At 32.6% G+C, this 57,671-nt stretch carries 43 protein-coding genes and 1 other RNA gene (1 of these 44 running past the window's edge); 13 read left to right on the forward strand and 31 right to left on the reverse strand.

Annotated features, from left to right (window positions below; genetic code table 11):
- Nucleotides 1–509: 509 nt before the first annotated feature.
- The 3 genes from F0000_RS11700 to F0000_RS11710 form a co-directional block, all read right to left on the reverse strand.
- Nucleotides 510–3,092, reverse strand: coding sequence for a phosphoenolpyruvate carboxylase (locus tag F0000_RS11700; RefSeq protein WP_149624904.1), 2,583 nt, complete (start codon nucleotides 3,090–3,092; stop codon nucleotides 510–512).
- Nucleotides 3,093–3,263: 171 nt separating this feature from the next.
- Nucleotides 3,264–3,743: an Lrp/AsnC family transcriptional regulator gene (locus F0000_RS11705; protein WP_149624905.1), complete on the reverse strand. Its 480-nt coding sequence runs from the start codon at nucleotides 3,741–3,743 to the stop codon at nucleotides 3,264–3,266.
- Nucleotides 3,744–3,819: 76 nt separating this feature from the next.
- Nucleotides 3,820–4,977 carry a M14 family zinc carboxypeptidase gene (locus tag F0000_RS11710; RefSeq protein WP_149624906.1) on the reverse strand — a complete coding sequence of 386 codons (1,158 nt, stop codon included), beginning with the start codon at nucleotides 4,975–4,977 and terminating at the stop codon, nucleotides 3,820–3,822.
- Nucleotides 4,978–5,376: 399 nt separating this feature from the next.
- Between F0000_RS11710 and F0000_RS11715 the strand changes: the two genes are divergently transcribed.
- From F0000_RS11715 to F0000_RS11730, 4 genes are all read left to right on the forward strand, one after another.
- Complete coding sequence (locus F0000_RS11715; protein ID WP_149624907.1) at nucleotides 5,377–5,862, forward strand: helix-turn-helix domain-containing protein; 486 nt, start codon at nucleotides 5,377–5,379, stop codon at nucleotides 5,860–5,862.
- Nucleotides 5,863–5,940: 78 nt separating this feature from the next.
- On the forward strand, nucleotides 5,941–6,318 hold the full coding sequence (locus F0000_RS11720) for a DNA topoisomerase IV (RefSeq protein ID WP_149624908.1): 378 nt from the start codon (nucleotides 5,941–5,943) through the stop codon (nucleotides 6,316–6,318).
- On the forward strand, nucleotides 6,318–7,124 hold the full coding sequence (locus tag F0000_RS11725; protein WP_149624909.1) for a TerC family protein: 807 nt from the start codon (nucleotides 6,318–6,320) through the stop codon (nucleotides 7,122–7,124). The genes F0000_RS11720 and F0000_RS11725 overlap by 1 nt, the downstream gene beginning before the upstream one ends.
- 37 nt (nucleotides 7,125–7,161) lie before the next feature.
- The gene (locus F0000_RS11730) at nucleotides 7,162–7,743 is read left to right on the forward strand and encodes an alkylphosphonate utilization protein (protein ID WP_149624910.1); all 582 of its coding nucleotides are present in this window, start codon (nucleotides 7,162–7,164) and stop codon (nucleotides 7,741–7,743) included.
- Nucleotides 7,744–8,277: 534 nt separating this feature from the next.
- On the opposite strand, the gene F0000_RS11735 is transcribed toward F0000_RS11730, so the two are convergent.
- Together F0000_RS11735 and F0000_RS11740 are read right to left on the reverse strand one after the other, a co-directional pair.
- A complete protein-coding gene (locus F0000_RS11735) occupies nucleotides 8,278–10,974 on the reverse strand; it encodes a DNA gyrase/topoisomerase IV subunit A (protein WP_149624911.1) in 2,697 nt (898 codons plus the stop codon).
- 28 nt (nucleotides 10,975–11,002) lie between these two features.
- The gene (locus tag F0000_RS11740) at nucleotides 11,003–12,862 is read right to left on the reverse strand and encodes a DNA topoisomerase IV subunit B (protein ID WP_149624912.1); all 1,860 of its coding nucleotides are present in this window, start codon (nucleotides 12,860–12,862) and stop codon (nucleotides 11,003–11,005) included.
- A gap of 291 nt (nucleotides 12,863–13,153) precedes the next feature.
- Here F0000_RS11740 and F0000_RS11745 point away from each other — a divergent pair, with 291 nt between their 5' ends.
- The 5 genes from F0000_RS11745 to F0000_RS11765 all read left to right on the forward strand — a co-directional run bounded on the left by F0000_RS11745 (nucleotide 13,154) and on the right by F0000_RS11765 (nucleotide 17,368).
- The gene (locus tag F0000_RS11745; protein WP_255452698.1) at nucleotides 13,154–13,522 is read left to right on the forward strand and encodes a helix-turn-helix transcriptional regulator; all 369 of its coding nucleotides are present in this window, start codon (nucleotides 13,154–13,156) and stop codon (nucleotides 13,520–13,522) included.
- Nucleotides 13,515–13,970, forward strand: a complete 456-nt coding sequence (locus F0000_RS11750; RefSeq protein WP_149624913.1) for an SRPBCC domain-containing protein — start codon at nucleotides 13,515–13,517, stop codon at nucleotides 13,968–13,970. Before F0000_RS11745 ends, F0000_RS11750 begins: the two co-directional genes overlap by 8 nt.
- A gap of 356 nt (nucleotides 13,971–14,326) precedes the next feature.
- On the forward strand, nucleotides 14,327–14,650 hold the full coding sequence (locus F0000_RS11755) for a helix-turn-helix domain-containing protein (protein WP_149624914.1): 324 nt from the start codon (nucleotides 14,327–14,329) through the stop codon (nucleotides 14,648–14,650).
- A gap of 562 nt (nucleotides 14,651–15,212) precedes the next feature.
- Nucleotides 15,213–15,557, forward strand: coding sequence for a GyrI-like domain-containing protein (locus tag F0000_RS11760; RefSeq protein ID WP_255452701.1), 345 nt, complete (start codon nucleotides 15,213–15,215; stop codon nucleotides 15,555–15,557).
- 89 nt (nucleotides 15,558–15,646) lie between these two features.
- Nucleotides 15,647–17,368, forward strand: a complete 1,722-nt coding sequence (locus tag F0000_RS11765) for an NAD(P)/FAD-dependent oxidoreductase (protein WP_149624916.1) — start codon at nucleotides 15,647–15,649, stop codon at nucleotides 17,366–17,368.
- Between the two features lie 787 nt (nucleotides 17,369–18,155).
- Here F0000_RS11765 and F0000_RS11770 read toward each other — a convergent pair.
- The 10 genes from F0000_RS11770 to F0000_RS11815 form a co-directional block, all read right to left on the reverse strand.
- A complete protein-coding gene (locus F0000_RS11770) occupies nucleotides 18,156–20,249 on the reverse strand; it encodes a VWA domain-containing protein (RefSeq protein WP_149624917.1) in 2,094 nt (697 codons plus the stop codon).
- A gap of 199 nt (nucleotides 20,250–20,448) precedes the next feature.
- Nucleotides 20,449–21,573 carry an AMP-binding protein gene (locus F0000_RS11775; protein WP_149624918.1) on the reverse strand — a complete coding sequence of 375 codons (1,125 nt, stop codon included), beginning with the start codon at nucleotides 21,571–21,573 and terminating at the stop codon, nucleotides 20,449–20,451.
- A gap of 62 nt (nucleotides 21,574–21,635) precedes the next feature.
- A complete protein-coding gene (locus F0000_RS11780) occupies nucleotides 21,636–22,583 on the reverse strand; it encodes a CPBP family intramembrane glutamic endopeptidase (protein WP_149624919.1) in 948 nt (315 codons plus the stop codon).
- Nucleotides 22,584–22,604: 21 nt separating this feature from the next.
- Entirely contained in the window at nucleotides 22,605–23,645 is a 1,041-nt protein-coding gene (locus F0000_RS11785; protein ID WP_149624920.1) for an o-succinylbenzoate synthase, read from the reverse strand.
- On the reverse strand, nucleotides 23,646–24,326 hold the full coding sequence (locus F0000_RS11790) for a metal-dependent hydrolase (RefSeq protein ID WP_149624921.1): 681 nt from the start codon (nucleotides 24,324–24,326) through the stop codon (nucleotides 23,646–23,648).
- A 32-nt stretch (nucleotides 24,327–24,358) separates the two neighbouring features.
- Nucleotides 24,359–25,318 carry a 1,4-dihydroxy-2-naphthoate octaprenyltransferase gene (gene menA, locus F0000_RS11795; protein ID WP_149624922.1) on the reverse strand — a complete coding sequence of 320 codons (960 nt, stop codon included), beginning with the start codon at nucleotides 25,316–25,318 and terminating at the stop codon, nucleotides 24,359–24,361.
- A 266-nt stretch (nucleotides 25,319–25,584) separates the two neighbouring features.
- Nucleotides 25,585–26,142 carry a porin family protein gene (locus tag F0000_RS11800; protein ID WP_149624923.1) on the reverse strand — a complete coding sequence of 186 codons (558 nt, stop codon included), beginning with the start codon at nucleotides 26,140–26,142 and terminating at the stop codon, nucleotides 25,585–25,587.
- Between the two features lie 116 nt (nucleotides 26,143–26,258).
- The gene (locus tag F0000_RS11805; RefSeq protein ID WP_149624924.1) at nucleotides 26,259–27,158 is read right to left on the reverse strand and encodes an exopolyphosphatase; all 900 of its coding nucleotides are present in this window, start codon (nucleotides 27,156–27,158) and stop codon (nucleotides 26,259–26,261) included.
- Between the two features lie 5 nt (nucleotides 27,159–27,163).
- Nucleotides 27,164–29,269 carry a polyphosphate kinase 1 gene (gene ppk1 / locus F0000_RS11810; protein WP_149624925.1) on the reverse strand — a complete coding sequence of 702 codons (2,106 nt, stop codon included), beginning with the start codon at nucleotides 29,267–29,269 and terminating at the stop codon, nucleotides 27,164–27,166.
- Nucleotides 29,270–29,755, reverse strand: coding sequence for a histidine phosphatase family protein (locus F0000_RS11815; RefSeq protein WP_149624926.1), 486 nt, complete (start codon nucleotides 29,753–29,755; stop codon nucleotides 29,270–29,272).
- Between the two features lie 412 nt (nucleotides 29,756–30,167).
- Between F0000_RS11815 and F0000_RS11820 the strand changes: the two genes are divergently transcribed.
- Nucleotides 30,168–32,339, forward strand: coding sequence for an OmpA family protein (locus F0000_RS11820; protein ID WP_188112104.1), 2,172 nt, complete (start codon nucleotides 30,168–30,170; stop codon nucleotides 32,337–32,339).
- 15 nt (nucleotides 32,340–32,354) lie between these two features.
- Here F0000_RS11820 and pdxH read toward each other — a convergent pair whose 3' ends face one another.
- The 7 genes from pdxH to F0000_RS11855 all read right to left on the reverse strand — a co-directional run bounded on the left by pdxH (nucleotide 32,355) and on the right by F0000_RS11855 (nucleotide 39,104).
- Nucleotides 32,355–33,008, reverse strand: a complete 654-nt coding sequence (pdxH, locus tag F0000_RS11825) for a pyridoxamine 5'-phosphate oxidase (RefSeq protein ID WP_149624928.1) — start codon at nucleotides 33,006–33,008, stop codon at nucleotides 32,355–32,357.
- A gap of 18 nt (nucleotides 33,009–33,026) precedes the next feature.
- Nucleotides 33,027–33,932, reverse strand: a complete 906-nt coding sequence (locus tag F0000_RS11830; protein ID WP_149624929.1) for a ribonuclease Z — start codon at nucleotides 33,930–33,932, stop codon at nucleotides 33,027–33,029.
- Nucleotides 33,933–33,995: 63 nt separating this feature from the next.
- Nucleotides 33,996–34,448 carry a thioredoxin family protein gene (locus F0000_RS11835; RefSeq protein WP_223148898.1) on the reverse strand — a complete coding sequence of 151 codons (453 nt, stop codon included), beginning with the start codon at nucleotides 34,446–34,448 and terminating at the stop codon, nucleotides 33,996–33,998.
- 54 nt (nucleotides 34,449–34,502) lie between these two features.
- Nucleotides 34,503–34,835 carry a ribonuclease Z gene (locus tag F0000_RS11840; RefSeq protein ID WP_149624930.1) on the reverse strand — a complete coding sequence of 111 codons (333 nt, stop codon included), beginning with the start codon at nucleotides 34,833–34,835 and terminating at the stop codon, nucleotides 34,503–34,505.
- A 4-nt stretch (nucleotides 34,836–34,839) separates the two neighbouring features.
- On the reverse strand, nucleotides 34,840–35,769 hold the full coding sequence (locus F0000_RS11845; RefSeq protein WP_149624931.1) for an aspartate carbamoyltransferase catalytic subunit: 930 nt from the start codon (nucleotides 35,767–35,769) through the stop codon (nucleotides 34,840–34,842).
- Nucleotides 35,770–35,797: 28 nt separating this feature from the next.
- Complete coding sequence (pyrR, locus tag F0000_RS11850; RefSeq protein ID WP_149624932.1) at nucleotides 35,798–36,337, reverse strand: bifunctional pyr operon transcriptional regulator/uracil phosphoribosyltransferase PyrR; 540 nt, start codon at nucleotides 36,335–36,337, stop codon at nucleotides 35,798–35,800.
- Nucleotides 36,338–36,995: 658 nt separating this feature from the next.
- On the reverse strand, nucleotides 36,996–39,104 hold the full coding sequence (locus F0000_RS11855; RefSeq protein WP_149624933.1) for a T9SS type A sorting domain-containing protein: 2,109 nt from the start codon (nucleotides 39,102–39,104) through the stop codon (nucleotides 36,996–36,998).
- Between the two features lie 2,027 nt (nucleotides 39,105–41,131).
- Here F0000_RS11855 and F0000_RS11860 point away from each other — a divergent pair.
- A complete protein-coding gene (locus F0000_RS11860) occupies nucleotides 41,132–42,439 on the forward strand; it encodes a DEAD/DEAH box helicase (RefSeq protein ID WP_149624934.1) in 1,308 nt (435 codons plus the stop codon).
- A gap of 601 nt (nucleotides 42,440–43,040) precedes the next feature.
- Here the strand turns inward: F0000_RS11860 and rny are convergent.
- From rny to F0000_RS11880, 4 genes are all read right to left on the reverse strand, one after another.
- Nucleotides 43,041–44,606 carry a ribonuclease Y gene (rny, locus tag F0000_RS11865; RefSeq protein ID WP_149624935.1) on the reverse strand — a complete coding sequence of 522 codons (1,566 nt, stop codon included), beginning with the start codon at nucleotides 44,604–44,606 and terminating at the stop codon, nucleotides 43,041–43,043.
- Between the two features lie 55 nt (nucleotides 44,607–44,661).
- Nucleotides 44,662–44,769, reverse strand: a non-coding RNA gene (gene ssrS, locus F0000_RS11870) — 6S RNA.
- A gap of 57 nt (nucleotides 44,770–44,826) precedes the next feature.
- The gene (locus tag F0000_RS11875; protein ID WP_149624936.1) at nucleotides 44,827–45,117 is read right to left on the reverse strand and encodes a cell division protein ZapA; all 291 of its coding nucleotides are present in this window, start codon (nucleotides 45,115–45,117) and stop codon (nucleotides 44,827–44,829) included.
- Nucleotides 45,118–45,124: 7 nt separating this feature from the next.
- Nucleotides 45,125–45,415 carry a hypothetical protein gene (locus tag F0000_RS11880; protein ID WP_149624937.1) on the reverse strand — a complete coding sequence of 97 codons (291 nt, stop codon included), beginning with the start codon at nucleotides 45,413–45,415 and terminating at the stop codon, nucleotides 45,125–45,127.
- Nucleotides 45,416–45,595: 180 nt separating this feature from the next.
- Here F0000_RS11880 and F0000_RS11885 point away from each other — a divergent pair, with 180 nt between their 5' ends.
- Nucleotides 45,596–47,284, forward strand: coding sequence for a M23 family metallopeptidase (locus F0000_RS11885; RefSeq protein WP_149624938.1), 1,689 nt, complete (start codon nucleotides 45,596–45,598; stop codon nucleotides 47,282–47,284).
- Between the two features lie 34 nt (nucleotides 47,285–47,318).
- The gene (locus F0000_RS11890) at nucleotides 47,319–49,787 is read left to right on the forward strand and encodes a TonB-dependent siderophore receptor (protein ID WP_149624939.1); all 2,469 of its coding nucleotides are present in this window, start codon (nucleotides 47,319–47,321) and stop codon (nucleotides 49,785–49,787) included.
- A 345-nt stretch (nucleotides 49,788–50,132) separates the two neighbouring features.
- Here the strand turns inward: F0000_RS11890 and F0000_RS11895 are convergent, their stop codons facing one another.
- The 5 genes from F0000_RS11895 to F0000_RS11915 all read right to left on the reverse strand — a co-directional run.
- Nucleotides 50,133–51,257, reverse strand: coding sequence for an HlyD family secretion protein (locus tag F0000_RS11895; RefSeq protein ID WP_188112105.1), 1,125 nt, complete (start codon nucleotides 51,255–51,257; stop codon nucleotides 50,133–50,135).
- A gap of 67 nt (nucleotides 51,258–51,324) precedes the next feature.
- Nucleotides 51,325–53,724 carry an ABC transporter transmembrane domain-containing protein gene (locus F0000_RS11900; RefSeq protein WP_149624941.1) on the reverse strand — a complete coding sequence of 800 codons (2,400 nt, stop codon included), beginning with the start codon at nucleotides 53,722–53,724 and terminating at the stop codon, nucleotides 51,325–51,327.
- 56 nt (nucleotides 53,725–53,780) lie between these two features.
- Nucleotides 53,781–54,158 carry a DUF4956 domain-containing protein gene (locus F0000_RS11905; RefSeq protein WP_149624942.1) on the reverse strand — a complete coding sequence of 126 codons (378 nt, stop codon included), beginning with the start codon at nucleotides 54,156–54,158 and terminating at the stop codon, nucleotides 53,781–53,783.
- A complete protein-coding gene (locus tag F0000_RS11910; protein WP_149624943.1) occupies nucleotides 54,142–54,897 on the reverse strand; it encodes a polyphosphate polymerase domain-containing protein in 756 nt (251 codons plus the stop codon). The genes F0000_RS11905 and F0000_RS11910 overlap by 17 nt, the downstream gene beginning before the upstream one ends.
- Before the next feature lie 94 nt (nucleotides 54,898–54,991).
- Nucleotides 54,992–57,671, reverse strand: partial view of a lamin tail domain-containing protein gene (locus F0000_RS11915; RefSeq protein WP_188112106.1) — the 3' portion only. It continues 62 nt past the right edge of the window; only the last 2,680 of its 2,742 coding nucleotides appear in the window; its start codon lies off the right edge, out of view; its stop codon occupies nucleotides 54,992–54,994.

The raw sequence follows: 57,671 nt of genomic DNA on the forward strand, positions 1-57,671 counted from the left end.
AGTAGTTGTTGCAGGTAGATTCTGAATATCCAGAGGCGATATAAACCTTTCTATATCTTTGGTACGCCTTTATGAAGTTCGGTACAGTTCTTTTTGCTTTTTCACAGCAAGACTCAACTCTTTTTTTGATACATAAGTTATAGATTTTAATTATTTCTATTAAATTACGAAATCCAGCAGAAAAAAGTTACCGAAGGTTTAGTTCAACATGAATATATAGTTACCATGGTAACTATATATTTCTTATGTGAGTAGCTAATTTAATAAATCTTTTAAGTTTTTAAACTTTTTTATAGCGACATGAGTGTAAATTTCAGTTGTTTTACTAGAATTGTGCCCTAATAAAACTTAATACTATTTATTGGATTGATTGATATAACTATTGGGCAAAAGAATTCCCTTTAATCCAGGCCATTACTCTAAATTTCTAGAAAACATGATTCAAATAATAAAGCCACAACAGAAAATGTCGTGGCTTTATTTGGCTTTAAAAAAGAAATATCTAAAATTTACGCTGAATTACGACTGGCATTAATATTACCAAATAAAGAGCGTGTCACCATTTTTTCATAGATTTCTAAATTTTCTGTATCCTTTCCTGATCTATTGATATCCTGAATTTTTTTCAGTGCGTATTGTTGTATCGTTAATAATGGTAAAACAATATTTTCTCTAATATCAATCGAAGCCTTTCCTGCCGGTTCATTTTCCATTAATTGAGAATACCCGGATAGTTTTAATAAAAGCCTTTTTGTTAATTTATATTCTTCAAAAATAATACTCCAGAAAGCTCCATATTCATCATCATCTTTCATATACGATGTGAGCTCAAAAAAAGATTTGGTTAAACTCATCATACTATTACCTACCAGCGTTCTAAAAAAAGCAGAACCTTTATATAAAGAAGTTATTCTATCAAATTCATCACGCTCTTCAAAAGCTTTTAATGCTGTACCTACTCCATAAAACCCAGGAACGTTTTGTTTTAGCTGACTCCAGCTACCTACAAAAGGAATTGCTCTAAGGTCACCAAAATCAAGGCTAGTACTAGTACTACGTTTAGAAGGTCTACTTCCAATATTAGCTTTTCCGTAATACTTCAATGTACTCATATGCTCCAAATATGGAAGAAATCTAGGGTGATTCTTAAAATCTACATACGTTTCATAACTTATATCTGCCAGTTCCTGCATTGTCTTCTTATTTTCAGGAGAAAACAAATTGCTCTCATTAGTACTCAACTGATTTTGGATCCCGGCTCCTAACAACTGTTCCAGATTATATTGACAAGAATCTAAGGTACCAAAATTAGAACTGATCGTCTGTCCTTGCACCGTTATTTGAATCTCTTCATCTTCTACAGTTGGTCCAAGAGAAGCATAAAATTGATTTGTATTTCCGCCGCCTCTTGCTGGCGGTCCTCCTCTACCATCAAAGAATACAACTTTGATGTCATATTTTCTAGATATCTCAGTCAAGGCTTCTTTTGCTTTAAATATTCCCCAATTAGCCATTAGATATCCTCCATCTTTTGTACCATCAGAGAAACCAAGCATAATCGTTTGTTTCATTCCTCTACGCTGCAGATGTTCCATATATACCGGATTGCTATATAATGCTTCCATCACCTGATGAGCTATTCTAAGATCAGGAACTGTCTCAAACAAAGGAATAACATCTACCGTAGGATGTTCCCAATCACAAAGTCTGATCATTGCAAAAGTCTCCATAACATTGAGAACACTGCCATTATTACTAATAATATAACGATTCGCTCCCCGCTCCCCATTATTCTTTTGTATTGTCTTTATAGCATATATTGATTCGATAGTCGCTCTTGCTATATCATTATCAAAAATAGAAGGATCTAATTTTCCTTTTACATTTGACAAAACCTTAATTTGTTCCTCTTCTGATAAAGAGTCATATGTTTCTGGAAAAAAGCCAAGTTCCAATTCACTGGTTTTTTTTACAACCTCTGTCAATACCTTGTGGTGCACTCTTGAATCTTGTCTGATATCCAAAGTCCCGAAATGAAATCCAAATATCTTCACCTTATTAATTAAATCCTGAAGCTCTTCGAGAAATAGAGATTGGTGTTTTTCTATCAATTCTTTTCTAACTTCTAAGAGTCCGTTCATTAAGGTTTCTATAGATAGAGGCTCTGCAGTTTTGGCATAATAAAAATTATCATAGAGTGCTTCTTCGAGAACTCCGATTTTATCCTGTAAATTACCAAAAGTGATTCTACGTTTTAGTTTACGCATATCCCGATAATAATTTATCAAAATTGTTTTACGGAGACGTTTTGCAACTTTTAAAGTAGTTTCTGTTGTTACAAAAGGATTACCATCCCGGTCACCGCCTGGCCAGAACCCAAGATTAATCAAATCGTTTTCGAGGTCTTCTCCTTTAAAAATATTTTGTTGGATATAATTATAGATCTTGCTAATTGCATGATAAAACACATTCTCTAAATACCAGATCAAACTTACTGCCTCATCATAAGGAGTTGGTTTCTCTTTCTTAAAAAATGCAGTTTTACCTAATTGAGCCAGTAACTTCTTGATTAATTGAGAATCATTGTTGCGAATTGCGATATCAAGATCATGGATAATCCCTAAAACTGTTCCCGGATAAAATTGTGTAGGGTGTGCTGTGAGTGTAGGTCTGATCTTAAAACGTCTTAAGTATTCTTTGAGTTTTTCTTCCTGACCTTTTCCCTGTGCTTCTTCTTTAATACTCCTTAATGTTCCGCGACCATCCATATTATTAACAACTGGAAATGCAGCATCCTCTATAGCATCAAATAACACCACTTGTCGCTCTATATATTGGATAAATCTGAACAGGAGATCATGTTTTTCCTTCTGATCGGGATTATCCTGATATAGCTTAAAGAAGTTTTCTACGATCTCTGTAGGGTTCTGTTTCTGATCATATCCTTTCTTACATACTTCTTTAAATAGAGGTAATAGTACACCTGTATTGGTGATAGTATCAAAAGGTAATGTCATGAATATACTATTGTATATCTGATATTTTGTAAGAACATTGTGGTTAAAACGTTCTATTTTTGGTTGTCTTGCCATAATTGTGGTTACTAATACAATTGGTTAATTATTCCCTATACTGTTATCCATTATTAAATCAGTAATTAACTGATTATCTCAACACTACATCATAAGGAATCATTTTTACATTAAAAAAACCCTCTAAGATATGTTCCTAAAGGGTTTATATGTTTAGATAATTATTCCCCTCTACATGTCCTGAAAAATAGAATGCATTAGGCGTTTTTTATCATTAATACTTTCCTCTAGAGATATCATAGTCTCTGTACGGTATACACCATCAATATCATCAAGCATAAAAATAATATCCTTTGCATGATTAGTATCCTTTGCTCTTACTTTACAAAAGATATTAAACTTACCAGTTGTTATGTGTGCCACAGTAACATACGGTATTTCGTTAATTCTTTGTAATACAAACTTAGTTTGTGATGTATTCTGAAGATAGATACCCACATAAGCTATAAAAGAATATCCTAATTTTTTGTAATCTAATGTCAATGAAGAGCCTTCAATAATTCCTGCTTCTTCCATCTTTTTAACACGTACGTGAACTGTTCCTGCAGAAATCAATAATTTTTTCGCAATATCCGTAAAAGGAGTTCGCGTATTTTCGATCAGCATGTCTAAGATTTGGTGATCTACTTCGTCTAATTTAAATTTTGCCATAGGTAAGTATTATAAATTTTCCCGGTTATTTATATTGCAAAAATAACAGAAAAACATTATTTTTCTAAATTTAATATTAACTTTTTCTTAATTCTGTTGAGAATAATTCATCATTTAAGTAGAATCTTAACAACTTATTATCCTGAACTACCTCTACTGTAACGTTTTCGTCACGTATAATTCTTTTATTGCCAATAATCTCTCTATGTCCATAAAATTTTCCTAAATCCGCAATTCTAGCAATTATTGGAGTGAATTTTATATGATTTTCGGATAATTCTTCGATATATTGTATTCCAATATCGACATTTTTTTCATGTAAGATTACATCCCTTATAATGATGTCATAAAAACATTTCCCATTTTCGGGAATATCAAAATACATATCATACCTACTTCCGGTAATATCTCTATTAGCAATACACCTTATCGAAGTTATTAATGCATAAAAAATAAATATTCTGGTTTTTTCTCTATCATAATCACCTGGATAATGACCTGCCTCGAATAATATTGTAGGTACATCCATAGCAGATAATGTATCACCAACGCAATTAATATTAAAACCATCATCATACCTACCTACACCACCAGGAATGAATTTCTGTAAAACTATATTCATTTCTGCAATCACCTCCATTGCAACCTTACGGCTTGGCGTTATAGAGCGTTTTTCATCACTTGCCGGCGATAAAAAAGAGACCGTAGCAGGGCTATTCGTTTCTCCTACACTAAAAATAGTACGTTGCCCATGTAAATTAAAAGCAAAATCAGGCTGAATCTTTTGTATAAGATCGTGCAGAATAACACTTTCTTTTTGAGTTCTGTCCTGGGCATCTCTATTTAAGTCTACTTTATTATAATTAAGCCTTGTATATGCTTTTGCCCCGTCAGGACTTAATATTGGAATAATATATAAAGTACATGCTTCCAAAATTTGCTTAGAAAGCTCATTAGAAGCATCCATTAGCATATTAAGAACATCAAATACAGCCTTGGTAGTAGTACTTTCATTCCCATGCATTTGTGACCAGAGAAGTAACTTTTTTGATCCTGTACCAAGTTTAATTAAGTGTATAGGAGATTTATTTTCTGAAAAACCCAAAAGTTTAACTGTTGATTTCTTTGTCAATATATCCAGCAGAGGAGTAATATGTTCTTGATGAATGTAACGTCTGGATAATGTAGTTTCCTTATAACTATCAAACCAATTTTGTAGTGTATTAATGTCCATGTAAGGTAAATTAGATCAACAAAATTACTACTGTTTACCGAGGATTCATAGTATAATTTTAGTTTTTACAAATGTAAATTATATCTCAATTCACAATTGTAAATTCCAACTATTTACAATTGTAAAACTTGGATTATTACTAATTGTTCACTACTGTAAACACTCTTTTTTTAATTATTCTTAAAACTCCTAAAGTTGTTAACAATATTAACGAAAAGATTATTAGTAGATATTTAAATACTTATAAATCAACTAATTAAATAACCTTATCTAAAGTTTTTATCTAATAGTAAATAATCTTATTTTTGTTTTTTTACAATTGTAAACTTATAAATCTAATTAATTGTTTACCTTTGTAACCGACTCGTTTCTTTGTTTTAATTTACAATTGTAAATCAAATGGTAAATACTGAAAATTTTGGAAAAAGAATTCAAGAGGTTATGAAATTTTATCATGTGTCAGCTTCAGGATTTGCCGATGCCATGGGTGTTGGACGTTCTTCTATTTCTCATATTCTTTCAGGCAGAAACAAACCTAGTCTGGACTTTGTAATGAGAATTACTGAAGCATATCCAGAAGCCGAACTTTATTGGTTATTATATGGAAAAGGTTCTTTTCCTAAATCCGAAAAATCTCACGAACCAATTACACCAAAAGCAACTGAGATTATTCATAAAATATCTGAAAACACTACTACTCCAATAAAACCTGAAATAACCGAAAAAGATTTATTCTCACAACATACGCCAGAAAAAGAAAACGTAGCTGCTACAATAATTAACGATTCAGAATCCGTAAGAATTAAAACCACTACTACAGAAAAAGAAATTCACCAAATTGTAATATTCTACAAAGACGGCACATTTGACGCCTACAGGAATTAAAAAAATTACAACTTTTCTTCCTGATGCTATAAATTCTGTTGAAATAAATTTATTTTCGTTTGTCGTTAGTACTATTCCATGAAATATTTGATCCCTTTATTATTTGCTTCTTTGACTATATCTGGTTGTTACCAAAAAGAAAGAGAATGTATTGATTTTCATACAGGAACTTTTGAATTCGAAACATACCTTAATGGAGAACTTGCCAAAACAACTTTTATACGTAATGATTCTATTGAGATTGATTATTTTAATGGAAAGAGTGATACAGCGAGTATCCGATGGATTAATGACTGTGAGTACATTGTAAAAAAGCTTCATCCCAAAAATATGGCTGAAGAAAAAGCAATACACATGAAAATATTAGAAACAAATAAAGGCAGCTATACTTTTGAATACGGATTGGTAGGCGCTACAAAAAATAAAGAAAGAGGAACCGCTAAAAAGATAAAATAATGTTAGATATTTTTGCAACAGCAGACGCCTGGATCGCACTATTAACCTTAACTTTTCTAGAAATAGTATTAGGTATTGATAATATCATATTTATCTCTATAGCTTCCAGTAAATTACCTAATAATGAACAAAAAAAAGCAACCAATATAGGACTGCTTTTAGCAATGATCATGCGTATCATACTCCTTTTTGGTATTTCATTACTAGTTGCAATGGAGGCTCCTTTCTGGCATATTAACCTACCTTGGATAGAAGCGGGAATCAGTGGACAAGCACTAATATTATTTGGCGGAGGAATGTTTCTACTCTATAAAAGCGTACATGAAATTCATGAAAAAGTAGATGAAAAAGGAGAAGAAGAAAAAGAACTGAAAGATAAAAGCTCTAGTACTTTATCAAAAGCTATTATGCAAATTACCTTAATCAATGTAGTGTTTTCGTTTGACTCTATACTAACTGCGGTAGGAATGACAAATGGATTAAGTGATAACCCTAATGATGCATTAGTATTGATGACCATTGCCGTTGTAGTATCTGTCTTAATTATGATGTTGTTTGCCACTCCCGTCGGTCGCTTTGTAAACAAACATCCATCAATTCAGATTCTAGGGCTTTCGTTTTTGATTCTAATAGGGTTTATGCTGATAGCAGAAGCAGCACACCTTGCTCATCTTCAAATATTCGGATCCGAAGTAGGCACCATCCCCAAAGGATATCTGTATTTTACTATTGCATTTTCGCTATTTATAGAGTTTATCAATTTTAAGCTACGTAAAAAAGGAAAATTACACAACCAAGAGAACTAGTTTTACAATTGATGGGAAAATCCATAATTAACTAAAAATGAGCAAACTAAAAGAATTACAAGATCGTAGCGAAACTACTTGTGAATTATGTAACGCCACCGATAATTTATCAATATATGATGTTCCCGAATCTCCAAATGTAGGATTGGATTCTAGTATTTTGATTTGCTCAACCTGTAAAGAGCAAATTGAAGACGTATCCATAATAAACCCTAATCACTGGCGTTGTCTCAACGATAGCATGTGGAGTCAAGTTCCCGGCGTGCAGGTTATCGCCTATAGAATGCTCAATAGATTAAAGTCTGAGGCGTGGCCACAAGATCTTTTGGATATGTTATATCTTGATGATGATACCTTAGCCTGGGCAAAGGCTACAGGAGATGGTGATCATGATAGCGCTAAAATTAAACACTTAGATTCTAACGGAGCTTTGCTTCAAGCGGGTGATAGTATTGTACTTATTAAAGACCTGAACGTTAAAGGTGCTAATTTTACCGCCAAAAGAGGAACTGCTGTTCGTAACATTTCTTTAGTCCATGATAATCCTGAACATATAGAAGGAAAAATTAACGGTCAACATATTGTAATTCTGACAAAATATACTAAAAAGTCCAATTGAAATTTAAAATTGATACCGCATTCAAAATTTTGAATGCAGTATCAATTTTATAAATATAAAGACTTATTGAGATACCACAAATTTTTTGACAAATGTAGCCTGTTGCCTTTCTGGTTTACATGATATGATACGATTTATAACTAAAAATTTCGCATATTCATCGTTTCTTTTTCCTTTCTACTTCGTTTAAAAAATAAACCGTAGCTATAGCTATGCTTGATTTTTTTTGCCTTGCATAAAGAAAAAATAATTCAATGAATTTATACGAATTTTTTAATCACAAATCGTATTAAATCAATCTTATATTTTACGCAATGCCAATAAAGAATACGGTAAATTTTATTAGTATTTACTGTCTGGTCGGAAATGATAAAAATATTGCGTTTTTTATACCTTAAAAAGCATTTGAAAATACGATACCTAATTTTCGCCAAGAATTAATATGGCATTCAAAAGAAAAGACAGAAATATAACCTTAATACCTTTGAATTTTTAAAGTGGAAATCTGAAAAAGACTATAAGTATTTACCCACTTTAAAATAACGAAGTTTGTTCTACATCCCCATCTATTCCTAAATCTTTATCCAAATTAATCGTATCAATGTCTTTTTTTGACGAAGTATTGGTATCTGCACTGTTTGAATCCGGAGATGAGACAGCCTCCTCTCCTACTACTTCTATTGCTTCTGCAGGGAGGTTTTCTGGTTCGTCATAAGGCAAGGGATCTAATAAATTAACCTGTTTAACTTTTTCGGTAGTTAACTGATTTCCTAAAGCTTTAATCCCTTTTATTGAAATAAATTCTTCAAGATTAATCTCATCATTTGGTTTTTGATCTTTACCTCTAAGCTTATTGAATACTAATTCTATAATCGGTCTGTAATCTGTAGATACAATTTCTAAAAACGATTTCTGATGTTCTGTTATAAAAGTCTCTTCTCTATCAGGGTTGTCTATTAAAAAGCGTTTTACATAATAGCGTTCTTTCTCACCATCCCAATATACCGCGGAGATAGGTTTGGTAGGTTTCCACTTTTCAAGCACAATCATATCAGCATCAAAATGAACTGTTATTTCCGGAATAATGGTTTTTACCACTCCTTTTTGATTGATAACCAATAAACGGTCTTCTCCTTTAAATTCTCCTAACAACTCCCCTCTACCATCTACATTAAGTCGCCTTACAGCATCATCAAACCATATCTTTCGAGGTTTCAAAGTAGAAATCCCTAGCTCTTTAAGTTCTATTTTTTTAATATTATATTTTGTTACAATATTACCTTTTACCCCTCTACCTTTTATTAAAAGATCCGCAAAATCAAGATCGAATTTCAATTTCTTTATACTTCCTGCCTGACGCAAATAAATAGATATCACCTCTGCTTCTCCATTAGGGTTTGCTGTAAAATAAGTGATTTTAGATCCTTTTTTACCTTGAGCAAGGTCATATTCTCTATCTCTGGTAACTCCAGTTACCGCAAATCGTTTTACAAAAGAAGCTCCTCCTCTGCCATCCTGATAGATCATATTGTAAATCGTACGCTTATCTTTTTTCTTAAAGACTGCAACATGGATAATATCTTTGCCAACAAAAGTCTTGGCATCTACTTTAGTAATCATCATTTTACCATTACGAGTAAAACAAATAATGTCATCGATATCTGAACAATCGGTGACATATTCATCTCTCTTTAGTGAAGTTCCTACAAAGCCTTCTTCTCTATTTACATATAGCTTTGTATTTCTGATAACCACTTTGGTAGCCTCTATATCATCAAAAATCCTGATTTCTGTTTTGCGTTCTCTTCCTTTGCCATACGTTTCTTTTAATCTTTTAAAATAAGAAACGGCATACGCTACTAAATGTTCCAAATGATGCTTAATCTGTGCTATATCTTCTTCTAGCGCCTCAATCTTCTGTTGCGCTTTATCGATATCAAACTTTGATATCCTTTTAATCCTAATTTCCGTTAGGCGCACAATATCTTCTTCTGTAACAGGACGTTTCAGATGTTTAATATGAGGTTGTAATCCTTTGTCAATTGCCTTAATAACGCCTTCCCAGGTTTCTTCTTCTTCAATTTCTCGATAAATACGATTTTCTATAAAAATTCTTTCTAATGATGCAAAATGCCATTGTTCCTGCAATTCATTTAATTGAATTTCTAATTCTTTCTTTAGCAGTTCCAGGGTATGATCTGTAGAGCGTCTCAGCATCTCAGAAACCCCTATAAAATTAGGCCTGTTATTTTCTTCTATAATACAACCTAGCGGTGAAATTGATGTTTCACAATTGGTAAAAGCATACAACGCATCGATTGTTTTATCAGGAGAAATACCTGATGGGAGGTGTACTAATATCTCTACTTCTGCAGCTGTATTATCCTCTATTTTTTTAATTTTAATCTTTCCTTTTTCATTAGCTTTAAGGATAGAATCTATTAAAGTAGTAGTTGTAGTTGAGAACGGTATCTCATTTATAATCAGCGTATTTTTATCTAATTGAGAAATTTCGGCCCGCACTCTGGCTTTCCCTCCTCGATTACCATCATTATAATTTGTAAAGTCAGCAATTCCTGCCGTTGGAAAATCCGGTAGTATTGTAAAACGCTTACCTTGTAAATGCTTAATAGAAGCTTCTATAAGTTCAATAAAATTATGTGGTAATATTTTAGTACTTAACCCTACAGCAATACCTTCTGCTCCTTGCGCTAACAATAAAGGAAATTTTACTGGGAGATTAATGGGTTCTTTTTTACGACCATCATATGATAGTTGCCATTCTGTTACTTTGGGATTATATACAACATCTAATGCAAATTTAGACAAACGCGCTTCGATATATCTTGATGCAGCCGCCCTATCGCCTGTAAGTATATTACCCCAGTTCCCTTGCATGTCAATTAACAGATCTCGCTGACCTATCTGGACCATAGCATCTGCAATACTGGCATCACCGTGAGGGTGATACTGCATCGTATGCCCCACAATATTTGCCACCTTATTATACCGACCATCATCCAGATCTTTCATAGAATGTAAAATTCTACGTTGTACAGGTTTTAAACCATCTTCGATAGCAGGTACCGCTCGTTCCAGGATTACATATGATGCGTAATCCAGGAACCAATCTTTGTACATTCCGGTAACTTTGGTAATCACTTCCTGAGGTTGATGATCCTCTGGAGCTAACTCGTTATGTAATTCTTCGTTTTCGTTTTCTATATCCATACCTTTTTTGGGGCACTTTTTTGTATCCTTACAATTCTTCTTCTACGGTATCTAATTCTACTTTTAAATTTTCTATAATAAACTCTTGTCTACTAGGTGTGTTTTTCCCCATATAAAAAGACAATAATTCTTCTATAGATTTTTCTTTATCCAACATAACCGGATCTAAGCGAATATCATCTCCTATAAAATGTACAAATTCATCAGGTGATATTTCACCTAACCCCTTAAATCGGGTAATTTCTGGCTTTCCAGATAATTTATTAATTGCATCTCTTCTTTCTTGTTCAGAATAACAATAAATGGTTTCTTTCTTATTACGTACTCTAAAAAGAGGCGTTTGCAGAATATACAGATGTCCTTCTTTAATCAGTTCTGAGAAGAATTGCAAAAAGAAAGTAATCAATAACAATCGAATATGCATCCCATCTACATCTGCATCTGTAGCAATAACGATATTATTATATCTTAGATCTTCCAGAGATTCTTCAATATTGAGTGCAGCCTGCAATAAATTAAATTCTTCATTTTCATACACAATTTTTTTACTCATATTATAGCTATTCAGCGGTTTTCCGCGTAAGCTAAAAACTGCCTGAGTATTTACATCACGAGATTTAGTAATAGAACCACTTGCAGAATCTCCCTCTGTGATAAACAAGGTGCTTTCTAAATTTCGATCTTTTTTACTATCGGTAAGGTGAATTCGACAATCCCGAAGTTTTTTATTATGCAAACTAGCTTTCTTAGCACGCTCTCTGGCAAGTTTACGAATTCCTGACAGGTCTTTACGCTCTCGTTCTGCTTGTAAAATTTTACGTTGCAGGCTTTCGGCAGTGTCAGAATTTTTATGTAGAAAGTTATCCAGTTTTGTTTTTACAAAATCATTTATATAGGTTCTTACCGTTGGTAAATCACCTCCCATTTCTGTAGAACCTAATTTAGTCTTTGTCTGACTCTCAAAGACAGGTTCCATAACTTTTATACTTATTGCCGAGACAATAGACTTACGAATATCACTAGCTTCATAGTTTTTACCATAAAATTCTCTAATGGTTTTTACGACTGCTTCTCTAAAGGCTGCCTGATGCGTGCCTCCCTGTGTTGTATGCTGCCCATTAACAAATGAATGATATTCCTCACTATATTGCGTTTTACTATGCGTAATAGCTATCTCTATATCATTTCCCAAAAGGTGAATGATTGGATATAATCGATCATCATCATTAATAGTATCAGAAAGTAAATCTCTCAGACCATTCTCAGAAAAATATTTCTCACCATTAAAAATAATGGTTAGCCCCGGATTAAGATATACATAGTTCTTAAGCATCTTGGCTACGTACTCTGTACGATACTTATAATTTTTAAAAATAGTATCATCCGGTACAAAAGAAACCTTTGTTCCTTTCCTACGAGAAGTTTCATCCAGAGTATCCTGATTTGTTAAGTTTCCTTTTTCAAACTCTGCCGACGCAGATTTACCATCTCTGGTTGATTCTACCCTAAAAAACTTAGATAGTGCATTCACCGCTTTTGTACCTACTCCATTAAGTCCCACTGATTTTTTAAAGGCTCTGGAATCATATTTACCCCCAGTATTCATTTTTGAAACAACATCCACCACTTTTCCCAATGGAATACCGCGACCATAATCTCTTACAATCACCTTATCACCTTGTATAGAAATTTCTATGGTTTTGCCAGCTCCCATTACATATTCATCGATAGAATTATCTAATACTTCTTTTAATAAAATATAGATTCCATCATCTGCAGAAGATCCATCTCCTAGTTTACCTATATACATTCCTGGTCGCATACGGATATGCTCTTTCCAGTCAAGGGATCGTATATTATCTTCAGTATATTTAGTCTCGTTATTCATAAAATTCGGGTAGAATGCTTGCTAATATAAGGTTTCACTTACAGAATTAAAATAGTCCAACTACAAAGTAATTAACAATTCTAAAACAGTTTTTGTTGATATTTGGTATACAATGAATTGATGAATCTAAAAGAAACTTAAAACTTAATATACTTACATTTTTTTTAATTAAACTATCTCGGGACAAGCTCAAGAGATAGTTATTGGACAAAAACATTTCGATTTCAAGACAAAGCTTGGAGCATTTAAATCTCAAGTATCGATTAAAAGTAAAACTATTTGCGTAACCGAATGATTACATTTATATTTGTAACCAATCAGTTACTTAAAAATATGAGAAGAGATGTTTTTCAGGCAATAGCAGATCCTGTAAGAAGAGATATTATAGAATTACTTGCAAATAAAACATTGACAGTAAATGAAGTAGCTGAAAAATTTGATGTAAGTCGCCCCGCAATCTCCAAACATTTAAAAATATTAAAAGAATGTGAGATCATACATATTAGCAAAAAAGGGAGAGAACGTTTCTGTCAAATTCAACCTAGAAACTTAATTCCTGCCTTCTTATGGATAGATCAATACAGAAATCTATGGGAAGAAAAACTAGACTCCTTTGAAAATTATTTAACCGAATTACAAAAAAACAAGAAAGATGAGTAAATCAGACAATCGTACATTAACATTAGAAAGAACCTTCAATGCACCAATAACTTTGGTATGGGAAGCCTGGACACAATCTGAGCATATTGCTAATTGGTGGGGACCAAAAGGAATGGAAACCAGAGTGATTAAGCACAATTTTAGCGTAGGTGGTGAATGGGAATATCATATGACCATGCCGGATGGTACTGATTTTGTTTCAGATGGTATCTACTCCGCCATTATAGAATTTGAAAAAATAATTTCATCTGCAAACTTTAGACCTATGACCGAAGGGGTAGAAATACAGGCACTTTTTGAAAAAAACGGTGACAAAACTAATTTTACTTTCCATGTAGTGCATCCAACAGAAGAATATTCTAAACAACAAGAAAAAATGGGGTTTATGAATGGTTGGGGTTCTGTCTTTGATAGATTAAAAGAATATATTGGTACGCTTACTGTATAAATTTGATTCTAAATCCTAACTTTTTAAGATGAAGTTAGGATTTCTCTTTTAATATCTAAGTTTATATAAAAAAATAGTGTTAGCAATCCTGCTATCTTCTATTATTTCCTTTTTGGGAACTGTATTAGATCAAAAAGGTATTATAAAAATCATAGAAATATTACAATTCAAAGTATTTATTAAAAAATGCATTTTGATTTAGAGACAAGTTTTGGAGCATTTATAGACAAAATCCGCAATTCTGGTTAAAAAATAGTCATATTTTCCTTGTAATATTGTACTACTATTTCTGATTTAAAATTTACTCTTTATGTAAGTGTTTTAAGACCAAAAATAGTATCTCAGAACACTACGGAATGCAAAAAGAAAGATATCAGAATAATAGAATTAGAAATGCAATAACCTATATTGAAAAAAACCTGAAGGAGAAACTCACTCTTACCAAAATAGCACGATATGCTTGTTATTCTAAATATCATTTCATACGCATTTTTCATGCCTCCACAGGAGAAACTGTCTCTGATTATATACGGAAACGTAGAATTTCGGAATCAGCGATCAAACTAGTTACCACCAATGATTCAATTCTACATATTGCATTACAATATCAATTTGAATCACAACAGGCATACACGCGTTCTTTTAAATCTATTTATAGGAATAAGTCCTGGACGTTATAGAAAAAAGGAACACAAATTTGTTCCTTTTGAACGATATGTACTATCCCCAGAAAATAAAAATTCACTCAAGAATAATCACTCTATGATACGATTTGTGATTAAAAAATTCGTATAAATTCATTGAATTATTTTTTCTTTATGCAAGGCAAAAAAATCAAGCATAGCTATAGCTACGGTTTATTTTTTAAACGAAGTAGAAAGGAAAAAGAAACGATGAATATGCGAAATTTTTAATCACAAATCGTATGGCTCCAAAAATAAGAATAATCAAGAATAAAACCCTAATCGGAATGCGGATCCAAACCTCTTTATCCGAAAACAAGACATCTAGTTTATGGCAACGTTTTATGCCTAGACGAAACGAAATAAAAAATAACCTGAATACGGGGTATTATACGATTTACGAATAAAAATTTCGCATCTAATGACATTCTTTTTCTACTATATTTTCTTCATAAAATGAAACAATAGCTATGGCTATTCTTTAATTTGATTCATCAATCTAGCGAAAAATCCTTGCCATTATTTTTACGAAATTCTCACCCGTAAATCGTATTACTCCATTCAAGTATATGATAAAGAAATGACATATAAAAAATTTAATGATACTGTAGTCTTTGAAAAATGGGCTGCTATAGAAATTGATACTATAGATACAATCCCAGATGGCATGGGATCCTATAGCTTATCAGGAGGAATCTATGCCGTATTTATACATAGAGGACCTGTAAGTACTTTTAATAAAACCGCAAGCTATATTTACGGAACCTGGTTATCAAATTCTGAGTACGAAATTGATGATAGGGATCATTTTGAGATATTAGCAGATAAATACTACGGTCCTCAGCATCCAAAATCAGAAGAAGAAGTCTGGGTGCCTATTAAGAATAAAAAGAATAATTCGTAAAGCCAAACCCTTCTTCTCTCCTCATTTTCCAAAAATGTATACCTTTATAGATAAAGTAATAAATACACGTTACTATTGGGATATCATATATGGAAATAAAAAATAAAAAAAAAGAGGTGCATCATGAACCTGCATTAGATACGATCATCATAGGCTCTGGTGCAGGAGGATTATCTGCTGCCATATGCCTGGCTCGTGCCGGACAAAAGGTATTGGTCTTGGAGCAACATGATGTTCCTGGCGGATGGTGCCACAGTTTTTATCTAAATGGCTATCGTTTTACACCCGGAGTTCATTATGTAGGTCTACTCAATAAAGGAGAATCTACCAGTAATCTATATGAAGGTCTTGGAATTGCCAATGATATAGCATTTTTCAGAATGAACCCAAAGGCTTATGAACATTGCTGGATTGGAGAAGAACGTATTGACATGCCCGCTGGCTATGATCATATAGCTGAGTCTCTTGGCAAACACTTTCCGCAAGAAAAAAAAGGGATTATTAAATATCTTAAACTAATAAGCGCTGTATGTTATGAATTACAATTGATCCCAAAAGTAAAAGGGTTTTGGCAACACCTTACCATTCCTTTTCGAACAAAAAACATGGGGAAGTACAGTGTATACAGTGTAAGAAAGGTGATAAAAAAATACATTAAAAATCCATTACTCAAAGCTATTCTTAATATACAAATCGGAGATCATGGACTTCCTCCTTCCAAAGCGAGTTTCCCTTTGCACGCCGCTGTAATGGGTCATTATGCTAGTGGAGGTTATTATCCTGTGGGAGGCGGAGGTGCTTTGGTAAAAGCAATGACTAATGCTTTAAAAAAACACGGTGGAGAAATACAAACCGGTAAAAAAGTAAAGAAAATAATAGTAGAAGGTACTAACAAAAAGAAAGCCATTGGAGTAGAGTTAGAAAACGGACAAAAGATTCTGGCTAAGCGTATCATCTCTAATGCTGATCCAGGTAAAACTTTTCTGGAATTGATAGGCAAAAAAAACATAAGCGCTAAGCTTTTTAAAAGATTAAGTAAAACAAAATATTCTTGTACCTCATTGATGCTTTTTATAACGGTAGATATGGATGTGCGAAAAGCAGGTTTAGACTCTGGTAATATCTGGATGATGCAACACGAAGATTTAGACACCGTGTTCGAAGAAACTCAAAAGATTGATATCCTTGAGGGAGATGTGTTTCCTGGAATGTTTATTAGTTGCACCACATTAAAAGATCCTATAAGTTTTGATGGAAGATATCACACTATAGAAGCTATTACCTATATAAACCATGAATCTTTTAGTCAGTTCAAAAATGAAAAGTATAGAAGAAAATCCGACGCTTATCTAAAATTCAAAGAGCAATTAACTGAAAAAATGATTCGCACACTAGAAAAAGTGATTCCAGATGTACGAAGCAAAATTGTACAAAAAGAATTAGGTACCCCCATTACTAACGAATATTATATTAATTCTACAAAGGGTTGTGTTTACGGTACAGAAAAAAATATGTGGCAAATAGGTCCATTTGCTTATAAATCCAAAAGCGAAATTAAAAATTTATATCTCTGCGGCGCCAGTGTTTTATCACACGGCGTTGCTGGTGCTGGATATTCTGGAGTAGAAACAGCTGCAAAGATTCTCAACTGTAGACAAGATGACCTGATACAACCTGATCCCTCTCAAAATATTCGTATTTATGAAGCTGAGGATGATACCGAATACCCTGACTGGATACGAAAAAAGATTCAAGTAAAAAAAGATCGTCTGGCCGCTGGTGTAGGTGGGTTCTCTGTCAGTGACGATTAATCATATTCTTAAGGTTTTTTTTATAGCTTATTATAAACATTGTTCACATTAAATAAAGATAACAATTCCTTATCTGATAAATTAGTAGTGGCTACATCATCCGTAGAACCGTTCATCAAATAATCGGTTGTGGTATCTAATGCTTTGCAAAGTTTTTAACTTTGCTGTAATACGATTTATAACTAAAAATTTCGCATATTCATCGTTTCTTTTTCCTTTCTACTTCGTTTAAAAAATAAACCGTAGCTATAGCTATGCTTGATTTTTTTGCCTTGCATAAAGAAAAAATAATTCAATGAATTTATACGAATTTTTTAATCACAAATCGTATAATAAGAGTAAACTACCTCATGGCAACTCCAAGAAGTAGCTATCAGAAAAAAAAATCAATTTTGAGGTAAGCCTCCTTAAAAACTCGATTATCGAGTAAACTACCTCGGGGCAAGCCCACAAGGCATTTATTGAAAAAAAACATTTTGATTTCGAGGCAAGCCTCGGAGCATTTAAATCTCGATTATCGAGTAAAATATCCATTTTCAAGCTTACTCATCATCGTGCTCCCCTAAAAAATGAATATTTAGGAAATAAAAAAGTATCGCAGGGTTACAAGCTACGATACTTTTTGAACTATCTTAATTATAAAATACTAATTGTCATACATAACAGAGACTTTATCTTAGACCAACCCTATATGAAATCACCGTAAACTGAATCAAATTATTTCTTAATTCAACCGAGAAACAAAAAGAAATGACATTAGCAAGTAATTTCATTTGAGATGGTATTTCTACATTACCAGATAACTATTCAACAATCTGATAAATTCTGCTCGATACCCCTGATCATCACTAGTTCTATTGCCAGAAGCTAATGCAATAATATCTTGCAGATTATCATTATCTATATATTTTGACTTTCTGATTTTCATCCCAAACCAGGCTACAGCCGCTGCAAAATTAAAGTCCTCTGATACTTGACCGTCATCAGCTTTTACTACGTGAATCATTTCAATACTTGTATTGGCTGTTGGTTTTTTATACCTGAATTTTACGGTTAATAATTCATCTCTGTAATCACTTTGGGTTGTCTTATTCGTAGTATATTTTAAGTCTGAAATATCCTTTAAATAATTACTTTCTACACCTGCTGGTATTACTTCATACAATGCCGTTACTGTATGCCCGCTACCTAATTCACCCGCGTCTTTTGTATCATCTACAAAATCTTCATCTGCGAGTAATCTGTTTTCATAACCAATCAGGCGGTATGCCTGTACTTTTTCGGGATTGAATTCTACCTGTATTTTTACATCTTTTGCAATCGTATGTAAGGTTCCTCCAAACTCTTTGCCTAATATTCTTTGTGCTTCTTGCATGGTATCAATATATGCATGATTTCCATTTCCTTTGTCTGCCAGTGTTTCGAGTTTACTGTCTTTATAATTATTCATCCCAAAGCCAAGGCAGGTTAAAAAGACACCGGACTTACGTTTTTCTTCTATAAGTGTCTTCATATCTTTATCACTACTCATACCCACATTAAAATCTCCATCTGTTGCCAGAATAACTCTGTTATTACCATTTTTTTTATAATTTTTCTGTGCAATTTTATAAGCTAGTGCTATACCTTCTCCTCCTGCTGTAGAACCTCCGGCACTCAACTGATCCAATGCTTCATTTATCTTGTTTTTATAGACCCCAGAGGTTGGTTTCAATACCATTCCTGCTGCACCTGCATAGACTACAATAGACACCATATCTTGTTCTCTCAGCTGATGCACCAATACCTTAAAGGCTTTTTTGAGCAGTGGTAGTTTATTTACATCATTCATAGAACCTGATACATCTATTAAAAATACAAGGTTGGATGCTGGCATGGTTTCCTGAGAAATCTCTTTTCCTTTGATTCCTATTTTCACCAATTGAGTATGTGCATTCCAGGGAGTCGTTCCACGCTCTGTATGAATGGCAAATGGGTGCTTATCTACTGGTTGTGCATACTCATAATCAAAATAATTGATCATTTCTTCGAGTTTTACTGCATCTGCCGGAATGGGTATCCCATTATTGATCATTCTGCGTACATTGCTATAAGAAGCTTTATCCACATCAATAGAAAATGTGGACAATGGAGCGGTTTGCACTCTTTCAAAATTGTTTTCTACAATCTCCTTATAAGACTCATTATCCGTTATTTTATAATCACCATTATGTGTTGTAATCACTACACACCCGTGTATTGCTCTGGATCCATATATAGCCGTTGCATTTGTATTTTTAAGCACTTTTACCGATGCTATTTTTGATGGATCCAGTTCCTGAATGTGAGCAACTTTTTTCTTATCAACAGGCACACCATCTACTATATATAAGGGTTCAGTTGAAGTGATACTACTCTTGTGTCCTCTTATCTGAATATTTGCATTGTTAGTAGACAATCCAGATACAACAGCGCCACTTCTCTGCGGTGTTGTCGATAGCGCATTTGATTTTTTTCTTGCTCGTCTGGATTTTCTTCTTTCTGATCTTGTAATACAAGACCTCCTGCTGGCCCCATATCCAACAACGATAACTTCATCCAATGATGCAGTATCCTCGATCATTTCTATATTCAAGATTGCCATATCAGACTTCACCTGTACATTTTCAGTTTCAAACCCCAGAGATGACACTACCAAAATATCACCAACATCAACTTTAATAACATACTTGCCATCAAAATCTGTTAGTACTCCTCTGTTAGTTCCTTTTACCAGAATATTTACGCCCGGTATGGAGACTCCCGTTTCTTTTTCTGTAATAACTCCGGTAATTGTTAATTGCTGTGCAAAAGACATTCCTGTATATAAGAATATCATCATAAAGTAGTACAATACTTTCATAATCGATAGTTTTTGAATTAATACCATTTATACCAATTTACTGGTATGATATCCTAAAACTAAGGACAGATGATTTCTGCTACAATCTATAATGAGGGAAGTAGATATTTCATTTAGGGAAGTGGTTATATATTGAGAGTACAATCAAGATAACCCCTGATCTGATCATATCATAGAAAATGTATATCTATTAAAAGTTTTAACCGCCGTTATCTAACCTTTTTAGGATCAGTTCGATGTTACGAGACCGTTGTATTTTTCCGGTTTCGGTTTCAATAAATTGAGGTAAGAAATAAATTTCTTTTGGCGTTTCGTACTTTGTGAGAATCTTTAGATGTCGCATAGCTTCTTCCAGAGTTTCTTTTTTGGTAATATCATAGTCTTGTTCCAGAACTAAAACAACTTTATCTCCCAGAGCATCATTGGGCATACTTGCAATAAAAAAACGATGTCCTATCAGTAATTGGAGCTTTGTCTCGATTTCTTCTGGATACAATTTAATTCCTCCGCTATTGATGACATGATCGTAGCGTCCTTTCCAATTAAATTTTTTATAGGTCTTTAATTCTACTACATCATTGGTTACAATGGTCTCATCATTAAGTTGAGGCGCCTTGATAATCAAACAATTTCTATCATCTGTACTCAGTGTAATATTGGGTAAGGCTTTAAAAAATCTAGCATCCTTTTTGTCTTTTTTCTTTGGATTGATTCTTCTTGCTGCAATATGGGTAACCGTTTCGGTCATCCCGTAGGTTTCAAATATTTTAGTTTTGCTTCCCTGAACCAGTTCTTTCAGGTTTTCGGATAAGGTGCCACCCCCTACAATTAATTTTTTCAGTAAATGTAATCTGTTGATAGAATTATCCAGTTGTAAGGGCACCATTGCGCAGAAATCATATTGTTTGTAGACGGCATCCAAAGGATTTGTCTTTGGAGGAACCAGATCTATCTTCCATCCTAGTACAATAGCTCTTACCAACATCATCTTCCCTGCAATATACGTAGCTGGCAAACAAAGAAGTGCTGTTGTTCCTTCAGCAACTTTAAAAAACTTGGCGGTAGCTTTTGCACTATTGATCATGTGTTGCTTATAAATTTTTATCTGCTTAGGTTTTCCTGTAGAACCCGATGTTTTTACAACTATATATTCTTTCCTATTTAACCAATCTAATAAAAAAATCCCTACCTCTTGCTCGTATACTTCGCCTTTTTTTATGAAATAATGTGCTATTTTTTCTAAGCCTTCTTTATCCAAAGATTGCTTATTGATACTAAAATCTTCGTGTATTTGTGGAATAGAAAATGTATCTTTCGTTTGCATATTCAAATTTCATTTTTCTGGCATATCCACACGTTATCTAAGTGTAAATTGTATATTAAGAATTAGTTAATATCTTCAATAACAGCTATGGGTTCTACTTTGCCAAACAATTTATTTTTCCATCCCGACCATTTGTATTTTTTTGCTAAAACAAGTATGATTAATGGATATTGAATTATAATAGGTAATATGATATCAAATCCGGCAGAAGGCTCTGATATATCTACAAACAGTGCATCCGTCTGAAAAGCACTCCAATCTGTAGTTACCAGTATTGCTGCAATAATATTATTTGCTGCATGAAATCCTAATGCCAGCTCCATACCATCGTCCATCAGCGTCATAATGCCTAATAAAAAACCTGTACCAATATAAAATACCATCATTATATTTCCCAGTTTTTCTACTTCTGGGTTTAATCCATGTAACAATCCAAAAGTAACTGAGGTAAATATTAGTGGTACCCATTTATTTTTGGTCATTACTCCCAGTCCTTGCATTAAATATCCTCTGAATAGATATTCTTCAAAACTTGTTTGTAAGGGCAATAGAAATATGGCGATCAGAAAAAGTAATAAAAAAGGAATTACTTTAAAATTCCACACATAAATTTCGGGTTCTACAAAGTATCCTATTACGAATAAAACAGAATTCACTCCCACCACGAGAAGAAATGAAAACCATATTCTGCTCCAGTCGACTGCATTTCTGGAAGTAGTTAATTTTTTAAATTTCTGTTCGTGTATAAATCTAACGGCAAACCATACCCCTAACAATCCCATTGCAAAACTAAAAATAACCAGCACTAAAAATAAATTAGCGTTAATTCCGGATTCCATAAAACTAGTTTCTGCTTTTTTTATAAAATCCTGCAATCCTTCTGACTTGGCAAAAGCTACCACCGAGAGTGGAATAATACCTATAACCTGCCAACCGGTAAATACCATAATAATACCTACTAAATATCTCCACCAGTCATTTTTTGATTTAAACGCTTGTTCTATATACATATATTTATTCTTGTTAAAAAATTAAGTAAGATATGACACATTCCATTCTTTTTTTGTGTCATACTGTAATGCTCCCTGATTGATTACCAGAGGTGCTTCTATATTATTGACATATAAACTACCTGTACCTAATCCCTGAGGCATAGGATTTTGGAGCATATAAGTATATTGTGCAATAGCGTTTAGCCCAATATTACTTTCTAATGCGCTAGTAATCCACCAACCAATTTTTAATTTCTCTGCCAGATTAATCCATTCTTGAGTTCCTCTAAAACCTCCTATCAAACTCGGTTTTAGAATAATATATTGCGGTTGTATTGTTTGTAATAATTTTTCTTTTTCTGTTACCTCAAAAACACCTATTAATTCTTCATCTAATGCAATAGGCAATGGTGTCTCTTTGCATAATTTTTTCATAGCCTTATATTGCCCCTGCCGTATCGGTTGCTCTATACTATGAAGATCATAATTGCTAAGTTGTTCTAGCTTTGTTATTGATTCCTCTGGACTAAAAGCACCATTGGCATCTACGCGCAACTCTATACTTTCTTTTGAAAATTGTGACCTTATGTATGATAATAATGCCAATTCAGTATTAAAATCTATCGCGCCTATTTTTAGTTTTATGCAGCTAAACCCCTGATCCAGTTTTTCTTTAACCTGATTTTTCATAAAGATCTCATCTCCCATCCAGATCAATCCATTGATTGATATCGAATCGAATCCATCGGTAAATGCTGAAGGAAACAATACAAAAGGAGACTGGCTTTGCAAAGATCTAAAAGCTATTTCTACACCAAATTGTATACTGGGGAACGCTAGTAAAGCTTCCCATAATGTATCTGCTCCAAGTTGTATATTATCACAAACCCATTTTAATTTCTCTTCATAATCTGGTCGATCATCAATACTCAAAGTTCTTAAAATACCACATTCTCCAATCCCTTGTTTCCCCTCAGAAGAAATTACAATAAACCAGGTTTCTTTCGTTTTTAATACCCCCCGGGAGGTGCCGCCAGGTCTTTTGAATTCTAAAACATGCTTATAATACGCTGCGTTCATTTAAAGTTCTATACGTTGCCCTATTTCTAAAAGCATTAACTCTTTGTTTTTCTCTTGAAACTTATGTTTGGCTTCTTCATGATTAATTTCTATGTATCCAAAGGTATCATAATGTACTCCTAATATTCTATCACATGCTACAAAATCACTGGCGATAATAGCATCGTCAATTCCCATGGTGAAGTTATCCCCGATAGGTAGTATCGCCAAATCAAGTTTTACAAACATAGGAATTAGCTTCATATCCATCGTTAATGCTGTATCCCCAGCTATATAAATATTTTTCTGAGCTCCCTGGATCACAAATCCTCCTGGTTGTCCTCCATAAGTTCCATCAGGAAAACTACTGGTATGTATTGCATTTACATATTTCACTTTACCAAACTCAAACGCCCAATTGCCTCCGTGATTCATTGGGTGTACCTTAATACCTTTGGCTTGATAATACATGGCAATTTCATAATTAGAAACAATCGTTGCATTACAGTTCTTTGCTATAGCTTCTGCATCTAATGTATGATCCTGATGTGCATGAGTAAGTAATATGTATTCTACTTTAAGATCTTGTATATCCAACATATCTTTTGCCAATGGATTCCCTGAAATAAACGGATCTACCAAAACTTTGGTTGTCCCCATTTCTAATAACAATGTATTTTGACCGTAAAATGTAATTTTCATTGTGTAACAATTTTTAAGTGAGCTATCAAAAGTTAAAAAATCTGCCCTAAACTAAACAATATAGCCAATAAAAAAGTAGACAAAGCTACTTTTTTTAATTCGGGATCCAGTGCCGTTGCATTTTTGTTTTTTTTAACTTTAATACTATGGATTACTAATGGAACAAAGGCGGGTAAAAATAAGAAATCAGTATAATCCTGATAGGTAACAGATAAAAATATCAGCATTGCAACCATTGCACCAATAATTAAAAAATAGTGATACTTTTTTGCATTTGCCAACCCCATTTTGACTACAATTGTATTCTTCTCTGCCTTTTTATCACTATCGTAATCTCTCATATTATTTAGGTTTAATACTGCTGCACTGAGAAAACCTATAGCGGTAGCAGGAAGAAATACCACCCAGTTTAAGTTTTTGGTAAATAAGAAATAGCAGCCGACGACGCTTACCAATCCAAAAAAAATAAATACAAATACATCGCCCAATCCTCTGTAACCATATGCAGTATCTCCCATCGTATATTTTATAGCTGCTATTATAGCTGCCAGTCCTAAAAGAAAAAAGAATATTGAATACAGAAAATAGGTCTTGCCAAAAGATGTATAAATCAACACTATAGCGAGCATCAATGTAAGAATAGCTGTAAATACAATCCCTGTAAACATTTCCTGTCTTGATATGGCTCCGCTCTGCAATGCCCGTTGCGGTCCTACTCTATCTTCATTATCTGTTCCTTTTACCCCATCTCCATAGTCATTCGCAAAATTAGATAGTATCTGTAATCCTAATGTGGTTGCTATAGCCAGCCAGAATATCAATGTTTCAGAAAAAAATAACTGTTCCCCTCCAAAACCAACCTGGTACTCAAAAGAAGGATCTGTATTTAGATACATATTATTGAACATAGAAGATCCTACTATAATTCCTGAAATCGATAATGGTAATGTGCGAAGCCGAGCTGCAGAGATCCAAGCTTTGAATTTGATCATTAGAGATAATTTATTTTTCAAAGGAACAGTATTTTCATTTAAAAAAAAACAAAAAGTATCTCAATATAAATCTACCTCTTTAGAAATTCTTCCTTTTAGAAGATAGACTAATACTTTTATATTCTATAACTACTCATTAAAAAATTACTCTTTTCGGTTCATACAAAAACATTTTTTTACCATAGCAGTTATAAAACGAAAAAGGGATAAAACAAAAATGTACTTTGCATGCGATTTTGAGGCACTTCGACAAATACTTACTTATATTATAATCTATACCCAACAGATAGTTGTATATTTCTGCTATTACCATCTAATCCAACAGGACTACCATCTTCATCAAAGACATTAGATAATCCAATAGAATATCTTAAATCAGCAAAAAAATTGTCTGTAATGTTCACACCTATACCGGCAACTCCAGCAAAATCGAAGGTATTAAAATCAGTTATTCCTTCTTGATTATCCTCCCATTCCCAAATTTTTATTCCTGCTTGTGGCCCTAATTGAATATTAAAGATGTTCGTAATATTATATTTTAGCATCAAAGGTACCTGTAGATAATCAACTCGTAAATCCTTATCTTTATTCCCTTGTCCGGAATACTGAAATTCTGGCTGTAACCGTAGTTTTCCTGACAGTCTAAAATCTGCCAAAAACCCTACCACAACTCCTATTCTACTATCATCGAGATTATCAGGAATATTATCTGAACTAATACTACTCAGATTTGCTCCTATTCTGATTCCATACCTGGATTCCTGAGCATGAATTCCTAAAAAAGTGAATAATGAAACAACGACAAAGAATAAAGTTTTTTTCATAGCTTATACATTTAGATACATTGACAATTTAATACAAAAAAATGATTTTTTTAGAATATTTTAACGAATTAAGGGAAATTTCCTCTATTTTAAACCTTTGATTATCGTAAGAAATATTATTTTCCCTGAAGTTTGTCATTATACAATGATTTAATGATACCATCAGAAAGCCCAATTTTTGGCACATAAATCTTTCTGGCTTTACTCCATTTCATAGCTGATAAATAGATTTTGACTGCGGGTAAAATTACATCTGCCCTATCTTGATTGAGGTTAAGCTCCCATATCCTTTCTTCATAGGACAATGAATTAAGTAACTCAAAATATGAACTCAAATATAAAAAAGAAAGTGATTTCCCCACAGCTTTTCCACTATTCTTAAAAATATTATTAATATTTCCTCCAGATCCTATTAATGATATTCTGGAATATCCCTTTGTATTTTTAGTAATCCATTCTTCTACTTCTTTCCAGGTAGTATCAGAAACAAGTTCATTCAGCAATCGTACAGTTCCTAATTTAAATGATCTGGATATAATTGTTTTACCATTATCATATAAAGTAAACTCAGTACTTCCTCCACCAACATCGACATATAGATATGTAGCATCTGTATTTATCAATTCGTGTAGATCTGTCATAGCAATTATAGCGGCTTCATCTGTGCCATCGATGATATCAATGTGTATCCCGGTCTTTTCTTTGATTAGCGCTACTACTTCTCTTCCGTTATCTGCTTCTCTCATGGCAGAGGTCGCACAGGCTTTGTACTTTACAACCTTATGAGTTTTCATTAAAAGCTGATACGCCTGCATTGTATCAATCATTCTATTTATATTTTCTTCAGAAACTCTTTTGGTAACAAATACATCTGTTCCTAATCTAATCGGAACACGAACTAAACTGGTTTTTTTAAACCTGGTTTGCTTGCCTTCTTCCTCGTGGATACTACTAATCAGTAGTCTTATTGCATTGGAACCAATATCAATGGCTCCATATTTTTCTATTGTTAACAAAATATCTAATTTCCTAATTTTCTTAAATAATAATCATATGTCGCTATCTGTGATCTTACCTTTACTTTATCATTCCTAATATACGCATTATCACGATCTTTGGATAAGCTTCTTGCTTTGACATTATCACTCCAGCAAATATCAAACGTATCCATCAGTTCTTCTTTTATATCTTCGTCATAAATAGGGCAAGAAATTTCTACTCGCCTATCCAGGTTTCTTGTCATCCAATCAGCTGAAGATATATATACCTTTGGAGTCCCGGCATTTTTAAAAATATAAAGCCTGGGATGTTCTAAAAACTTGTCGACTACACTAATTACTCTAATATTTTCACTAATTTCAGGAATACCAGGAACCAAACAACATATACCTCTAACGATAAGGTCTATCTTTACTCCTGCACTACTAGCTTCATACAACTTATCAATCATATCATAATCACTGATACTATTTAATTTCAGTTTTATACCAGCTGCAATACCTACTTTGCTATTCTTAATTTCATTATTTATTAATTTTAACAAAAAGCTTCTGGTATAATGTGGAGAAATCAACAAGTGCTTATACCTACTAACTTTATAATTTATCTGAAAAAATTTAAAAACTTTATTCGTTTCTTTTAGAATGGCTTCGTTTGTCGTAAATAAGGTATAATCTGTATATATTTTTGCAGTAGATTCATTAAAATTTCCAGTGCTAATAAAACCATATCTTTTTAGTTTACCTTTTTCTTCTCGTTCAATTACACAGGCTTTACAATGTACTTTTAGACCAGGAACCCCAAAAATAAGATTCACTCCTTCTCGTTGCATTTGCTCTGCATATTTAATATTTGCAGCTTCATCAAATCGAGCCTGTAATTCTATTTGTACCGTAACCTTTTTTCCATTCTTTGCGGCATTGATCAGAGAGCTGGCAATATGTGATATCCTCGCCAATCTATAGATGGTAATTTTTATAGTCTTTACTTTGGGATCTATTGCTGACTCTCGTAAAAACTTTACGGTATAAGAAAACGTATGATAGGGTGTGTACTGAAGAAAATCTTTTTTTGCTATTTTATTTAATAAACTTCCCTGTAAGCTCAATCCAGGAATTGTTAATGGTATTAAAGGTTGATATACAAGTTCTTTTTTATTTAAGTCTGGAAAATTCATATAATCTCTACGATTATGATACCTTCCTCCTGGTATAATACTGTCTGTATTATCTATCCCCATCTTATCCATCAAGAAACTCAATGTATCTTTGTCCATCGTTTTATCATAGACAAAACGAACAGGTTCTCCATCTCTTCTTGATTTAACACTACTTGATATTTTTTCTATAAAACTTTTGCTGAAATCATTATCAAAATCCAACTGAGCATCTCTTGTAATTTTGATCATATGGGCTGAAGCACTTATATAATCAAAAATACTGAAATTGATCTGCATACAATATCTAATCAAATCGTCCAGAATAATTATAAACTGCTTACCATCTTCTTCTGGCAATGCAACAAAACGATCAGAAAGCTTTGGGATTTCTATAAGTGCATAGATTTTTTCCTTTGTCTTTTGTTGTAAAATTTTGGAAATCTTCCCTTCTTTAGGGATCTTATCCTTAAGTACTAGTTTTACGGCTAAATATGCTACACTATCCTTTAAATGAGGAAATTTATCTAAATCATTTAGTATATAAGTAACCAGAGCAGGACTCACTTTATTGATGAAGTATTCACGAATAAAACTATCTTGTTTAATGGTGACTTCTTTTTCATCAATAATAAAGATATTATGCTGCTTTAATTTTTCTCGAATGGTCTCAATTATTTTTAAACTCTCTGATTGTTGCTTGATTACTATTTCGGTAATCTGTTCCAGTAACTCACTAGCAGTCCTTCCCTTAAGAACATTCTTACCATCCTTTCCCGCTAAATCTATTCTTTTTATAGCCGCATATCTAACTTTAAAAAACTCATCCAGATTGTTAGAAAATATTCCTATAAACCTGAGCCTTTCCAGTAGCGGAACACTATCATCAGAGGCTTCTTGCAGTACTCTTGCATTGAATTGTAACCAGCTTAATTCTCTATTTATGTATTGATTTGGTGGTTTTTCTGTCATTTATCTTATTTCTTTAGGGAACAAAGTGAATAGGTTTTCCCCTACACTTACATCTTTCCAATGTAAAACATCAAATTGAACTGCAACGACTCCTGATGTTGGCAAATTATCGATTAATTTACTCCCGTATGCATTGGCTATAGAAGTTAATGCATGGTTATGCCCAAAAATCATTAAAGAATTAATTTTATCCGAACAATTTTTAATCACTTCTACCACCTGATACCCATCAAAATCATAAAGCTTTGGTTCTAACCTAAAGATGGTATCCGAAAAATCCAGATGACTCAAAATAATCTTTGCTGTCATTTGGGCTCTCTTTGCATCACTACACAACACCTGATCAACTGATTTTATTATAGTTTTAAGCTTTGCTCCTATTAGATTAGCATCGTTAAGACCTCTTTCATTAAGAGGTCTTTCGTGGTCAGTTACATCAAATTTCCAGGAAGATTTTGCATGCCTGATTATATATAAAGTCTTCATTTACTTTTAAAATTTCATAACGAATTAGCTTTCTGCACACAAGTTTAAGAATTCACATTCACAATTCTTACTATTATGGAATAAAAAATTTTTATCACTATTGGTCGCTCTAAAAAACATGTGAAAAAAAATAGTTTTGTTATTACATTTTCAATCGTTTAAGCTGATAACAAAAAAGCTAAATTAATGATAATAAGACATCTAAATAATTGCTTTTAGTCGGTAAAATCTATTTATACATCGAAAAAAGCATTTTTTGTTTACATTATTAAACGCTAAAATCTAAATTTACCTACGGTTTTCCCTTAAATCTAGGATATACGTCCTATTAATTGCACAATTTATTTTATTGTTGTAAGTTAGTATATACGGGGAATAAAATGACGGAATAGTGGATAAAGTTTATGACCATATGAATAGTATAAGAAGGATACTTACCTATATATTGATTGCTTCCGGTGGTATTCTGTTTAATGGATATAGTCAGGTAGAGGTTCCCCTTAGTAAAAGAACAGAATTTACAATTAAAGGTGATTTCCAATTTGTTTCTAATACAATTTTAGGAAAAGTTAGCAATGATGATGGTACTAATGTTTTTGACCCTAATCAAAGTTATAACGAGGGAGGATTAAATAATCAATTCAGAATGGGATTTATTGATATTGACAATGATCCTGCCACCTTTAACTCTAGTAGTGCCGATCTGAATCTAAGTTCTGAGTGTGCTACTATAAAACATGTAGGACTATACTGGACTGCCTCTTATGCCGATCAGGAAAGAAAGCATGACATAACTTCTATCAAAATTAAATATCCCGGAAATACATCGTATACTACAATTAGGAATGCTCAAGTCATTCACGATTATTATGAAGATTCCAAATCTGTATTTAAGCAATATTCTTGTTATAAAGACATTACCGACCAGATATTAAACCTAACAAAGCCTACAGGTACGTATACAGTAGCAAATATTCCTGCTACAACTACAGAGGTAGATGATAATGTGGCACTCGGGAATGGACTTGCAGGAGGATGGACAATGATCGTTATTTATGAAGATAACGCTAAACAAAGAAAAAGGTTTTATGTATATGATGGATTTGTCAATATTGATTCTAAGGCGAAACCGGTAGATTTTTCTTTTGAGAATTTCCAGACTATTCCTGAAGGTGGGGTTCACGGAAAAATTGGAGTCATTTCTTATGAAGGTGATAAAGGAATAAGAGGAGATCGTTTTCAAATACTCTCTAATGAAACCAAAAAATATAAAAGTATCTCTGATAATACTAATCCGATGAATAATTTCTTTAATGCTAATATTACTGAAAACGGAAGAAATATTACGACAAGAGTACCTGCAAGTCAAAATACTTTAGGCTATGATGCTGACCTTTTTGAAATAAAAAATTCAAGAAATGCATTAATAGGCAACAATCAAACAAAATCAAGTTTTAGATTATCAACTGATAATGATGGTTATTCTGTAATGGCTGTTGCTTTTAGTGTAGAGATTTATGAACCTGCAATTCATATCGTAAAAAGATCCAGATATCCAGATGATAGTTTTGTTTTTCCTAATGACATTATCGCTCCGGATCAAGAATTAAAGTATAGTCTTACCATCCATAACGATGGAAATGATAATGCAAAAAACACAGTTATCAAAGATGTTTTACCCGAGAATGTGATATTTTCTACAGAATCCGTAAACTTACCGTCCAAAAGGATAAAAGTAAATTATGATGAGTCGTCCAGAATTTTGAGCTTTATCATTCCTAATAAAATGGTCAAAGTTGATAGTGATGCTTTTATAATTGATTACAGTCTAAAAGTTAACACTTCGTGCGAGTTATTAAACGAAACTGGAGAAGTCATTATTATGGACCAACCTGTTACAGCAGAGTTTAATGGCTCTCTGAATGAAACAAAAAAATTCTCCAAAGGATATAATCATATCAATAAATGTAATCTTCCTGATTATTATCAGCTAAAATTACCCGTTGATATAAGCGGTTTAAATTGTCCTAATGCCAATACTGATTTTGTTTCCAGAACAAAAGACCTGGAAAGAAACACTTCGGAAACCCGTACATCAGACACATCCAAAAACACTCAAAGCACTGGCTTCAACCCTGTTAACCCAGGTGATGTTACAAAAATGAAACCTTCTCCAAAATCAGGAATAGCCTTAGCCTCTGATATTAAAATTAGCCGCACCATAAATGATTTGATCAAATTAAATGAAATTTATTTTGAATTTGACAAATGGGACATTACTGAAAGAGCTATCGTAGAGTTGACCAAAGTAGTGAAATTAATGAACGAAGATTTTCCTGATATGGTTATCAAAATTGAAACACATTCTGATAGTCGTGGAAATACAGATTACAATCTTATCCTGTCTCAAAAAAGAGCAGAATCTATTTATAAGTATTTGATAAGTCAAAATATATCTAGAAATCGCATCTTATCGTACACCGGTTTTGGGGAATCAAAACCAATCAACAAATGTGCTGATGGAGAAGATTGCTCTGAAGAAGAATATAGAAAAAACCGACGATCTAACTTTGTTATTATGTAAATCTACACTCTTTTATCAGGGTGATAGTCTATCAATATTCCATCCGTTTGTACTTGCTGCTTTCTGAGAATATCTAATACGATCATGCAAACGATTGGGTCTTCCTTGCCAAAATTCAAATACTATCGGAATCACACAATAACCACCCCAAAATGGTGGTTTAGGGATTGTTTTATCGACATACTCTGCTTCTAACATCTTTAATTTATTTTCTAAAAACTCTCTAGACGTTACCACTTGGCTTTGATCAGAAGCCCAGGCACCTAGCTGACTACCTCTAGGTCTGGATTGAAAATAGGCATTACTTTGTTCTTCTGATGTTTTATGAATAGTCCCCTTGATAATAACCTGTCGCTCCAGATTAGGCCAGAAAAAAGAAATACAAACTTTATTATCTGCCACAATAGCTTTTCCTTTTTCAGACTCATAGTTCGTATAAAACACAAAACCCTGAGCATCATACTGCTTTAACAAAACTATTCTTCCTTTCGGAAATCCATCCAATCCCAATGTCGTTAATGTCATTGCATTGGTTTCTTCTACTCCACCTGCTGCTTCAACTTCTTTAAACCATTTAGTAAATAATGAAATAGGAGATTCTGGTATATCTTTTTCTTCCAGAACTGTTTTTTCATATGATTTTCTATAATCAGTAAGATCTCTATTCATTTGTATATATGTTAAAAATTAAAGTTCAAAAACTTTACCGTCATCTCCAACCTCTACATTCATAAAAACGGTTTGAGCTTCTTCTTTAAACAATTCTATGTTATTGTATCTGGTAGAATAATGTCCTAAGATCAGCATTCCTACATTTGCTTTTTCGGCAATGGTAGCTGCTTCAATAGCAGTACTATGTCCTGTTTTAAGACATAAACTTTTTTTATCTTCCAAAAATGTAGCTTCGTGATACAATACACTAACTTTATCAATCAAAGGAATTTTCTTTTCATCATATCGAGTATCACTACAAAAGGCATAGCTTTTTACAGGTTTTGGATCATCTGTCAATTCTTTATTAGGAATTACAACACCAGTATCCAACATTACATCTTTACCTTTTTTAATAGACCTGTAGTATGCCATATCAATATTATGATGAAGCACTTTATCCATCAAGAGTTTTCTATCTCCTGGTCTTTCCTTGAACAAAAACCCATTGCAATAGATACGGTGCTGAAGAGGGATTGTACTCACTACAACTTTCTCATCTTCAAAAACCACTTCAGAATCCAAACTATTAAGTTCATGAAAATGCAAAGGATAATCAGTCCAGGAGTTAGAAAGTTTTAACTGTAAAGTAATAGCTTCTTTAATGCCTTTTGGTCCATAAATATGTAATGCATTTTCTCTGTTCAACATTCTAAATGTAGATACCAAACCAACCAATCCAAAAAAATGATCCCCATGCAAATGAGAAATAAAAATATGATTAATTCTGGAAAACTTGACTTTATTCCTCCTGAGTTCTACCTGAGTACCCTCACCACAATCTATTAAAAAAATGTGATTATTTATTTCTAATACTTGAGAAGTTGGATTTGTAAATGTTCTTGGAGTTGCAGAATAGCAACCTAAAATTGTAAGTTTCAAAATTTTCTACCTTCTTTATTAACTAGAAGGTGAAGATACTCTAAACCTTTCTATTAATCAATTTCAATTTCCAAAAGTATCAAAAGTGTTTAATAAATCAATGTATTTTTTGGGAGACATTTTTCTATAACCTGTTGCTCCCAAAACTGATCCTTCTTTATTTATAACCAAAATAACAGGAAAAATCATTTTTTTATTATAACGCCTTGCTAATTCTTTATTTTTTTGTTGCTGTACTACTGATGGTTTATTCTTTTTCCGTTTGGTAAAATCTGCCTTAACCCAAACAAACTTCTTATCCGCAAATTGTTTGAACTCGGGATTAGAAAATATTTTCTTTTCTAATTTTATACAAGGAGGACACCAGTCTGATCCCGTAAACAACAATACAATATTTTGATCTTTTTCTTTTGCTAAAGCCATTGCTTCTTCAAAATCATATTTCCAGTCCTGTGCGCTAATTTGATTAAAAAGCATAAAAAAGAGCACAAGAATAATTGGGGCTAATTTATTCATACACAGTAAGACGTACTAATTTTAAATTCATTACACAGAAAAAAGAGCCTTTTATTAGAATTCCAGATCTCTCTCTATTTCTTCCATTTCGACTAGATCAAGAGCCTCTATTAATGTGGGAACGATTGTCATTTCTGCAGGGGATTCATCAAAAGAAATTCTATCTGTTACAATAACAAAAGAACGTTTTGCCGCTTTATGGATATTAGAAATCCTAAGAAACTCATTGATATCTTGAGGTTTTATATCTTTTAAAGAAAAAAGATTAACAACAATATTATCATTTTTCATGGATTCATATTTATTCTCTAAACCTTTTACAAATTCAATGATGGTAGCTTTTTCCTGTGTAATTATGGTTGTAGAACCTTCTTTATTAAATATCATATACTTATTGTTTAATTTTTGAAGCTAATAGATAAATAACTGCCATTCTCACTGCTACTCCATTTTGTACCTGATCCAATATTATGGCTTGATTAGAATCAGCAACATCACTCGTGATCTCTACTCCACGATTTATGGGCCCTGGATGCATTATTACAATTTCTTTATTGAGGCTTTCTAATAATTCTTTACTTACTCCAAATTGTTGGGTATATTCTCTTGTAGACGGAAAATAGCTAATTTCCATCCGTTCATTCTGTACGCGAAGCATATTTGCCACATCACACCACTCCAAAGCTTTCTTAAGGTCTGTTTCTACGACAACCCCTAGCTTTTCTATATATTTAGGAATTAACGTTTTAGGACCACACACTTTTACTTCTGCGCCTTGTAACTTAAGTGCAAAAATATTAGACAGCGCAACTCTGGAATGCAAAATATCACCAACAATCACTACTTTTTTTCCTTGCACTTCTCCAAGTTTCTCTCTAATAGAGTATGAATCCAGCAATGCCTGAGTAGGATGCTCGTGCGCTCCATCACCTGCATTTACAATACTTGCATCCACATGTCTGGATAGAAATACACCAGCACCGGGATTGGGATGTCTCATTACGACCATATCAACTTTCATTGATAAAATATTGTTTACAGTATCTATTAGAGTTTCCCCTTTTTTAACCGAAGAAGAAGCTGCAGAAAAGTTGATTACATCCGCAGAAAGTCTTTTCTCTGCTAATTCAAAAGACAACCTTGTTCTAGTACTATTCTCAAAAAATAAATTAGCGATCGTAATATCTCTGAGCGAGGGAACTTTCTTTATTGGACGATTAATTACTTCTTTAAAATGATCGGCTGTTTCAAAGATAAGATCAATATCCTCTTTGGTCACATATTTAATTCCTAGTAAGTGATTTACACTTAATTCGCTCATTAATTTTAATTCTTAATTTATTTTTATTTTAATTATTGATTAGATATACAGCATCTTCTCCTTCATTCTCCAACCAATGCACCTTTACTTTTTCTTGATTAATCGCATCAACTTGTCGTCCCCGATAATTAGGTTGTATTGGTAAATGCCTGCTAAAACGCCTATCTATCAATGTGAGTAATTCTATCTCACTAGGTCTCCCAAATGATTGTATTGCTGTTAATGCAGAACGTATACTTCGCCCTGTATACAGCACATCGTCAATAAACACAACCCGCTTATCTTCTACCACAAAATCAATATGTGTTTTATTAGCTTCTAAAGGCTTTTCTCCTCTTCTAAAATCGTCTCTATAGAAAGTTATATCAAGATAGCCCAACTTGACATCAGAAAGTGAATAATCTTTCTCTAAAACCTCTTTTATTCTATCAGCAAGAAATACGCCTCTAGGCTGCACTCCTATTAGTACTGTTTCTCTAAAATGAGTATGATTTTCAATTAATTGACAAGCTAAACGGTGCAGAATTATATGTACCTCTTTCGCACTAAGTAGTAGTTTCTGACTCATAATCTCCAAATGGATATCTGGAATACAAAAGTAATGAAAATTTAGAATTATTAAGGCAAATAGGATAGTATAAGTTTTTTATCTGTTTGTATACTTGAAACCAAAAACATTTTAGTCGAAACAACAGAACCCATCAAAATTCGTCATGACCTATGTAGATATGAGCACAATTGCGTATAAATTCGATCTAAAATTAATAGAAAATACAAAAGGAAAAAAAATAGACTATATTGATCGAGCGTGTAACCAACGTTCCTAATAATTTGGAAAAGGTTATTTGTTTTCAGAATTACTCAAAGCAACGCGAGAAACCACTATACTTCTACGTTTTGCAGACTACAGCTAATCATTCAGGATGTATCGTTATAGCCAGTTCAACAGAGATGTTAGAGAACATACAGAAATAGATTATGGAATCCTTGCATACTTACAAGGTAATATCATGACAATAAAGAAGGTATTGAGTACGCTTTGAGTTGACTTTTCACTCTATAACTTGTCTATCAAAAGTGATCTGCAATACTATATATTATTATTGGATTGCAACACAGTCACCACATAAAGACAGTGTCACAATCCAATACAAAAAATACAAAAAAATTATCTTTAAGAATTAAGTTCGAAAAAAGGCTTTACACCATTTTCGTCTTAAAAATTATTAGTTTTTGATCAATTTTTTAATTAGCGTATTCCCTGAGTTATTAATTTTCAATATATAAATACCTCTTGGAAGAATTGATATATCTATAGGATTTGAATCAATTGATTTACTCATGATTTGTTTCCCTTGAATATTAAATATTTTGATAGATGTAATACCACCTCTATTCAAATTTCTAATATTTATATACTTATTTGCAGGATTAGGATACAACGAGATTGTTTCTGAATCTGGGTTGATATCTCCATTAGACAGAACAGTATCGTGAGTAAACTCAACTATTCCCCAGCAAGCATCAAAAGTTCCGATATCCAGAGTTATAATATCCGAATCATCTGTTTGAAGTGATAAATCAATTGAGGGTTTACCCGGCAGGTGAAGCTTAGCTCCTATTATAGACTTCCCAAACATATCTTTAGGGATTTTTACTGAGATACCATCATGAGTTTGCGCACTATCCTCTGCTGCATTGTATTTTCTGTTCAGAAGATGAAGCACATAAGGTGCTGACAAATCAGAAGAGGAAATTCTAGGGAAAGTAGAGATTAGATCATTACGAACAGTATTCTCACTTAAAACATCTATTTTCCAGGAAAGACGTTCTATCATACTATCCGCGTTATCAATGGAAACAACATTAGAACCACTCTCGTTTAGTATTTGATTCTGCTCTGTTGTAAAGTATTGAACATCACTATCGTGAATAACTATTTCGTATTCTTTCAGTTGCTCGGCAGTAGGTGCGATTGGACGATCGGGATCCCCAAATATTTTCAGATCAAATGAAATATTCTCTTCTACCAAGCGCTCTAATGTCTGACGTGCTGTAATACTACCGTCCATTCCTCCTTCGAGGAGTGAAGCATACACAGAATATGCAAGTGCCACATTTGAAACCGCTTTATAATCGTCAAGTAATTCACCATGATTATGAATGAATTGATAAAGATCGGCAAGATTTTCTGACCCCAGATCCCAGGTATCATTGCCTCCTATCCATACATTTCCTGGAATAGTAAAAATAGAGCCTGTGGCATATGCTTGAGCAATCCAGCCACGAGACTGACGAGGAGCACTCCTGTCATACAAAGCTTTAAACGCATCAGGATACGGGAAGTATATCAAAGTCTTATCAAGTTCCTCAGCTGCCTTATAGTGTAATATTGGCTTAAAAGGGGGGCTTTTTTCAGTTTCATGAGCATGGAAAAATTCACCAGCAAGATAGGTCATACGATTAGAGAAAATATACCCTCTTGGTTCAATTAGATTCGTTGTTGCCCCAATTGCGATTCCAGGTCTTATCGTATCAATATATTCAAACAACTCTTCCATCACCTCATTAAGTGCTTGGCGCTGAAAGTAAACAAAATCTTTATAAAGAGGAATATTCCCTTCAATACTATATGCTTGACTTTTATAACTTTCAAGAGTGAACCCTTTATCTAATAAAAATTCACGGTAGTTGAAACTATCAATTTCAGAAATTTCCATACCGTTCAATTCTTCAGTCGTGTATTTCTCTTTCATGTATTCTCTAAATCCATTCATGGAGTGAATAGAAAAATCTCCTCCCAACCAATGCACCGTTCTAGAAGCGGATGTTTGCGAATCGAACATCATATGAGTCACCTGACTTAGATCCATTCGATCAACCTGATACTTAAGCCATTCCAGAAATTCTGGTCCGTGATGGCTCTGCCAGTTATGAGTTTGTCCCATGTACGACTCTGTACTCCAGGGGATATTATTACCATTGAGATCCTTTGCCCAGTTAGATTCTGGATCTTCCATAAAGTCGATCATCCATTTCCAACCCCAGTCGAATTCTCCACGACCAAAGTAATACTTGTCATTTGATGTTTGATTTTCTACCCTTGTGATCCATTCATCCATGGTCGTATCGGATTCAATACTTCTATTTGGCATATGTCCCCAGAAGACTCCATCAGCTTTATACTGATCATAATTAACAGGAGTTGCACTTGATTCCTGAGTAAACAATATCATAGATTTTTTAATAGGGCCATTTTGCGTGCTTGTATCTATTTGTGCAAATAAATTATTCAAAACAAAGCAAAAAGCTGTAAAAAGAAATACTTTTTTCATTTGTGAGGTTTTAAAAGTGTTAAGTTTTAATTGTGGTTTTAATTTTAATGTATTAAATTCTAATTGTGTATCATATATTACTTTATTAATGAGTTTATTAGGTTATTTTTTTTTAATATTAGTGTTATCTTATATTTCAAATTCTTTTTCCGTTTCTACAAAACATACACCGTTAGGTACATTGTTAAAATGAAAATATATGAGTAGGATGATATTTTATCTAATTTATTATTCAATAGCACTTTTCTATTATAATCCCTAAGAGATAATTTTCACCCTTTATAATTTCTGTTAATATATAGTAACCATGAATGATCTCTCCTGAAACTCTCCTTGACGCATTCGTAACATTACTGAATACAACTACTATATGGTACTAACAGACATCGATCAATAATAATCCTCATAATTTTTAGGTTTTATCATTCCTATTATCCGTGTTGCAAATATATATTGGAGACATTTTCTTTAACTCATCAATATTTACAAGTATATATTCTATTTTAACCCAAAAGTACACTTATCATCTTAAGTAAGTTTATTTGTGATATATTTTACAATTTTTAACAATTAATTCACATTATAATTTAAGTATCTTAAAATCTGAATCATCGCACTTTGATTAGTAGCTAGCAGTACTCTAAAATGTTAGCCCATTTAATAACATATTCCATCCAGGCATTTTGAATATTTTGCAAAAGATGTTGATGAACTACTATAAAAATTCATTGACATTACTATCTAAAACAGAGAATGCACTTTCTCGAGGCAAGTCTCTTAGTATTTGAATCTCGATTATCGAATAAAAAAGTAAATATATAAATTAAGTTTTTCTAGATTTAGAATTGAACTCAAAATCATAAATCTGATCGAATCAGCATAAAATCATGCGAATAGACCTCCTTATAAATTGAGATGCCGTATTGAGATCGGTAAAACTGTTGATCGCATCAATACAACTACAGGAGATCCGTCCTCAATACTCTACTAACTAACATTAAGGTGTTATTTCTACTATACTTATACGATTTATAACTAAAAATTTCGCATATTCATCGTTTCTTTTTCCTTTCTACTTCGTTTAAAAAATAAACCGTAGCTATAGCTATGCTTGATTTTTTTGCCTTGCATAAAGAAAAAATAATTCAATGAATTTATACGAATTTTTTAATCACAAATCGTATTATACAACTGTAGCACCCTCAAATTAGACCGTCAGTGTAATTATAGTTTGACAACCAGTAGGCATAACCTAATCTGAATAAAGCAAAGTGATCATTAATTAGGAAGTATGCAAATGCAGGAGAAACAAGAAAATAATAAGAACTTATTCAAGATCTTCCTATACGTACATAATAAAAGCCACTAAGAAAAGTATTTAATTTTTTTCATAAAAAATAGTAGCCTGATTGGTTACCAAATTTATCATAAACGGCTTTTACAATAATGTAAATAGATCAAAAATATAGGCAAAAAAAAGAGGTCGTTTACCAGACAACCTCCAACACAAATTTATAAAAATACATTAGACATTTTTTTTATTTGCGCATCGCATAACTAGATGCACCTGGAAGGTCTCTTAAAAAATCAATAACACTTTTTAAGATAAGTTCAATAGAAGCGTAAAAATAATTCATCTCTGTGTGATTTTAGGATTAATTATAGTAAATATAATTATTTATTAACAATTAATCAAATATTATGTTCATTAATTGTTAATAATATTTCATAATACTAAATTTTATAGTTATAAAATATAAAAAAATTCAAATAAAACATATCTAAGTAGTTTTTTTCTTACTAAAATTGTTGATAACTATTGTTTTACTCTATTTGTTAAACACACAATACTATCTGCGGTTTTCATACTTGATAAAACCGAATTTTAGTCTTCTTCTTGTCATTCTCCGTATAAAGGACTCACTCAAAATAATACATATACCAGAGTTCGTTATTACACTCTTAATAATTCACAACAAGCCATCACAAAACAAGCGTATGTTTGTATTAAACTGTACCTTTGCCCTATGGTTAATACGATCAAGCAAAGACACATCCTTAATAAATTGGGAATTGAATCATTGAATCCCATGCAGGAAGAAGCTAAACTAGCAATTACCTCAAGCGATAATATTATCCTGCTTTCCCCTACAGGAACAGGAAAAACATTGGCTTTTTTACTACCTGTCATAGCCGGATTAGATAGTAATTGCATAGAAATTCAGGTTCTAATACTTGTGCCATCCAGAGAATTAGCCATTCAGGTCGAACAGGTAGCAAGAGACCTGGGATCAGGTTATAAAATTAACGCTGTATATGGTGGAAGATCCGGATCACAAGATAGGTTAGACTTAAGACATCGTCCAGCTGTTCTTATCGGCACACCTGGTAGAATAGCAGATCGATTAAGAAGAGATAGTTTTTCTGTGGAACATATTCAAACTATCGTACTTGATGAATTTGATAAATCTCTAGAAGTAGGTTTTGAATCAGAAATGATCGAAATATTCAATGCACTGCCCAAAATTCAAAAAAGAATACTTACTTCTGCTACACAAGGTGTAGAAATTCCGGAATTTATCGGTTTAGAAAAACCAATACAAATAAATTATTTAGACGATAACTTTTCTCAATTACAGTTAAAAACGATTGTATCCGAAACAAAAGATAAACTCCCTGCATTAGTGAAAGCATTGTGCAATCTAGGCAACCAACCAGGAATCATCTTTTGTAATTTTAAAAATACAATTCAGCGTGTCAGTGATTTTCTCCACCAGAACTCAATCAGTCATGGTTGTTTCTATGGAGGTATGGAGCAAAAAGATCGAGAAAGAGCATTGATCAAGTTTCGTAATGGTACACATCAGATTATTATTGCTACAGATCTTGCGGCTAGAGGCATTGATATTCCTGAGATTAAGTTTATTATTCATTATCATCTTCCTCTCAAAAGCGAAGAATTCACTCATAGAAATGGTAGAACTGCCCGAATGAATTCTGAAGGAACTGCCTATATTCTAAAATGGAAAGATGAAGAATTACCTGTATTCATAAAAGATGCAGAAATCGTAGAATTAAAAGATGCTGCTGCCCCATCTGTCCCAGAATGGAAAACATTATTTATTACCGGCGGAAGAAGAGATAAAATATCTAAAGGTGATATTGCAGGATTATTCTTTAAACAAGGAAAACTTAACAAAGACGATCTGGGTGTCATAGAAATTAAACAAGATTGTGCATTTGTTGCTGTACGTACCTCTAAAGTAACGAAAACTATAGAAATGGTCAATAATACCCGATTAAAAAAGAAAAAAGTACGTATCTCTATTATTTAATGAGTTTTACACCTATTTCCTTGTTTTAAAAACACCTGATTAAAACCAGAAATCTGAATGGATAACTTTTATCAGAAAAAGGTATTCTACCAGTCTTAGATGAAATCGCCGTAAACTACCTCGGGGCAAGCTCAGGCATTTATTGAAAAAAAAAAAACATTTTGATTTCGAGGCAAGCCTCGGAGCATTTAAATCTCAATTATCGAGTAAACTGAATCAAATTATTTTTTAATTCAGGCAAGAAAGAAAATTCGTAGATAGTAGACACTATCAATGCTTCTTATTTCATAGCACTCATCTTATAGAACAAAAAGAAATGATTTTAAGGTAATTTTATGCGAGAAATGGTATTATACGATTTATAACTAAAAATTTCGCATATTCATCGTTTCTTTTTCCTTTCTACTTCGTTTAAAAAATAAACCGTAGCTATAGCTATGCTTGATTTTTTTGCCTTGCATAAAGAAAAAATAATTCAATGAATTTATACGAATTTTTTAATCACAAATCGTATTACACCAAAATGACCTTATCATTCAAATAAAAAAAGAATCGCATACAACAACGATTCTCTTTTTATTAAGTAAGATTGAAATAAATATTATTTAGCAATATTCACAGCTCTTGTTTCTCTAATCACTGTTATTTTAACCTGCCCCGGATATGTCATATCGGTCTGTATTTTCTGAGAAATTTCAAAAGACAAACTAGCCGCTCTTTCATCATTTACCTTCTCACTTTCTACAATCACTCGCAATTCTCTACCCGCCTGGATAGCGTACGCTTTCTTAACTCCATTAAATCCAAAGGCGATCTCTTCTAAATCTTTTAATCTTTGGATGTAAGAATCCAGTACCTGCCTTCTTGCACCTGGTCTCGCTCCACTTATCGCATCACAGACCTGTACAATAGGAGAAATCAATGCTGTCATTTCTACTTCATCGTGGTGAGCACCAATAGCATTACAAACATCAGGTTTTTCTCCATATTTTTCTGCCCATTGCATTCCCAGAATGGCGTGTGGCACTTCTGTTTCTGTGTCTGGTACTTTTCCTATATCATGCAGCAATCCGGCTCTTTTTGCTAATTTGGGATTAAGCCCTAATTCTGATGCCATAATTCCACACAGTTTTGCAACCTCTCTAGAGTGTTGTAACAAATTTTGCCCGTAAGAAGAACGGTATTTCATTCTCCCTACCGTTTTTATCAGCTCAGGATGTAAACCATGAATTCCCAAGTCAATGACAGTTCTTTTACCAACTTCGATGATTTCTTCATCAATCTGCTTTCTGGTTTTCTTTACAATTTCCTCTATACGTGCTGGATGAATTCTACCATCTGTCACCAATTTATGCAGTGATAATCTGGCAACTTCTCTTCGTACAGAATCAAAACAAGACAATATGATCGCTTCTGGAGTATCATCTACGATAATCTCTACTCCCGTAGCTGCTTCTATTGCTCTTATATTTCTACCTTCACGACCAATGATTCTCCCTTTGACATCATCGCTTTCGATATTAAAAACGGATACACAATTCTCTATCGCCTCTTCAGTTCCTATGCGCTGTATTGTATTAATAATAACTTTTTTGGCTTCTTGCTGAGCTGTCAGCTTCGCTTCTTCGATAGTACCCTGTATAAGTGCCATAGAATCTACTTTAGCCTGCTCTTTCAGTGAGTGCATAAGTTGCTCTTTAGCATCTTCTGCAGACAAACCTGATATAACTTCTAGTTGTTGAACCTGGCTTTTGTGCAATTTTTTTAATTCTGATTTTTTCTTTTCGAGATAATCAATACGATGATCATAATCTTTACTCTTCTGCTCAAGATCAGTATTTAACTTCTTATTTTTAGATAATTCATTAGACACCTGAGATTCTTTATCTCTTGTTCTTTTCTCTGCTTCAGCCATTTTCTTATCGCGAGAAAGAATTACTTTTTCATGCTCCGATTTTAATTCTATAAACTTTTCTTTTGCCTGAAGTATTTTATCCTTTTTAATGGTTTCTCCTTCACTTTTAGCATCTCTTATAATGCTTTGAGAAGTTTTTTTAGCGTTTTTAATAATTTCTGATGCTTTATTGCGCTCCAAAATCTTAGCGATGATAAAACCTATCACCAAACCTGCCACCGCAGCAACAATCAAAAATATAATGTTATCCATAATTCTAGTTAATGTTTATATATAAAAAAAGCCTGCACTAGTTTGGGTTTTGTATAAACTCTGTAAAAACAGGTTTAGGGTTAACAAATTGCTCAAGAATCCGCGACGAGGCGGCGCGCTTTTACAACTTAAACTCACCCTTTTTAAATAATTCTTGTTGAGTTTATCAAAAAATAATAACTAGTGCAGGCAGTAACCTATTTATTTTAAAGAACGTTTTTTAAGATAAATGATCATGTAACAACGTATTAAGAGCATTCAACCGCTCAGATACGTTTACATCATCACTATCTTTATCTATAACTTTTTGTTCTACTTGTGCTGCAAATTGTAAAGCACACATGGCTAATACATCTTGCTTATCTCTAACTGCATAACTTTGCTCAAATTGCTTAATCATAGCTTCAATCTTTTTAGCAGCTTTACGTAATCCCTCTTCTTGATCAGGATTAATTGTAAGCGGATATACGCGATCCGCAACTGATATTTTGATTTTAAGCTTGTCTGCCATATTTCAATCACTCTGATAACTGTGTAATACACACATCAATTTCCCTTATTAAAGCATTTATTTTGAGCTTAGTTTCCCTCTTGTATTTGTCACTGCCTAGCATTGCATTTGCATTCTTGAGTGCACTAAATTTTTCTTCCCATTGTTTTAATTGATCTGCCAATACGTCTGAATTAGATTCTAAATCCTTAATTTTATTTCTAAGATCAGCATTTTGTTGTTTTACTAATTCATATTTATGGAGTAACTTGCTTATCTTATTCTCCAGAGAATCAACAATTTCAATTAAATCACTCATTATACTTTTACACAATACTTCGTTACACAAAGTTAACATACCAATTGAAAAAACCCAATAGTTTTTAAACTAATTTTAACTCTATATTATCATATCAAGCAAGTGATTAATTTATAGTCTTTTAGTTTTTAACGAAACATCACTTTAATTTTAAAACCTAAATATTTACATTTACTCTCTATGCGAACAACTTTATTATTAATTATCCTTAAATTTTATATAGGATATGGTCAAAAAGACATTCCTCAAAATTATTTTATGCATCCTCTGGATGTCCCCTTGGCGGTTTCTGGCACCTATGGAGAATTACGATCTAATCATTTTCACTCGGGCATCGATTTAAAAACAAATGGTCAAGAGGGCTTAAACGTATATGCTGCTGCTTCTGGTACTGTAAGCAGAATTAAAATTTCTAATTTCGGATATGGAAAAGCTATATATATATCACATCCCAACGGATACACATCTGTATATGCTCATTTACAAAAGTTTTCTCCAGAAATAGAAGCCTATATCAAAAAACGACAATATGCCAAAGAATCTTACGAGATAGAACTTTTCCCTACATCAGGAACTTTAACAGTAAAAAAAGGAGATATCATTGCATATAGCGGTAACACAGGAGGAAGTGGAGGTCCGCATTTACATTTTGAAATCAGAGATGCCAGAGCCAGACCCATGAATCCATTAAGTTTTGGTATTGATGTAGAAGACACTAAAAAACCCATTGTAAACAGTGTGTGGATATATGACTTAGCACAAAATGCTCATATTGATGGAGCTCAAGAACCAAGTAGATTGAGACTAACACCTCAAAAAGATGGCAGTTTTAAAGCAGCTGCAGTGAAGGCTTTTGGAAAAATAGGGATTGGAGTCTCGACTATAGATCAACAAAATCTATCCACAAATAAAAATGGGATCTATAAAATTTCTACTTCTGTAAATGGTCAAGAAAATTTTGAACTAAAAATGAATCGTTTTTCTTTTTCTGAAACTCGTTATATAAATAGATTAATTGATTACAAACATTACAAAAAAAACAGAAACAGAATAAGTAAACTTTTCATTGAAAAAAACAATCCACTGACTATCTATAAAAATGCTGTAGACAATGGAATTATCAATATTGAGGATAGTTTATCTTATACTATCAAAGTTTTTATCAACGATTTTAAAAATAACACCACGCTCATAGATATTCCTGTGCAGGGGCAATTTATGGATAAGATCACAAAAAAAGAAGTAACAAAAACCAATAACTTTGTTAAGTCAACAGAAAATTTCACATATAATTCTGGAATTTTTGATGTATTTATTCCCAAAGGAAGTCTATATGAAAATACATATTTAGATATTGAGGCAAACGGAGATACCTTGAAGCTTCATAAAGACGAAATACCCTTACACAAAAAAATTTCTATTGTTTTTGATGTTTCTAATTATGCGGCTGCTGACAAAAAGAAACTGTATATCGGGCAATTGGGGTATAAAAACAATCATTATTATTCTAAAACGTATCGGAAAAAAAATAAATTATCGACAAGAACAAGAACGCTCGGTTCTTATTCTATATTTTCTGATATAGAAAAACCAATAGTTGTCCCGATAAACGTAACAAATAAAAAATGGATGTCTAAAGCTAATTTCCTAAAAATCAAAATAAATGACAAAGACACAGGCATTGCAAGTTATAGAGCTACAATCAATGGAAAATTTATCTTAATGGAATATGACTATAAAACAGGAATGTTAATTTATGACTTTAATGATAAAGTAATTACTGACACGGAAAATAAATTCAAACTTATTGTGTTAGATAAAGTAGGAAATAATACTACATTTGAAACAACATTCTTTAGAAAACCCTAAACAATATACTTTTTTGAAAAATCTTCACTTGTTCATGCTTTTTTGCATAGTTTTGATAAGCTTCAGTTCCACTGCCCAAAATGCTACTGTAAAAGGTGTCGTTTTAGACGTATCCAATAGACCTATATTCGGAGCAAACGTTTCTTATAAAACAAATGGAACGCTTACTGACAAAAACGGGGTTTATATACTGTCAATACCCGCTAATAAAGACATAAGGATTAAAATAAGTTATATTGGATTTAAAGATATCGTTTTTACAATAAACTTAAAAGATAATCAGGAATATGAGCTAAACCCTATTCTGAAAACCAATATAGAACAGATCAGTGAGGTGATTATTACGGGACGTGAGCGCAAGGTAGTAGAGGGAATTACCACGCTGGATCCAGAAACTATCAGAATAACCCCTTCTGCCAATGCAGGTGTAGAAGGATTACTAAAAACATTGCCCGGCGTTAGTTCTAATAATGAATTAAGTACTCAATACTCTGTAAGAGGTGGTAATTTTGATGAAAACCTTGTATATGTAAACGAGATTGAAGTCTATCGCCCTTTTTTAATCAGATCCGGACAACAAGAAGGATTAAGTTTTGTGAATACAGATTTAGTGAGAAACGTTGATTTTTCTGCAGGAGGTTTTCAGGCAAAATACGGAGATAAACTATCCTCTGTATTAGACATTACCTATCGCAGACCTACACGTTTTGGGATCACTACGGATCTTAGCTTCTTAGGAGGAAGTATTTCTGCCGGTACGATATCCAAAGACAAAAAATTTGCAGGAATCGTAGGTGTACGCTATAGAGATAATAGCTTATTAGTAGATGCCAGACAAACTGAAACAAATTTCAGACCTAGATTTACAGATGTACAAACATACCTCTCTTACAATATCTCCAAAAAATTCGAATTAGGGTTTTTAGGAAATATTGCTATAAACAAATATGATTATGAGCCGCTTACAAGACAAACTAACTTTGGCACTATCGCTAATCCGATAGCACTTTCAATTTTTTATCAAGGTCAGGAAGAAGATCAATACGAAACTTATTTTGGAGCCTTAAAAGGCACATATCAAGCAAATGAAAATCTAACGCTAAAATTAATTGCTTCTGCTTATCAAACACAAGAGCAAGAACATTTTGATATACTTGCAGAATATTTTTTAGGAACAGTTAACAATGATATAGGAAGTCAGGATCTGGGAGAAGTAGAATTTAATGAAGGGATAGGGTCTCAACTTACACACGCCAGAAATGATCTGGATGCATTGATATTTAATCTAGAGCACAAAGGAACGTATATTGCGGATGACCATCAGTTTGATTGGGGTATTAAGTATACATCAGAAGATATAAGGGATAGAATTCAGGAATTTGAAATTATTGATTCTGCAGGTTTTTCTATTCGCCCCCCAATAGATGATTTTATAAATGATCAGCCCTACAACCCTTTTGCAAGTCCAATAGTACCTTTTACCAGTGTAAGAGCAACTAATATGGCAACCATAGATCGAATTTCGGGATACGCCCAATACAGTCTTAGAACGAATATAAAGGAACACGAATTATGGACCAATATAGGAGTCAGATCTCATTTTTGGGATGTTTCTGGTGATGGGATTACTAGTAATTCGCAAACCGTATTTAGCCCAAGAGCTCAGGTTGCGATCAAACCCAATTGGAAAAAAGATATGATCTTCAGGCTCTCTGGCGGGTTTTATCATCAACCTCCTTTTTACCGAGAACTTAGGGACTCTTTGGGAGTGGTGATACCAGAGGTAAAGGCACAACAATCCATCCACGTAGTTTTGGGTAACGATTATAGCTTCCAGATGTGGAAAAGACCGTTTAAGCTTACCACAGAAGCCTACTATAAAAAACTAACTGATGTCAACCCTTATACTATAGAAAATGTAAGAATCCGATATAGGGCAAGAAATAATGCAGAAGCCTATGCGGCAGGTTTTGACCTTAGATTAAATGGTGAATTTGTTCCCGGTACAGAAAGCTGGATAAGCCTTGGGTATTTAAAAACAGAAGAAAATATTGATAATCGTGGATATATCTCCAGACCTACAGATCAGCGACTAAAAGTGGGAATGCTTTTTCAGGACTATGTACCAACAATTCCCAATCTAAAAATGTATCTTAATCTGGTGTATCAAACAGGAGTCCCTGGGGGTACCCCAAGTTTTGCGGATCCATATCAAGAGAATAGTCGGGGAGAGAATTTTAGAGATCGCCGTCTTAGAGATTACAGAAGAGCAGATCTGGGAGTATCTTATATCATTGTAGACCAAAACAAAAAATTCAAAGAAGGTAGTTTCTTTAATAAATTTAAAGAATTAAATCTTGGTTTTGAGATTTTTAATGTTTTTGATAATAGAAACTCAATCACAAACACCTTTGTTAGAGATGCTGCTACCAGACGACAATTTTCTATCCCTAACTTCTTAACACCAAGAGTATTTAATGTGCGTTTAGGAATGAAATTTTAGACACACTTGATTATCAAATAAAAAAACAACCTTTATTAGTAATTCATCTTGACTTTTTCTATTTCCTAAAGAATGGATAAAATTGACTCATACTTTGTTACTTTTTTTAGGTGTAGCCAGGTTATGGCTTTCAAAAAATGTCTCATCTGTACAAATTTCATCTCATTTTCGGTTAAAAACAAAAAGTCAAAATGATTTCTATGATATCAAGTTAGTTTGAAAAAGCAACCTTTTTTTAAAAAAAATACTGCTACTCGACGCTATCTTTTAAGACCTTAAAAAAACCTTACCGTTTATACGGCCCTATTGGTGTATTGTTTCCAGATGATCTCAACACCTGTTTTTTTATATCTTTTCGAATACTTTTTTAAAGATATACTCATAACTTCTAAGACTATTTATGATAATATCTCCTCTTATAATGTAGTCTGCTTTTAAATGAATATTTGAATTTCTGGTATCAAAATCTACTATACAATAAAAATCACCATCTATTTTTGATGGTGAAACATATCTAATACTTCCCTGGATACCTCCGTATTTATAATAATTATATGCATCAAACTTTAATTGAACTTTTTGACCTTTTTTGATATATAGTAAATTCTCCTCTCCCAGATTAATTTTTGCATAGAATTCTTCTTTTGCAGGTGATATAACAACTAGCGGAGTACCTGCTTCAATAAGTTTCCTGTTTTGTCTGGTATTAAAAAGAAAAGAGATGGTTCCGTCTCCGGGTGATCGTATAATTAATTTGTTTTTCTCTTCGGTAATATAATCAAGATTAAAAAGAGAGTTTTTTATATCAATTTCTAATTTCGCCATTTCTAATTTGTAAGAATCAATATCTCGATCCAGATCCAAAATTTGCTTTTCTATTTTTTTTCTACTTTCTAATTTTTCATTGAATAAGTTCTCCTGTTCATACTTCTTCTTGGCATATGTGAATTTTATTTCAGAATTCTTTTTTTTGTTTTCCAGTACTACTTTTTGCTGACGTTCAAATTCTATTCTAGAGATGACTCCTTTTGAATATAAAATTGAATCTGCTTTATACTTACTTTTGGTGAGCATATAATCTTTCTCGGCTAAAATGTTTTTTTCTTTCCAGTTAAGCACTTCTTTTTTTAAACTCAGTTTACTTACATCAAACATATCTGATTTAATTTGTATTTGCCTGAGATAAAGTTCTTTTTCTTCCTGAGCTTTGGAGACTATTTTTTTCAAAATAATTATCTTATTTTTTGCCGCCTCTATCTCTAAATTAAAAATATTATATTCTGAGGTTACCTTTGCATTCTTAAGAATTACGAGTGTATCTCCTTTTTTTACTTCCTGTCCTTCCGTAACTTTTATAGATGCTATAGTTGATTCAATAGGCGAATTGATCTGTGTTTTAGGATTTTTGGAGTATACTAAACCATTAGCAAAATAAACAGTATCATCTATTTTCAGAAATATCAGTGACATCAAAATTATGGCACTAAACAGTAAAGTGATTTTAAAAAAAATCAAAATCAACCGCATCGGGGAAGTCCTAAAGAATATTGAGTTTTCCATCTTTCAATCTATATTTTTTTGAAAACGAAATATTTTCCACAGGCTCGTGGGATACTATTATATATTTCCTTTTATCTTGATTTATGTATTTTTCTATTGCTATCCTGCTTTCTGTATCAATTCCTGATAAAACTTCATCCAAAATGAATATTTCTGCCGGTGAAAAGAAGGCTCTCAATAATATTATTTTTTTACGCTGACCTGTTGACACATTCTTTCCATTATTCGTAATCAAAAAGTCAAAACCATCTTCTTTTGAAGCTATGAACTCATAAAAACCAATTTTCCTGGATAATTCTATAAGTTCTGAAAGTTCTATATCCTTACCCAAACAAATGTTTTCCAGGACAGTATCATTGAATAAAATATCATCACTGGTTGACAATAAGATTTTACGATTTAATGAGTTCGTATTGTAGAATTTAGAAAGTGTATTATTTATTAAAATTTCTCCCGAATCATAATCGTATAAGGCAGTCATTACCTTACTCAAGGTAGATTTACCAGAACCATTAGAACCTTCTATCTGTATTTTTTCCTGGTTATTTATAGAAAAATTTATCTGATGTAAAATGGGTTGGTTTGTTTTATAACTAAAACACATATTTTTGATCTCTAATGTATCAATAGTAAAATCTGAAATATCATTTTCTGACTCTTTTTTGTACGTCAACTCGTCAAAATCAAAAAACCTTTTTAATATAATTTGATTTTCCTGAAGTGTTAAATTTTGATTCAGTATACTCTTGAAAGCACTGAATATCTTTGTCGACAATGCTATAAATGTAATAATTTGTCCTAGAGAAATTTTTTGGGTGGTAATCGCAAATTGGGATAATACCAAAATTACAACTACCGTCATAATTCCTACTATCAAAGACACTACCGTTGTATTTGTAAGATTCAGGTATTCATTTTTTAGTTGAATACTTAAATACGCATCAATCTTTTTATTAGTTTTTTGAGATTGCTTTTTTTCTATCCCAAAACTTTTAATGATTTGTATCGCTTCTATCTTTTCGATTATATTAGAAAGAAATGTTGCTTTTTCATGAAATCTAATCCGTTCATTATGCTGTAGTAATGGGGTAATAAACCTAAACCAGTAATAAAAGACTATTAGTATTAAAAGTATCAATAATGAAAGTTGCCAATTGATAAAAAAAAGGATTACTAAAGAATATAATGAAATGGATAGATCAATAAATACACTTGTAAAAAACTTGGTGAAAAATCGTTTCAGTTTCATAGCATCAGAAACTCTTTCCATCAGATCTCCTTTTTTATATAACTGTAAATATCTTAATGAAAATGTACTAATTTTTGTATCAAACTTTTGTAAAAAAAAGCGATCTAACTGATTTTTAAGATGTATCCCTACAAAACGCTTATAAGCAGAAGTAAAAATGTTAAATATCTGATATATGACTAATCCAAAAGCAAATAGAAAAAGGGTTCTGGTATTATAGGCTGGTAAAACATAATCAATCAGCACCTGATTTATAAATACCGCAAGCTGAGTAACAAATGCTGAAAAAAAAGCTGCAGTAATATAGATGTACCATAGCTTTTTTTGAGATTTTAATTGTTTGTACAAACTCCAATAAACAGATTTTTTCTTTTCTTCATTTTTGATTTCGAGTTTGTCACTTTTCTCACCTGGTTTTATAACCAAAATCGTAGGAACTTTTACTCTTAGTTTTCCTTCTTTGTAATATAGCTTACGAAATTTTTCTGGAACTTTTGATATCTCCTGATTTTCCAGCAAATCGATCAGGAATTGTTTTTCACTTTCTTTGTTTTTAAACCCAAAATTATCTTTAATATATTTAAAATAAGATAATTTATTTGTAATCAATGAAATATCATTTTCTTCTAAAAGTTTCTCGCTTTCCAGATCATAAACAGATAAATCATTTTGAATGATAGCAGTATAATAAGCTGCTTCTTTGACAGGCGCATACTCCTCATCTGTTTCGTAAAAACGAATACTACTTTTTAGGTCATCAAAACTTGCAAAATAGGTAGTACCACTACCGGGGTCATGGATTTCAAACGTATCTTTCCTTTTTCCTTTTCCTTTTACAATTAAAAAATTATTATACTTTGTATTGATTACAGGAAGAATGAAAGGAAAATAATTATCCGAAGAATCGATACTAGTAGTACCATTCCATAATTTGTATTCTGTAATAAAACCATTGTCCTCAAAAAAATCTTTTAGTCCGGATACACTAATCCCTTTTTTTCCTATATCAATAGAATTAATTATTTGATCTCTACTTATGTATTTGTTATAAAAAGTATAAATAATACGTATGGTAGCTACTCCACAATCATTTGATTGTAATTGTCGCTCAACCGTTTTAAAAAACATCTGTTAATTCTATAATAGTGTTAAAATAAATGTTGAAACTCTCATTTAAGAGGCATTTAGATTTTAATTTCATTAAGGATTGGTTTATTTTCTGAATTTTCGTGATAATCCGCTATTTCCATGGTAAACAGCATCTTAGGTTTTTTATAAAAAACCGTTAATTCTGCGATATCTTTTAAAAAATCAATAGAATGAATTTGATATCCAATCACCTCAATCCCTAGACGATTGCTGAGATCTTTTTTCAAAGCAGCTTCTTCTTTTGTATGAATATTTTCTATTTTTTCATATACTAACTCAAGTCTCTTAGTTTTTGAAAAAAAACTCCTCTTATATATAGAAATGCCTTTTATTTTGAGTACTATGATTATTGTTATCAAATTAAAAGCAAAACTGGCTATAATGATAATATGTTCACTATTTATATATGGCATAAGTATTTAATTTATTTATTTCTCTAAGCTGTTGCTTAAATCTGTTATATTTTAATCCTGTCGTTGTTGTTAGTTTGCCAATGCAATATTTACTAAAACCTGCTTGCTTTATTCTATTCTCCTTTAATAACTTTGTGATTGCAGTGTTACCATTTTTTTTAGCTGTTTTAATTTCTAAAACTACTATATTTTTGAGATCAGATGCCTTGTCTTTTCCCGTAAAACAAATGTCCAAATCAATGGTACATCTTTCATCCAATGTTTTATTAACAAGTGTAATTCGCTTAAAGGTATTCGTTAAACTAGGCGCCAGGTTGTCACTGTCTATGTTTGCGTGAGTTGTAATATATTTTTTCTCATCTTCAGAAAGCGTAATAGCAATGGTGGTTTGTATACGTTTTTTAAGTGTTCTTCCTTTGTTATTTTTAATTTTAAGCTCCATAAAGCTTGTATTTGTATCAATATAAGTGCGTTTTCTTATTTTTAGTCTATTAAGTTTATTATTATGATGTGCTAAATAAAAATCATGTGTAGCTGTATCATAATACACTGTTTTATATGAGAAAATTCTTTTCTTATCTATTGTCAGTATATAATAGTTCTGAGAGAGTTTACTTATGATTTCTGAGAGCTGTCTTTTATCAAAATAATATTTTAGATCGACCCTATTCATTAAACGCACCTGATCCATCTGATCTAGAGCAATAGGTTCAAAATCTTCTAATACATTTACTTTCATTTATTTACATTTGAACATAAGAGAACATCCGTTTTTATTAACCAGATCCATGAGAATATACTATGATCTGGTTAATAAACGAGTGTAATCATGCTTATTGTTTGATAACTTTTATGTTAGCGATATCATTAATATTTAATATGTATATCCCTTCACTAATTTCTTCTAAGTTGATTTCTTTTTGAGTTCCTGATTTGATAATTTTTCCTGCGATATTGTACAATTTCCATGTGAGTTGATTTACATCACCGGGCAGATTAGTGATGGTCATCAGATCTATTGTTGGATTAGGGTACACACTGATATTTTTGTTAATCAATTCAAAATCATCAGTACTCAATGTAACACCATTACTAGTACCCGGAGTAGGTACGCTAAAAACAATATATTCTGAGTCTGCATCTACTTTGGCTCCATAAGAAGTATCTGTATCTATATCAGTAAACGAAACTTGTTGTAGTAATGTGGTAGCATCTGGCGCAGTGAGCAGTACTTCATCTGTTCCTTTTAGACTAAACCCTAAGTGATTTTCTCCTTGACTCAAGTCTTTATCTGCCCATAATAATAAATATCCCTTAGCCTCCACCATAGTTTTACTGGCATCTGTGTCCGGAATTCTCCATTTTAGGGGTTCAGTAGGCTTATCCGAAATATAATATCCTGCTACATTAACAGGAATATCTGTTGGGTTGTAGATCTCAATCCAATCATCAAATTCTCCATTTTCGTCCGCAATAGTAGTATCATTTTTCCCTTGAACTTCATTAATAACTACATCAGTAGTCGCCGTAATTATAGGTTCAAAAATTGCCGTAACACTAGCATTTTTAGAAAAAACAGGAGCTATCTCTATAGCGGTACCAGTAACATCTCCTTCCCATCTCACAAATCTATATCCTGGTAATGCTTCTGTAGAAAGTTTTAAAGGAATATTACTAAAATAAGTTCCTGTAAAAATTTCTTTTATAGATTTTACGCCATGTACTCTTACAAACCCTTTATTGATATCTGAACTTTCATAGGTTACTTGTATAGGGGCTTCTAAAGAATATTCATTTTTTATTCTTGTAAAAATAGCTGTATCCAATCTTCCTTCTATATCTGTTCTAAGGGCATCAATATTCTCTTTCCACTCTGCCAGATTTGCAAAAGGAGGCTTATTAAAATCATTATAACCATGATCTATAGCTAATTGAGAATTTATAACTGCGTGTGCAGGGATCTCACTTTCTAATTCTCTTTCCATAGCATCTAGAATACCAACAGAACGTTCTCTATTATAAATATGATTTATAATAGTTGCAATAAATTGTAGCGCTTCATTTTTATAGGGTATATGCAAAACCATTTCAGAAGGAACAAGGGAAGAAACACGCATCGGACCAATCAATGGCACATGATCTTCTCCACGTAATCCAAAAATTGCATCAAAATCATGCATAAAATAATGATTTTCATGTTTTGTTTTATCTGTTAAATCTTTCCAACTACCAAAACCATATTCGTTAAGTGCTGAATATTTTTTCAAAAAATGGACATTAACATGATCATTAAAGTTTAATCTCTTCTCTAATACTTCTCTATCAGTTGTAAAATCATATCGAATCAGATCTCGCTCATTTATAGAAAACTCACCTTCTTTTAACTCAAAATTATGTCGTATATAAGCGTTATCATCATCTTCTCTAACATTTATGATTCCCTGGTATATAGAATTCACATATAATACTGCCGGTCGATAGCCTTCAAAAGGAAAATCTGCCAGATTATCTTCACTTAATAACCTTGAAATAAAAGCGTCTCTAATATGCGTCTCTGACCAATCTTGACTCGCATTTCTTAAAAGAAATCTTTTAAATTTATTTATATTTTTATTTGGGTACATCTTATGATCAAAATCCCCATCTCCATATATATTATCTGCTTCTACCCTACCATTCAATTGTGGTTTGTATTTTGATGAATTACCAGAGCCTTCAAAATTAGCATATTGATTAATGACCGTAGTCCCATCAGTTTCTATAAAATTGAATTCTACCCTACCATCAATAAATTTATTACTCAAATGATTATCAGCAGTTAGTAATATAACTGGTAATTCATGAGTTGCTCCAATAATGTATGATCTATATTCTATAATACTATATTCTGATGGTGATTTTATTACAATTACTTTTAATGGTGTGTTTTTATCAATAGTAATTGGTGAGTTATAGCGCATAGAAGAGGCGTTTGGTGTTGTGCCATCTGTTGTATAATATATTTGATCTTCACCAGTACTTGTTATTGTTACTATCTGAGTCGATGCATATACTCCAGAGGGAACACTTATAGCTATACCTGCATCTATGTATGTAAATGCAGAACTGTCAATATTTTCTATAGTAGGCGTCGGATTGCTTAGAAAAGAATAACTTGCATCACTAAGACGACCATACGATATATCATTTTGTATGACTGGATATTCTATTTTGTGTACTTCAACCTTATCTGTTCCAGAAAGAATAATTGTTTCTCCAGAAGAAGACAGCTTAAAGTTTGTATGCAAACCTGAGTTCTCGCCATCTGCAAATACTAATAAAAAATCATTCCCAGGAATAGCAGTCCCTATAGGGAAAGCCCACTTATCAGGTTCATCAATATCGTCACTCAAAAAATAACCGCCAATATCCACAGGTAATGAACTTGTATTTTTCAATTCTATCCAATCTGTATATTTATTACTATCAGGGTCTTTATACGTATTAATATTTTTTGCCAGAATTTCATTAATA

The sequence above is a fragment of the Aquimarina sp. RZ0 genome (assembly GCF_008370685.1).
GTDB lineage: Bacteria > Bacteroidota > Bacteroidia > Flavobacteriales > Flavobacteriaceae > Aquimarina.

Bases quoted from the DNA above. Each gene is read 5' to 3' on its own strand.
- F0000_RS11700 (WP_149624904.1), bottom strand. From the start codon at position 3,092: ATGGCAAGACAACCAAAAATAGAACGTTTTAACCACAATGTTCTTACA.
- F0000_RS11705 (WP_149624905.1), bottom strand. From the start codon at position 3,743: ATGGCAAAATTTAAATTAGACGAAGTAGATCACCAAATCTTAGACATG.
- F0000_RS11710 (WP_149624906.1), bottom strand. From the start codon at position 4,977: ATGGACATTAATACACTACAAAATTGGTTTGATAGTTATAAGGAAACT.
- F0000_RS11715 (WP_149624907.1), top strand. From the start codon at position 5,377: ATGGTAAATACTGAAAATTTTGGAAAAAGAATTCAAGAGGTTATGAAA.
- F0000_RS11720 (WP_149624908.1), top strand. From the start codon at position 5,941: ATGAAATATTTGATCCCTTTATTATTTGCTTCTTTGACTATATCTGGT.
- F0000_RS11725 (WP_149624909.1), top strand. From the start codon at position 6,318: ATGTTAGATATTTTTGCAACAGCAGACGCCTGGATCGCACTATTAACC.
- F0000_RS11730 (WP_149624910.1), top strand. From the start codon at position 7,162: ATGAGCAAACTAAAAGAATTACAAGATCGTAGCGAAACTACTTGTGAA.
- F0000_RS11735 (WP_149624911.1), bottom strand. From the start codon at position 10,974: ATGGATATAGAAAACGAAAACGAAGAATTACATAACGAGTTAGCTCCA.
- F0000_RS11740 (WP_149624912.1), bottom strand. From the start codon at position 12,862: ATGAATAACGAGACTAAATATACTGAAGATAATATACGATCCCTTGAC.
- F0000_RS11745 (WP_255452698.1), top strand. From the start codon at position 13,154: ATGATTACATTTATATTTGTAACCAATCAGTTACTTAAAAATATGAGA.
- F0000_RS11750 (WP_149624913.1), top strand. From the start codon at position 13,515: ATGAGTAAATCAGACAATCGTACATTAACATTAGAAAGAACCTTCAAT.
- F0000_RS11755 (WP_149624914.1), top strand. From the start codon at position 14,327: ATGCAAAAAGAAAGATATCAGAATAATAGAATTAGAAATGCAATAACC.
- F0000_RS11765 (WP_149624916.1), top strand. From the start codon at position 15,647: ATGGAAATAAAAAATAAAAAAAAAGAGGTGCATCATGAACCTGCATTA.
- F0000_RS11770 (WP_149624917.1), bottom strand. From the start codon at position 20,249: ATGAAAGTATTGTACTACTTTATGATGATATTCTTATATACAGGAATG.
- F0000_RS11775 (WP_149624918.1), bottom strand. From the start codon at position 21,573: ATGCAAACGAAAGATACATTTTCTATTCCACAAATACACGAAGATTTT.
- F0000_RS11780 (WP_149624919.1), bottom strand. From the start codon at position 22,583: ATGTATATAGAACAAGCGTTTAAATCAAAAAATGACTGGTGGAGATAT.
- F0000_RS11785 (WP_149624920.1), bottom strand. From the start codon at position 23,645: ATGAACGCAGCGTATTATAAGCATGTTTTAGAATTCAAAAGACCTGGC.
- F0000_RS11790 (WP_149624921.1), bottom strand. From the start codon at position 24,326: ATGAAAATTACATTTTACGGTCAAAATACATTGTTATTAGAAATGGGG.
- menA (WP_149624922.1), bottom strand. From the start codon at position 25,318: ATGATCAAATTCAAAGCTTGGATCTCTGCAGCTCGGCTTCGCACATTA.
- F0000_RS11800 (WP_149624923.1), bottom strand. From the start codon at position 26,142: ATGAAAAAAACTTTATTCTTTGTCGTTGTTTCATTATTCACTTTTTTA.
- ppk1 (WP_149624925.1), bottom strand. From the start codon at position 29,269: ATGACAGAAAAACCACCAAATCAATACATAAATAGAGAATTAAGCTGG.
- F0000_RS11815 (WP_149624926.1), bottom strand. From the start codon at position 29,755: ATGAAGACTTTATATATAATCAGGCATGCAAAATCTTCCTGGAAATTT.
- F0000_RS11820 (WP_188112104.1), top strand. From the start codon at position 30,168: ATGAATAGTATAAGAAGGATACTTACCTATATATTGATTGCTTCCGGT.
- pdxH (WP_149624928.1), bottom strand. From the start codon at position 33,008: ATGAATAGAGATCTTACTGATTATAGAAAATCATATGAAAAAACAGTT.
- F0000_RS11835 (WP_223148898.1), bottom strand. From the start codon at position 34,448: ATGAATAAATTAGCCCCAATTATTCTTGTGCTCTTTTTTATGCTTTTT.
- F0000_RS11840 (WP_149624930.1), bottom strand. From the start codon at position 34,835: ATGATATTTAATAAAGAAGGTTCTACAACCATAATTACACAGGAAAAA.
- F0000_RS11845 (WP_149624931.1), bottom strand. From the start codon at position 35,769: ATGAGCGAATTAAGTGTAAATCACTTACTAGGAATTAAATATGTGACC.
- pyrR (WP_149624932.1), bottom strand. From the start codon at position 36,337: ATGAGTCAGAAACTACTACTTAGTGCGAAAGAGGTACATATAATTCTG.
- F0000_RS11855 (WP_149624933.1), bottom strand. From the start codon at position 39,104: ATGAAAAAAGTATTTCTTTTTACAGCTTTTTGCTTTGTTTTGAATAAT.
- F0000_RS11860 (WP_149624934.1), top strand. From the start codon at position 41,132: ATGGTTAATACGATCAAGCAAAGACACATCCTTAATAAATTGGGAATT.
- rny (WP_149624935.1), bottom strand. From the start codon at position 44,606: ATGGATAACATTATATTTTTGATTGTTGCTGCGGTGGCAGGTTTGGTG.
- F0000_RS11875 (WP_149624936.1), bottom strand. From the start codon at position 45,117: ATGGCAGACAAGCTTAAAATCAAAATATCAGTTGCGGATCGCGTATAT.
- F0000_RS11880 (WP_149624937.1), bottom strand. From the start codon at position 45,415: ATGAGTGATTTAATTGAAATTGTTGATTCTCTGGAGAATAAGATAAGC.
- F0000_RS11885 (WP_149624938.1), top strand. From the start codon at position 45,596: ATGCGAACAACTTTATTATTAATTATCCTTAAATTTTATATAGGATAT.
- F0000_RS11890 (WP_149624939.1), top strand. From the start codon at position 47,319: ATGCTTTTTTGCATAGTTTTGATAAGCTTCAGTTCCACTGCCCAAAAT.
- F0000_RS11895 (WP_188112105.1), bottom strand. From the start codon at position 51,257: ATGTCACTGATATTTCTGAAAATAGATGATACTGTTTATTTTGCTAAT.
- F0000_RS11900 (WP_149624941.1), bottom strand. From the start codon at position 53,724: ATGTTTTTTAAAACGGTTGAGCGACAATTACAATCAAATGATTGTGGA.
- F0000_RS11905 (WP_149624942.1), bottom strand. From the start codon at position 54,158: ATGCCATATATAAATAGTGAACATATTATCATTATAGCCAGTTTTGCT.
- F0000_RS11910 (WP_149624943.1), bottom strand. From the start codon at position 54,897: ATGAAAGTAAATGTATTAGAAGATTTTGAACCTATTGCTCTAGATCAG.